This window comes from Catellatospora sp. KI3 (assembly GCF_029948125.1).
In the GTDB taxonomy this organism is placed as follows: Bacteria; Actinomycetota; Actinomycetes; order Mycobacteriales; family Micromonosporaceae; genus Catellatospora.
Genome location: NZ_JASAMB010000007.1, coordinates 168,269 through 223,535, shown reverse-complemented (window position 1 = coordinate 223,535; position 55,267 = coordinate 168,269). Strand labels below are relative to the sequence as shown.

51 protein-coding genes and 5 tRNA genes (2 of these 56 cut by a window edge) are annotated in these 55,267 nt (G+C 71.2%); 29 read left to right on the top strand and 27 right to left on the bottom strand.

From position 1 onward, the window contains the following. Positions 1-236, bottom strand: the 5' portion of a protein-coding gene (locus QEZ54_RS14510) for a YciI family protein (protein WP_281305103.1). 133 nt of this gene lie to the left of the window's left edge; only the first 236 of its 369 coding nucleotides appear in the window; its start codon is at positions 234-236; the stop codon falls past the left edge of the window. A 434-nt stretch (positions 237-670) separates the two neighbouring features. Between QEZ54_RS14510 and QEZ54_RS14505 the strand changes: the two genes are divergently transcribed. Then, positions 671-3,073 carry a hypothetical protein gene (locus QEZ54_RS14505; RefSeq protein ID WP_281305102.1) on the top strand — a complete coding sequence of 801 codons (2,403 nt, stop codon included), beginning with the start codon at positions 671-673 and terminating at the stop codon, positions 3,071-3,073. A gap of 876 nt (positions 3,074-3,949) precedes the next feature. Next, positions 3,950-5,236, top strand: coding sequence for a ricin-type beta-trefoil lectin domain protein (locus QEZ54_RS14500; RefSeq protein ID WP_281305101.1), 1,287 nt, complete (start codon positions 3,950-3,952; stop codon positions 5,234-5,236). 337 nt (positions 5,237-5,573) lie between these two features. On the opposite strand, the gene QEZ54_RS14495 is transcribed toward QEZ54_RS14500, so the two are convergent. Both QEZ54_RS14495 and QEZ54_RS14490 read right to left on the bottom strand, forming a co-directional pair. Further along, positions 5,574-5,648 (bottom strand) — tRNA-Val (locus QEZ54_RS14495). 176 nt (positions 5,649-5,824) lie between these two features. Beyond that, on the bottom strand, positions 5,825-6,256 hold the full coding sequence (locus QEZ54_RS14490) for an SsgA family sporulation/cell division regulator (protein WP_120318938.1): 432 nt from the start codon (positions 6,254-6,256) through the stop codon (positions 5,825-5,827). Positions 6,257-6,548: 292 nt separating this feature from the next. On the opposite strand from QEZ54_RS14490, the gene QEZ54_RS14485 reads away from it, so the two are divergent. Further along, a complete protein-coding gene (locus QEZ54_RS14485) occupies positions 6,549-6,989 on the top strand; it encodes a TIGR02611 family protein (RefSeq protein WP_281305100.1) in 441 nt (146 codons plus the stop codon). Positions 6,990-7,139: 150 nt separating this feature from the next. On the opposite strand, the gene QEZ54_RS14480 is transcribed toward QEZ54_RS14485, so the two are convergent. Genes QEZ54_RS14480 through QEZ54_RS14455 form a run of 6 tightly spaced genes read right to left on the bottom strand, consistent with a single transcriptional unit; the run spans position 7,140 to position 15,307 of the window. Further along, positions 7,140-8,288 carry a VWA domain-containing protein gene (locus QEZ54_RS14480; RefSeq protein WP_281305099.1) on the bottom strand — a complete coding sequence of 383 codons (1,149 nt, stop codon included), beginning with the start codon at positions 8,286-8,288 and terminating at the stop codon, positions 7,140-7,142. Continuing rightward, complete coding sequence (locus QEZ54_RS14475; protein ID WP_281305098.1) at positions 8,285-10,576, bottom strand: DUF5682 family protein; 2,292 nt, start codon at positions 10,574-10,576, stop codon at positions 8,285-8,287. The genes QEZ54_RS14480 and QEZ54_RS14475 overlap by 4 nt, the downstream gene beginning before the upstream one ends. Beyond that, positions 10,573-11,658 (bottom strand): AAA family ATPase, encoded by a 1,086-nt coding sequence (locus QEZ54_RS14470; protein WP_281305097.1) that lies wholly within the window; start codon positions 11,656-11,658, stop codon positions 10,573-10,575. The genes QEZ54_RS14475 and QEZ54_RS14470 overlap by 4 nt, the downstream gene beginning before the upstream one ends. Beyond that, positions 11,655-13,148: a DUF5691 domain-containing protein gene (locus QEZ54_RS14465; RefSeq protein ID WP_281305096.1), complete on the bottom strand. Its 1,494-nt coding sequence runs from the start codon at positions 13,146-13,148 to the stop codon at positions 11,655-11,657. The genes QEZ54_RS14470 and QEZ54_RS14465 overlap by 4 nt, the downstream gene beginning before the upstream one ends. Then, positions 13,145-14,467 carry an SWIM zinc finger family protein gene (locus QEZ54_RS14460; protein ID WP_281305095.1) on the bottom strand — a complete coding sequence of 441 codons (1,323 nt, stop codon included), beginning with the start codon at positions 14,465-14,467 and terminating at the stop codon, positions 13,145-13,147. The genes QEZ54_RS14465 and QEZ54_RS14460 overlap by 4 nt, the downstream gene beginning before the upstream one ends. A 36-nt stretch (positions 14,468-14,503) precedes the next feature. Continuing rightward, positions 14,504-15,307 (bottom strand): hypothetical protein, encoded by an 804-nt coding sequence (locus QEZ54_RS14455; protein ID WP_281305094.1) that lies wholly within the window; start codon positions 15,305-15,307, stop codon positions 14,504-14,506. A gap of 320 nt (positions 15,308-15,627) precedes the next feature. Here QEZ54_RS14455 and QEZ54_RS14450 point away from each other — a divergent pair, with 320 nt between their 5' ends. Genes QEZ54_RS14450 through QEZ54_RS14435 form a run of 4 tightly spaced genes read left to right on the top strand, consistent with a single transcriptional unit; the run spans position 15,628 to position 19,266 of the window. Then, entirely contained in the window at positions 15,628-17,904 is a 2,277-nt protein-coding gene (locus QEZ54_RS14450) for a nitrate- and nitrite sensing domain-containing protein (RefSeq protein ID WP_281305093.1), read from the top strand. A gap of 1 nt (position 17,905) precedes the next feature. Then, positions 17,906-18,316: a roadblock/LC7 domain-containing protein gene (locus tag QEZ54_RS14445; RefSeq protein ID WP_281305175.1), complete on the top strand. Its 411-nt coding sequence runs from the start codon at positions 17,906-17,908 to the stop codon at positions 18,314-18,316. Continuing rightward, positions 18,306-18,698: a DUF742 domain-containing protein gene (locus QEZ54_RS14440; protein ID WP_281305092.1), complete on the top strand. Its 393-nt coding sequence runs from the start codon at positions 18,306-18,308 to the stop codon at positions 18,696-18,698. Before QEZ54_RS14445 ends, QEZ54_RS14440 begins: the two co-directional genes overlap by 11 nt. Beyond that, the gene (locus QEZ54_RS14435; protein WP_281305091.1) at positions 18,679-19,266 is read left to right on the top strand and encodes an ATP/GTP-binding protein; all 588 of its coding nucleotides are present in this window, start codon (positions 18,679-18,681) and stop codon (positions 19,264-19,266) included. The genes QEZ54_RS14440 and QEZ54_RS14435 overlap by 20 nt, the downstream gene beginning before the upstream one ends. A 54-nt stretch (positions 19,267-19,320) precedes the next feature. Here QEZ54_RS14435 and QEZ54_RS14430 read toward each other — a convergent pair whose 3' ends face one another. Further along, complete coding sequence (locus QEZ54_RS14430) at positions 19,321-19,542, bottom strand: hypothetical protein (protein WP_281305090.1); 222 nt, start codon at positions 19,540-19,542, stop codon at positions 19,321-19,323. Positions 19,543-19,629: 87 nt separating this feature from the next. On the opposite strand from QEZ54_RS14430, the gene QEZ54_RS14425 reads away from it, so the two are divergent. Both QEZ54_RS14425 and QEZ54_RS14420 read left to right on the top strand, forming a co-directional pair. Continuing rightward, positions 19,630-20,028, top strand: a complete 399-nt coding sequence (locus tag QEZ54_RS14425) for a hypothetical protein (RefSeq protein ID WP_281305089.1) — start codon at positions 19,630-19,632, stop codon at positions 20,026-20,028. 43 nt (positions 20,029-20,071) lie between these two features. Then, a complete protein-coding gene (locus QEZ54_RS14420) occupies positions 20,072-20,605 on the top strand; it encodes an RNA 2'-phosphotransferase (protein ID WP_281305088.1) in 534 nt (177 codons plus the stop codon). 234 nt (positions 20,606-20,839) lie between these two features. Here the strand turns inward: QEZ54_RS14420 and QEZ54_RS14415 are convergent. Then, positions 20,840-20,915 (bottom strand) — tRNA-Gly (locus QEZ54_RS14415). 162 nt (positions 20,916-21,077) lie between these two features. On the opposite strand from QEZ54_RS14415, the gene QEZ54_RS14410 reads away from it, so the two are divergent. From QEZ54_RS14410 to QEZ54_RS14390, 5 genes are all read left to right on the top strand, one after another. Then, a complete protein-coding gene (locus QEZ54_RS14410) occupies positions 21,078-22,166 on the top strand; it encodes a CapA family protein (RefSeq protein WP_281305087.1) in 1,089 nt (362 codons plus the stop codon). A 94-nt stretch (positions 22,167-22,260) separates the two neighbouring features. Next, positions 22,261-22,333, top strand: a tRNA-Gly gene (locus QEZ54_RS14405). Between the two features lie 30 nt (positions 22,334-22,363). Next, positions 22,364-22,434: transfer RNA gene (locus tag QEZ54_RS14400), tRNA-Cys, on the top strand. Positions 22,435-22,447: 13 nt separating this feature from the next. Continuing rightward, positions 22,448-22,522 (top strand) — tRNA-Val (locus tag QEZ54_RS14395). A gap of 124 nt (positions 22,523-22,646) precedes the next feature. Continuing rightward, a complete protein-coding gene (locus QEZ54_RS14390) occupies positions 22,647-22,862 on the top strand; it encodes a hypothetical protein (RefSeq protein ID WP_281305086.1) in 216 nt (71 codons plus the stop codon). 137 nt (positions 22,863-22,999) lie between these two features. Here the strand turns inward: QEZ54_RS14390 and QEZ54_RS14385 are convergent, their stop codons facing one another. Further along, positions 23,000-24,259, bottom strand: coding sequence for a serine hydrolase (locus QEZ54_RS14385; RefSeq protein ID WP_281305085.1), 1,260 nt, complete (start codon positions 24,257-24,259; stop codon positions 23,000-23,002). Positions 24,260-24,308: 49 nt separating this feature from the next. Continuing rightward, positions 24,309-24,536, bottom strand: a complete 228-nt coding sequence (locus QEZ54_RS14380) for a hypothetical protein (RefSeq protein ID WP_281305084.1) — start codon at positions 24,534-24,536, stop codon at positions 24,309-24,311. Here QEZ54_RS14380 and QEZ54_RS14375 point away from each other — a divergent pair. Then, positions 24,535-25,869, top strand: coding sequence for a hypothetical protein (locus QEZ54_RS14375; protein ID WP_281305083.1), 1,335 nt, complete (start codon positions 24,535-24,537; stop codon positions 25,867-25,869). The two genes, QEZ54_RS14380 and QEZ54_RS14375, sit on opposite strands and share 2 nt — an antisense overlap. A 72-nt stretch (positions 25,870-25,941) precedes the next feature. On the opposite strand, the gene QEZ54_RS14370 is transcribed toward QEZ54_RS14375, so the two are convergent. Further along, entirely contained in the window at positions 25,942-27,693 is a 1,752-nt protein-coding gene (locus QEZ54_RS14370; RefSeq protein ID WP_281305082.1) for a carboxypeptidase-like regulatory domain-containing protein, read from the bottom strand. Between the two features lie 199 nt (positions 27,694-27,892). Further along, positions 27,893-28,570 (bottom strand): class I SAM-dependent methyltransferase, encoded by a 678-nt coding sequence (locus QEZ54_RS14365; RefSeq protein WP_281305081.1) that lies wholly within the window; start codon positions 28,568-28,570, stop codon positions 27,893-27,895. 140 nt (positions 28,571-28,710) lie between these two features. Here QEZ54_RS14365 and QEZ54_RS14360 point away from each other — a divergent pair, with 140 nt between their 5' ends. Genes QEZ54_RS14360 through QEZ54_RS14350 form a run of 3 tightly spaced genes read left to right on the top strand, consistent with a single transcriptional unit; the run spans position 28,711 to position 29,973 of the window. Beyond that, positions 28,711-29,232 carry an SMI1/KNR4 family protein gene (locus tag QEZ54_RS14360; protein ID WP_281305080.1) on the top strand — a complete coding sequence of 174 codons (522 nt, stop codon included), beginning with the start codon at positions 28,711-28,713 and terminating at the stop codon, positions 29,230-29,232. Positions 29,233-29,260: 28 nt separating this feature from the next. Beyond that, entirely contained in the window at positions 29,261-29,647 is a 387-nt protein-coding gene (locus tag QEZ54_RS14355; RefSeq protein WP_281305079.1) for a MerR family transcriptional regulator, read from the top strand. Beyond that, on the top strand, positions 29,623-29,973 hold the full coding sequence (locus QEZ54_RS14350) for a thioredoxin domain-containing protein (RefSeq protein WP_281305078.1): 351 nt from the start codon (positions 29,623-29,625) through the stop codon (positions 29,971-29,973). Before QEZ54_RS14355 ends, QEZ54_RS14350 begins: the two co-directional genes overlap by 25 nt. A gap of 64 nt (positions 29,974-30,037) precedes the next feature. On the opposite strand, the gene QEZ54_RS14345 is transcribed toward QEZ54_RS14350, so the two are convergent. Both QEZ54_RS14345 and QEZ54_RS14340 read right to left on the bottom strand, forming a co-directional pair. Next, the gene (locus tag QEZ54_RS14345; RefSeq protein ID WP_281305077.1) at positions 30,038-30,307 is read right to left on the bottom strand and encodes a GlsB/YeaQ/YmgE family stress response membrane protein; all 270 of its coding nucleotides are present in this window, start codon (positions 30,305-30,307) and stop codon (positions 30,038-30,040) included. 103 nt (positions 30,308-30,410) lie between these two features. Beyond that, positions 30,411-31,811: an adenylosuccinate synthetase gene (locus QEZ54_RS14340; RefSeq protein WP_281305076.1), complete on the bottom strand. Its 1,401-nt coding sequence runs from the start codon at positions 31,809-31,811 to the stop codon at positions 30,411-30,413. A gap of 267 nt (positions 31,812-32,078) precedes the next feature. On the opposite strand from QEZ54_RS14340, the gene QEZ54_RS14335 reads away from it, so the two are divergent. Further along, positions 32,079-33,026 (top strand): ATP-binding protein, encoded by a 948-nt coding sequence (locus tag QEZ54_RS14335; protein WP_281305075.1) that lies wholly within the window; start codon positions 32,079-32,081, stop codon positions 33,024-33,026. A 46-nt stretch (positions 33,027-33,072) separates the two neighbouring features. On the opposite strand, the gene QEZ54_RS14330 is transcribed toward QEZ54_RS14335, so the two are convergent. After that, entirely contained in the window at positions 33,073-33,678 is a 606-nt protein-coding gene (locus QEZ54_RS14330) for a maleylpyruvate isomerase N-terminal domain-containing protein (protein WP_281305074.1), read from the bottom strand. Between the two features lie 195 nt (positions 33,679-33,873). Between QEZ54_RS14330 and QEZ54_RS14325 the strand changes: the two genes are divergently transcribed. Continuing rightward, a complete protein-coding gene (locus tag QEZ54_RS14325; RefSeq protein WP_281305073.1) occupies positions 33,874-34,608 on the top strand; it encodes an N-formylglutamate amidohydrolase in 735 nt (244 codons plus the stop codon). A 168-nt stretch (positions 34,609-34,776) separates the two neighbouring features. Here the strand turns inward: QEZ54_RS14325 and QEZ54_RS14320 are convergent, their stop codons facing one another. Then, positions 34,777-35,151: a PRC-barrel domain containing protein gene (locus QEZ54_RS14320; RefSeq protein ID WP_281305072.1), complete on the bottom strand. Its 375-nt coding sequence runs from the start codon at positions 35,149-35,151 to the stop codon at positions 34,777-34,779. 139 nt (positions 35,152-35,290) lie between these two features. Here QEZ54_RS14320 and QEZ54_RS14315 point away from each other — a divergent pair, with 139 nt between their 5' ends. The 4 genes from QEZ54_RS14315 to QEZ54_RS14300 all read left to right on the top strand — a co-directional run bounded on the left by QEZ54_RS14315 (position 35,291) and on the right by QEZ54_RS14300 (position 37,991). After that, a complete protein-coding gene (locus tag QEZ54_RS14315) occupies positions 35,291-35,788 on the top strand; it encodes a SigE family RNA polymerase sigma factor (protein WP_281305071.1) in 498 nt (165 codons plus the stop codon). Continuing rightward, positions 35,785-36,474: a hypothetical protein gene (locus QEZ54_RS14310; RefSeq protein ID WP_281305070.1), complete on the top strand. Its 690-nt coding sequence runs from the start codon at positions 35,785-35,787 to the stop codon at positions 36,472-36,474. The genes QEZ54_RS14315 and QEZ54_RS14310 overlap by 4 nt, the downstream gene beginning before the upstream one ends. Positions 36,475-36,499: 25 nt before the next feature. Next, positions 36,500-37,483, top strand: coding sequence for a DUF4232 domain-containing protein (locus QEZ54_RS14305; RefSeq protein ID WP_281305069.1), 984 nt, complete (start codon positions 36,500-36,502; stop codon positions 37,481-37,483). A 73-nt stretch (positions 37,484-37,556) separates the two neighbouring features. After that, positions 37,557-37,991 carry a hypothetical protein gene (locus QEZ54_RS14300; protein ID WP_281305068.1) on the top strand — a complete coding sequence of 145 codons (435 nt, stop codon included), beginning with the start codon at positions 37,557-37,559 and terminating at the stop codon, positions 37,989-37,991. A 359-nt stretch (positions 37,992-38,350) separates the two neighbouring features. Here QEZ54_RS14300 and QEZ54_RS14295 read toward each other — a convergent pair whose 3' ends face one another. Beyond that, positions 38,351-39,688, bottom strand: a complete 1,338-nt coding sequence (locus QEZ54_RS14295; RefSeq protein ID WP_281305067.1) for a hypothetical protein — start codon at positions 39,686-39,688, stop codon at positions 38,351-38,353. A gap of 280 nt (positions 39,689-39,968) precedes the next feature. On the opposite strand from QEZ54_RS14295, the gene QEZ54_RS14290 reads away from it, so the two are divergent. Next, on the top strand, positions 39,969-40,214 hold the full coding sequence (locus tag QEZ54_RS14290; protein WP_281305066.1) for a hypothetical protein: 246 nt from the start codon (positions 39,969-39,971) through the stop codon (positions 40,212-40,214). A gap of 384 nt (positions 40,215-40,598) precedes the next feature. Further along, positions 40,599-41,069, top strand: a complete 471-nt coding sequence (locus QEZ54_RS14285) for a hypothetical protein (protein WP_281305065.1) — start codon at positions 40,599-40,601, stop codon at positions 41,067-41,069. 1,278 nt (positions 41,070-42,347) lie between these two features. Here the strand turns inward: QEZ54_RS14285 and QEZ54_RS14280 are convergent. From QEZ54_RS14280 to QEZ54_RS14270, 3 genes are all read right to left on the bottom strand, one after another. Beyond that, entirely contained in the window at positions 42,348-44,606 is a 2,259-nt protein-coding gene (locus QEZ54_RS14280) for a cellulose binding domain-containing protein (RefSeq protein WP_281305064.1), read from the bottom strand. Positions 44,607-44,919: 313 nt separating this feature from the next. Then, the gene (locus QEZ54_RS14275; RefSeq protein WP_281305063.1) at positions 44,920-45,279 is read right to left on the bottom strand and encodes a GNAT family N-acetyltransferase; all 360 of its coding nucleotides are present in this window, start codon (positions 45,277-45,279) and stop codon (positions 44,920-44,922) included. Positions 45,280-45,431: 152 nt separating this feature from the next. Then, complete coding sequence (locus QEZ54_RS14270; protein WP_281305062.1) at positions 45,432-48,086, bottom strand: discoidin domain-containing protein; 2,655 nt, start codon at positions 48,084-48,086, stop codon at positions 45,432-45,434. A 275-nt stretch (positions 48,087-48,361) separates the two neighbouring features. Between QEZ54_RS14270 and QEZ54_RS14265 the strand changes: the two genes are divergently transcribed. Beyond that, the gene (locus tag QEZ54_RS14265) at positions 48,362-48,892 is read left to right on the top strand and encodes a hypothetical protein (RefSeq protein ID WP_281305061.1); all 531 of its coding nucleotides are present in this window, start codon (positions 48,362-48,364) and stop codon (positions 48,890-48,892) included. A 134-nt stretch (positions 48,893-49,026) separates the two neighbouring features. Here the strand turns inward: QEZ54_RS14265 and QEZ54_RS14260 are convergent, their stop codons facing one another. Together QEZ54_RS14260 and QEZ54_RS14255 are read right to left on the bottom strand one after the other, a co-directional pair. After that, on the bottom strand, positions 49,027-49,734 hold the full coding sequence (locus QEZ54_RS14260; RefSeq protein WP_281305060.1) for a hypothetical protein: 708 nt from the start codon (positions 49,732-49,734) through the stop codon (positions 49,027-49,029). A 139-nt stretch (positions 49,735-49,873) separates the two neighbouring features. Then, positions 49,874-50,761 carry a hypothetical protein gene (locus tag QEZ54_RS14255; protein ID WP_281305059.1) on the bottom strand — a complete coding sequence of 296 codons (888 nt, stop codon included), beginning with the start codon at positions 50,759-50,761 and terminating at the stop codon, positions 49,874-49,876. Between the two features lie 143 nt (positions 50,762-50,904). Between QEZ54_RS14255 and QEZ54_RS14250 the strand changes: the two genes are divergently transcribed. After that, entirely contained in the window at positions 50,905-52,563 is a 1,659-nt protein-coding gene (locus QEZ54_RS14250) for an FAD-dependent oxidoreductase (RefSeq protein WP_281305058.1), read from the top strand. Continuing rightward, positions 52,560-54,023, top strand: coding sequence for an ATP-binding protein (locus tag QEZ54_RS14245; RefSeq protein WP_281305057.1), 1,464 nt, complete (start codon positions 52,560-52,562; stop codon positions 54,021-54,023). Before QEZ54_RS14250 ends, QEZ54_RS14245 begins: the two co-directional genes overlap by 4 nt. 49 nt (positions 54,024-54,072) lie before the next feature. On the opposite strand, the gene QEZ54_RS14240 is transcribed toward QEZ54_RS14245, so the two are convergent. Together QEZ54_RS14240 and QEZ54_RS14235 are read right to left on the bottom strand one after the other, a co-directional pair. Beyond that, complete coding sequence (locus QEZ54_RS14240) at positions 54,073-54,993, bottom strand: hypothetical protein (protein ID WP_281305056.1); 921 nt, start codon at positions 54,991-54,993, stop codon at positions 54,073-54,075. Between the two features lie 86 nt (positions 54,994-55,079). Then, a protein-coding gene (locus tag QEZ54_RS14235; protein ID WP_281305055.1) for an aldo/keto reductase crosses the window boundary here: on the bottom strand, positions 55,080-55,267 show its 3' portion. Its footprint extends 790 nt past the window's final position; only the last 188 of its 978 coding nucleotides appear in the window; the start codon falls outside the window, past its right edge — the gene reads right to left on this strand; its stop codon occupies positions 55,080-55,082.

Below are 55,267 nucleotides of genomic sequence, written 5' to 3'. Positions count from 1 at the left end.
ACGACCACGAACCCGCCGATGACCTCCTTGGTCTCCGGGTACGGGCCGTCCACGACCAGCCCGTCGGTGGCCACGATGCTCGCCCGCTGGCGTTCGAGGCCGGCGCCGAAGACCCATACGCCGGCGTTCACGGCCTCCTGGACCACCGCGTGCGCGGCCTTGCCCACGTCGGGGAAGTCCTCGGCGGGGATGTGGTCCATCGCGCCGTCGTCGAACGAGATCAGATACCGCGTCATCTCAGACTCCTCCGTACCGGCGGCCTGGTCCAGCCGCCTCTCACCTTCTCTACGAACGACCCGCCCCGAATCCGACAACCCGCCAGCACGAGTTTCGTACCCGGCACCTACCGCCCCGGTATCAGCTTTCCTGATCGACTACGCCGGGAGTGCCAGCACGGTTACGTCCCAGGTCTCGCCGGAGCGACACCGCTGGGTCGTTTCAGCCGGTCGATCGATAGCAAAGGATGTTCAGTCAGGGACTGCTTCCACGAGGACCCGGACCAGGTGGTGACCCTGCTGACCTCGCGAGCGCCAGGCCCTGGTCTTTCACCCATACGTGAGGCGCGACAGTCCACGGCCGGCCACGAACGGGACAGTGGCGATTGTTGTGCCGTGGCACGATGCTTCCGCGATACCGCACATCGCGGTTGAGTTGCGTACGGGGAGTCCACATGAGATTGCGTTCCCTGGCCGCCGGCGCCGCCGGCGGACTACTGGCGGCTTTGCTGCCACTCCTGCCCGCATCAGCGTCGGCCGCCGCCGTCCGGCCGCCCACAGTCAACGGCACCGCGGCGGCCAACGCCGCCGCACCGGCGGCCAGCGCCGTTACCACGGCAGAGGTCGACGCCTCCGCGACACGGTGCGGCGGCAACCTGGCGCTCGGCGCGGTCGTCGTCTGCCCCTCCATCACGGGTACACGCAAGGATCTTTTCAAGATCCATACAAGCGTGGCCAACGACACCCTCTACACCCTGCTCGGCCGCTCCTCCGGGGACTGGGTAAGTGCCTCGATCGCCGACTCGCGTGGAAACGTCGTCTGCAGCGTCACCACTGACTCCGGTTCGTGCCGGCTCGGTGCGGCCGGGCTCTATACGCTGACGGCCTGGCTGTACTTCGGCGGAAGCGGCAACTACTCGATCTCGGTCGAGTCGATGCGTACGCCGTCGACCTGCTCCGCGCTCGCGGACTCGTTCTTCTCCTTCGCCTCGCCGGGCGCGGCAAGCACGTTGCCGAAGGGTTCAGCGGGTCGGTGCTACTCGTTCAACCAGCCGCAGGATTCGGTGCTCTACCTGTCCGCTCCCGGCGGCGGTGACGTTCAAGGGCCCATCCTGGACGCGCAATACCAACCGGTCTGCTTCATTCGGTACACCACGAACTGCACGCTCAGCCAACCCGGCCCGTATCGCCTGTTCCTGCACGAGTTCTACGGCAACGAGGCGGCGTACACGCTCTACCTGCCGCGGATCTCGAACTCCGTCGGCTGCCCGGCGGTGACGGCCGGCCCCTTCGGCGACCAGGGCAGCGCCGTGGCCGCCGGGACCGTCACCAGCCGGATCGGCTGCCACCAGCTGACCGTCGCGAGCGCCGAAGTCGTCGGCGTACGCTTCAGCCAGTTCGAGGACCAGTTCCTGTGGTGGTGGATCTACGACAACGCCGGTCAGCAGGTCTGCGAGAAGTACAGCAACGCCAACGGCTGTCCGTTGCCGACGGCCGGGAAGTACACGATGGTCGTGCAGAACCAGGGTTGGGAGCCCTCGCTCACCTACAAGCTGGGGATCACGAACCTGTCCGCCGACGCGGGCTGCGGTTCGGCCGTCGCCACGTCCTGGGACCAGCCGGCGCTCGTGCTCCACGTCACGTCGCCGGTGCAGATCAACTGCGTACCGGTGACGGGGCGGGCGGGCGACCGGATCCTCACCTACGTCGCACCGACGGCGTACAACGAGGCGCTCGCGCTGCTCGTCGACGACTCCGGCACGCTCGTCTGCACCGGCCACTCCGAAGAGGACGGTTGCCGACTGCCGGCCGACGGGACCTACCGGGTGCTGTCCTACCTTCGCAACTGGGACAGCGGGAGCACCGATCTGACCTACAAGCTGCAGGTACGCCGACTCAACGAGCCGGCCGGGTGCCCGACGGTGACGCCGGGTCCCTACAACGCCGCCCCGGCCAGCGCAGTGGCCGGTAACCGGTGCCGAGTGCTGCAGATCCCGGCGGCCGGCAACTACCGGATCAAGCCCGTGACCGCCGAGGGTTATGAGGCCTACGGCCAGATCTACGACGCTGCGGGGAGCAAGGTCTGCACCACACAGATGTGTACGTTCCCCGCAGACGGCAGCTACACCATGGTCCTCAACGGTTCGGTGCCTAGCAGCGTCCTCGACGAGGATTACCAGTACGCCCTGGCGGTGCTGCCGACGGTGCCGTCTGGCTGTGCCCAGGTCTCCGACGACCTCGGGGCGCTGGGGGCATACCGGGGGCACTTCGATTCGCCGGCCCAGTTCGACTGCGTGCAACTGGCCAGCCCCGCGGGCGCGAGGATCATGGAGGTGCTGCCGGGTGACGCGACCGGTGCTGGGCGGCCCTTGGTGGCCGTGGTGGACGCGGACGGAAACTACGTGTGCGACTCCACCTACTCGCTTCGGCAGTACTCGTGCGAGCTCACCGGAGCAGCACCGTTCTACGCGGTCATGACCGGCGCCAACGGCAACCCGGTCGGCGGCTACACCGTGAGCTTCCCCCGGGTGAGCGGGACCAACTCCTGTGCCGTGCTGCCTCAGGGCGCCACGGGCACGTCGATCACGACCAGCCATGACCACTTCGCCGCCTGCTTCTCGGTTCCTGCCGACCAGCACGGCGCGAAGGAGGTCTTCACCTACACCCGGACCTCGGGCACCGGTGACGCCGGCTTCACCGTGGTGGACGCCAACGGGATCGTGTGGTGCGGGTACCTGGGCTCGCCATCGGTCAACCGCAGTATCACGTGCACTCTGCCTGCCGGGCCGGTGACGGTGGTGCTGGAGGCCGACGCGGTCGATGCGGCCTACCAGATCTCGCACGTGGCCGGAGCGTAGGCGACGGCGTAGCAGACAGATGCCCGGCCGGTCGCGGACCGGCCGGGCATCTCACGTTCAGCACCAACGGCTACGGACGACGACACGCGCGACCGGAGAGTCACGCGACGCAAGCCAGCAGGTGTGGCGAGGCAGGGTCCATAGAGGTTAGACACTCGAACACGAGAAGAGGGCACGTCCATCGCTGGGATTTCCCTCTGAGCTGGTGGACCATACTCGGCAGAATCCGAACCGCATTCCCCGGTTCAGGGCCAACCGTCACACTCAGCGCCATGCGAACCCGGCCCTGTGAATACTTAATGCCGTCTCGCGGTGTCTATTTGGTCACTCGATAGAGGCTACGCTGCAGGACCTTGCTCCGTGCGACGACGCCAGTGGGGGCTTCGGCGCTTGTAGCCGCTGAAGGTCACGTAAGCCTTGCGGGTCCGAGGGTGTTGAACTGACGACCTCTTCGTCCCGAACGTAACACCTTGGTTCGAGACCCAGGCTGCATGGAGAGGTCCACCAGCCGAAACCGTCCACAGGCTCCGTGGCCGTCCGTCGGTATGCGTCTGCATAGCCACTCAATCAACCACCCACTCCGACGTGCTGTCAGCGGTGGTCACCGAGCATCAATGGTGATCTAGACCAGCTGATCAATGCGCGAATTCGTTGCTTTGGCATGGCAGGTTATTGACAACAAGGTTTCCAGTCACGCACCATGTGAGAGCGCTCTCACGTCTGCCACGTGGGACTCGAACAGGCATTTCCGCCAATCGCACCACCGCCGCCCCTACTCGAGAAGGGCACATCGCTGTGGAGATTCAACAAGAACGCGCACCTCACATGCCCCGTGGCCGCACTGTGAGCCGAGCGCTGTCACGCGGCCGGCGCCTCATGATCGTCCTCACCGCGGCCGTCACTGCATTCGTCGGCAGCGCGGTCGTCCAGCAGCAGCCCGCACACGCCGCGTGGAGCCTCGTGTGGGCCGACGAGTTCAACGGGTCCGGCGCTCCCAGCAGCGCCAACTGGAATTACAACGTCGGCAACGGCCTAAACCCCGGCCTCAATACTTTCGACGGCTGGGGCAACGGCGAGTGGGAGTGGTACCGCCCCGAGAACTGCTCGCAGTCCGGCGGCAACCTCGTGATGCGCGCCAACTGGCTCACGACGCCCATCGTGGTCAACGGCCGCAACTTCTACCAGACGTCGTGCCGCATGACGACGGACACGAAGAGGTCCTTCCAGTACGGCCGCATCGAGGCGCGCATGGCGCTCCCCACCGCCACGGGCTCGTGGCCGGCTTTCTGGATGCTCGGCGACTCGTGCGACGAGTCGTCCACGAGCGCCTACAACCCGGCGCAGACCTACTACGACCGCCTGCCCACCAACTGGGCCAGTTGCGGCGAGGTCGACATCATGGAACACGCGAACGCGAACGCGACCGTGACGAACAACATCTTCTGGGATGTGCGGACCGGCGTGTTCCCGTGGACAGCGGGTCAGAACGCCAACTACGTCGCGAACCCCGCCGTCAACAACGCCGCGGCCTTCCATGTCTATGCGATCGAGTGGACGCCCGCGCAGATCCGCTGGTACGTCGACGGTACGCAGACGCACGTGATCGACACGACACCGGCGACATTGGAGGAGTTCCGCAAGCCGTTCCACCTCATCTTCAACCTGGCGCTGGGCGGCACCTACCCCGGACAGAACCCCGTGCAGGGCCAGTTCCCGCTCACCGCATTGATCGACTATGTGCGCTACTACCAGGACGGCGGGGGCACGGGCGGATCCGCGACGCAGATCAACGGGCCGGGCGGCAAGTGCGTGGACGTGGCCGGAAACGACACGGGCGGCAACGGCGCGGCCGTGCAGCTGTGGACGTGCCAGGGGCCTGCTGTTTCGCAGGACCAGCAGTGGAGCTGGAACGGCCAGACCCTGCGGACGCTGGGCCGGTGCCTCGACGTCAACGGCGCGGGTACGGCCAACGGCACGCTGGTGCAGCTCTGGGACTGCAACGGCACCGGCGCACAGAACTGGGTCCAGGAAGGCAACCGGTTGCGCAACCCGAACTCCAACAAGTGCCTGGACTCCCCGTCAGGCTCGACAGCGGACGGCGCGCGACTGCAGATCTGGGATTGCAACGGATCGGCCGCACAGTACTTCGTGAAGGCCGCGTGACGGCTGGACGAGGGGCACGCTGACGGTCAGGGCGCGGGAGCGGACAGGCTCCTGCGCCCTTTCCGCGCGTTCCGGGATACGACCCGCGCCGGGATTTGTCAGGCGTGGGTCGTGGAACGGTGGCCGGGCGGACCCGCCCGCGGCCCATCGGCCCGTGACCAGCGGACCCGACGAGAGCAGGCATCGACACTCTTGAACCGCTACACGCACCACTCGGGCGATCAGGGCCGGCGGGTTCGCGATGCCCTCGCTGACTTTTCGCTGACTATGGGCCTTGACACCGTGCCCGAAGACGAGGAAAGCCCTTCCGAAGAAGGGCTTGACCCGCTGTAGCTGATGGTGGGCGATACTGGGATCGAACCAGTGACCTCTTCCGTGTGAAGGAAGCGCGCTCCCGCTGCGCCAATCGCCCGCAACGAGATGGAACTCTACAGCATGTGCGGCAGCGCCCGCATCTCGGTACCTCCCCGACACGCCGCGCCCTCCGCAAATCCGCTGCAAACAGGTCGAGGTGCTCTCGCAAGAGCACCTCGTCCGTCTTTGGTGACGGTCGGCGACCGCCGGGGTGGGGCGAATTGCAGGGTTGGTTCAGCGTCCGGCCAGCAGCCGGTTGACGGCGGCGTCGACGTCGAGGTGATCGGTCTCACGACCGCGCGGTACGACGACGTACGTGCGTCGGAGGAATCGGACGAGGACACTGCGGGGGACCTCGAAGAGCGCGTTGCCGTCGGGCGACGACAGGGCGAGCGCGACGAAGTCGCCGCGCGGGGTGGCCCAGGGCCAGACCCGCACGTCGCCGATGCCGGCCGGTTCGTCGAGTCCGGTGACCAGCAGTTCGCGGGCGAACGACCAGCTCACCGCCTCGCCGCCGGCGGACTCGGCATGGAAGAGCACATGCACCGCGTACGGGTCGACCGGGTCGTAGCGAAGGCTCGCCCGCACCGGAAGCGAGGTCGCGTCGGGCGCGACCAGCCGCAGCGATGTCTCGACCTCGACGGTCGTAGGACGGATGGCACTCATGGACGTACTCCCCCCGGCACTGCGGCGGAGCTCAATCGCTCCGCCCCTCCCATACTCAAGGTGACTCTCCCTTATACGCTCCGTCATCGTTACGATCTCACCCGATCGCGGGAAGATCGATGAAAACGCGGGCTCCGGCGCACCCACAGGGAGTAAGATGCCGTGTTTTGCCCAGAATTGCTCGGATGTGATGCCGCCCAAGGCGTCGACACACTCCGGTAACGTCCAGTCATCGGGGTTGGTGACGGGTGATTTCGAGGGCCCGGGGAGCGAGACAGGCAGGGTTGGGGCGATGACCGACAAACCGGACTTTCGGCGGCCGCACCCGCCTACCCGCACCGGCGTGAAGGACCGGGCCCGCCTCGGCTACCTCGCCATCAGGGCGAACCCGACCGGGCGGTACGCGCTGAAGATCATTATCGGCGCGCTGGGCGGCATCGTGGTGCTCGCCGGGCTGGCGCTGATCCCACTGCCGGGACCGGGCTGGCTGATCGTCTTCGCGGGTCTGGGCATCTGGGCGATCGAGTTCGCCTGGGCCCGCAACCTGCTGGTCTTCGGCAAGGGCAAGCTCAGCGGCTGGACCGGCTGGGTCAAGCGCCAGCCGCTGGTGGTGCGGCTGCTGATCGGGCTGGCCGGGCTGCTGTTCGTGGCGGCGGTGCTGGCGGTCTCGCTGCGGCTGACGTTCGGGCCGGAGTTCTTCGGGCAGGCCTGGACCTGGTTCCTCGAGCATTGAGGGAACTCCCAGCCACCGGTCAGCCTGCCGGTGCCGTACGACCGGACGACTTGACCGCAGCGTCACCGGGCGGTGTGATCAGAGTGATCCGGCCGCGCCCGTCAACCTCCCCAGGTCAGCGCGGCCGGATCCCGTGAGCTGCGAAAACGCTCAGCCCTTGAGTTTCTCGATCAGCGGCCCGAGATCACGCCGCTCGATGGCCGCGGCCATGAGTTCCGGGAACGCGTCGGGCGTGCAGGCGAACGACGGCACCCCCATCGCCGCGAGCGCGGCCGCGTTGCCGTGGTCGTACGCGGGCTGTCCCTCATCCGACAGCGCCAGCAGCACGATGACCTGCACCCCCGCCGCCGTCATCGCGGCGACCCGGCGCAGCATCTCCGCGCGCACCCCGCCCTCGTACAGGTCGCTGATGAGGATGAAGATGCTGTCGCGCGGACGGGTGACCAGACCCTGGCAGTAGCCGATGGCGCGGTTGATGTCGGTGCCGCCGCCCAGCTGGGTGCCGAACAGCACCTCGACCGGGTCGTGCAGCTGGTCGGTCAGGTCCACGACCGCGGTGTCGAACACGACCAGCGACGTGCGCAGCGTCTTCATCGACGCGAGCACCGCGGCGAACACCCCGGAGTAGACGACCGACGCGGCCATCGACCCCGACTGGTCCACGCACAGCACCACGTCGCGCTGCACCGCCCGGGTCTGCCGGCCGTACCCGATCAGGCGCTCCGGCACGATGGTGCGGTGTTCGGCCTGGTAGTGCTTGAGGTTGGCGCGGATGGTGCGCTGCCAGTCGATGTCGCGGTGGCGGGGCCGGTTGATCCGGGCGGCGCGGTTGAGCGCGCCGGTGACCATGGCCCGGGTCTTGTTGGCGACCCGCCGCTCCAGTTCGGCGACGACCTTCGCCACCACCATGCGCGCGGTGGCGCGGGCCTTGTCCGGCATCACCTTGTTCAGTGACAGCAGGGTGCCGACCAGGTGCACGTCCGGCTCGACCGCCTCCAGCATCTCCGGTTCGACCAGCAGCCGGGTCAGGTTGAGCCGCTCGATCGCGTCGGCCTGCATGACCTGTACGACGGTCGACGGGAAGTACTGCCGGATGTCGCCGAGCCAGCGGGCCACCTTCGGTGCCGAGCCGCCCAGCCCGGCGCTGCGGCCGCTGCCGCCCCCGTCGCCCTCGCCGCGGTAGAGGGCGCCCAGGGCGTCGTCCATGCCGCTGTCCGTTCCGGACAGGCGTACGCCGGTGCCGTCGCCGTCGCCGCCGAGCACCAGTCGCCAGCGGCGCAGCCGCTCCTCGTCGCTCATGACTGACTTCCTCCAGCGGTGACCAGCAGTTTCAGGGTCGGCAGCACGAGGGCGACCCGGTCGGGGTCCAGTGCGGCCAGATCGTCGTCACCGGACGCGGGGCGGCCGGGTTCGCCGCTGCCCAAGTGGCGTACGCGTTCGCCGACCGAGCGGCGCTCCGGGGCGGCGAAGGCGCCGAAGGTACGCCGCAGCAGCGGCAGCACCGCCGTGAACGTGTCCGGCCCCAGCCCGGTCAGCCACCGGTCCACCAGGGACAGCAGTGCCTCGTCGTGCACCAGCAGCAGCCCGCCTCCGGCGATGAAGCCCTCGACGTAAGCGGCGGCCGACGGGGCGGGCACGCCGACGGTGAGCGAGCGGGCCAGCCGCAGCTCGACCGCGTCGGCGTCGAGGATGCCCGCGTCGCGCAGCAGCCGCAGCAGCCGCCCGGCGAGCAGGCCGGGCAGGTCCGGCCGGTCGATGAGGCGGGACAGGGTGTCCAGCCACTCCTGCCGCAGCGGCAGCTCGGCTCCGAGCAGGTTGAGGGCCTCGTGGGTGCCGTCGAGGTGGATGCGCAGGGCGCGGGCGGCGTCGTCGTCGAGGCCGGTGACCGCGCCGGGCAACCCCAGCCGGATGCGGGTGACCAGTCCGGACAGGACCTCGGCCAGGGCGTCGGTGCTGGTGGCGCGGACGTCGCCGTAGCGCAGCGACCGGGCCAGCGCGGGCACGGCGGCCATGAGCTGGGCGACGTCGGTGTCGACGGCGGCCCGGTCGGCCAGTGCCTTCAGCACCGCCGGCTGGGCCTGCGGCAGCTGCGCGAGCAGGCACGACTCCAGCAGGTTGGTGAGCCCGGCCAGGTCGGCCGCGGGGCAGGACTCGACGACCTTGGCGGTGGCGGCCTGCTCGACCGTCACGCCGTACGCGCTGGCGCTGATGAGGTCGACGGCGTACTCGGGCTGCCACTGCAGCTGCCAGGACTCCCAGAAGGTGCCCTTGCCGCCGCGCGCCCGCTGGGCGGGGCGGCCCCAGTCGACGCCGAGCAGCCGCAGCCGGTGCAGCAGGCGGCTGCGCTCCAGGTCGTTGGGTTTGCGCAGGTCGAGGTCCAGGTCGCGGACCAGGGCCTCAGGCGTCAGGCGCAGCCGCTTGGCCTGGGCGGTGACGTCGCGGGCCAGCGGCACCGACGGGGTGTCGTCGGGTACGGCACCGAGCCGCTCCCCCACCACGACCTGCCGCTGGATCAGCTCCAGCCGGGTCTCGTCCCCGTCGCACAGCACCGCCCGGGTCGCCTCGGTGACCTCGGCCAGGCCGGGCAGCGGCCGCCCGCGCAGCACCGCCAGGGTGTCGGCCAGGCGCGTCGCCTCGATGACGTGGGCGCTGGACACGGGCAGGTCCTGCCCGCGCAGCACCCCGGCGACGCCGACCAGCCACCGCTCGACCGGATGGTCCTCGGCGGTGAACAGGTGGTGGTACCAGCCGGGCGAGGTGACCCCAGCACCGTAGCCGCTCCACGAGGCGAGCCGCCCGTGCGTCCACGGCACCCAGGTGATCGCGGTCGGCACCGTCGGCAGGCCCTTGAGCAGTTCCTTGTCGGCCTTCTCGGGGGGCAGGTCGCCGGTCAGGGCGGGTACGTGCCAGGCGCCGCAGACGACGGCGATGCGCTGGTGCCCCTCGCGCAGCGCCGCGCGCAGCGTCTGCCGCATGTACGCCTCACGGACCAGGTCCTCGCCGATCGCGGGGCTGCCGGCCCGCACCTCGGCCATCGCCTCGGCGACCGCCGCGAACGGGTTGCCGTCGCGGCGGTGCTCGATGACGTCCTCCCACCAGCGTTCGGCGTCGTCGTACCCGGCCGCGTGGGCGAGCCCGGCGATCGGGTCGACCCGCAGCTCGGCGGGGTCGGCCGGGTCCGTTTCGACTGTGCCCGCCTCAGACCCGGCGTCGGCGGTCGGCTCGGCGGGTGCCTGAGCCGCGGCGCGGGCGGCGAAGCGGTGCCCGGCGGGCAGGTCGCAGAAGCGCAGCGGCACGTCGTGGGTGACGGCGTGCCGCAGCGCCTGCCATTCGGGCGAGAACACCGCGAACGGCCAGAACGACGCGCCCTCGCCCGGCGTGGTGCCGGTGCCTGTCGGGTACGCCAGCAGCGCCACCGGCGGCTGCAGGCCCTCGTGGGCGGCCAGCGCCACCAGGCCGTCGGCCTCGGGCGGGCCCTCGACCAGGATCAGGTCGGGGCGCAGCTCGCCCAGGGCCCGCACCAGGGCCCGGGCCGAGCCCGGACCGTGGTGGCGGATGCCGTAGACGTGCACGCGGTCGCTGGTCACTCCGCCTCCCGCGCGGCCCGGTAGAAGTCCTTCCAGCCGTCGCGCTCGCGCGCCACGGTCTCCAGGTACTCCCGCCAGATGACCGCGTCGGTGACGGGGTCGCGGACCACCGCGCCGCGGATGCCCGCGGCCACGTCGGCCGCGCGGACCACGCCGTCGCCGAAGTGCGAGGCCAGGGCCATGCCGCTGGTCATCACGGAGATCGCCTCGGCGGTGGACAGCGTGCCGCTCGGGCTCTTCAGCTTGGTACGGCCGTCCGCCGTCAGCCCCTCCCGCAGCTCCCGGAACACGGTCACCACGCGGCGGATCTCGTTGATCGCGTCGGGGACCTCCGGCAGCTCCAGCGAGCGGCCCAGCGAGGCGACCCGGCGCTGCACGATGTCGACCTCCTCGTCGACCGAGCCGGGCACCGGCAGCACCACGGTGTTGAAGCGGCGGCGCAGCGCGCTGGACAGCTCGTTGACGCCCCGGTCGCGGTCGTTGGCGGTGGCGATCACGTTGAAGCCCTTGACCGCCATCACCTCGTCGCCGAGCTCCGGCACCGGCAGCGTCTTCTCGGACAGGATCGTGATCAGGGTGTCCTGCACGTCGGACGGGACGCGGGTCAGCTCCTCGACCCGGGCGATCGCGCCGGTGCGCATGGCCACCATCAGCGGGCTGGGCACCACCGCGGCCGGGGTCGGGCCCTCCGACAGCAGGCGGGCGTAGTTCCAGCCGTACCGGATGGCCTCTTCGGGGGTGCCCGCGGTGCCCTGGACCAGCAGCGTCGAGTCGCCGCTGATCGCGGCGGCCAGGTGCTCCGACACCCAGGTCTTGGCGGTGCCGGGCACGCCGAGCAGCAGCAGCGCCCGGTCGGTGGCCAGGGTCGCCACCGCGACCTCCATCAGCCGGCGCGGGCCGATGTACTTGGGGCTGATCTGGTCGCCGTCGCCGAGCAGGTACGTCACCACGGCCTGCGGGGACAGGCGCCAGCCCGGCGGGCGGGGCTTGTCGTCGGCGGCGGCCAGGGCCGCGAGCTCGTGGGCGTACGACTGCTCGGCGTGCGGACGCAGCACGGTCGGCGTGTCGATGGTGGCGGTCATGCGAACTCCCGGTGGATGTCGTGCCGGATGGCGATGATGGTGTGCAGTCGGGCGAGGACCTGGACGTGCAGCTGCGGAACGTCGTCGAGCAGCGCCGCCAGCCGCGGCGCGTAGGCGGGGTCGAGGCCGGTCTCGGCGCGGCGCAGCAGCTGGTACCGCAGGCCGCTGGAGCGTTCCCGGTCGCGCAGGGCTTCCAGCACCGCCTCGCAGACGACGGCGGGCCAGATGTCGGGCAGCGCGGGCAGCAGCCGTACCCCGCTGTCGACGTTGCGGCGCAGGTGCCGGGCGACGGTCTCGGCGAGCTCGTCGGGCGGCAGCACCGCCACGAGCTGGGCGTGCAGCTCGCCGGCGTCGGTGAACCCGGCATACAGCAGCGCCTTGGCCCATCCGCCGTCGCGCTGGGCGACCGCGGCTCGGGCCAGGCCCTTGCGCACCACCGGGCCCCAGTCGTCGGAGGCCTTGCGGTTGAGCACGGCGGCCGGGTCGGCGTCGATCGCGGCCCAGCAGTCCAGCGGCGCGGCGGCGATGATCTGGGCGAGCCAGTGGGCCCGCTCGCCGGTGCCGGTCGGGGGCTTGGCCACGATGCCGTCGCGGCGCATCCCGGCGTCGCACTCGGCGGGCGGCGTCACTTCCAGCCGCCGCGCCTTGACCGCCTCCACGCAGGCCAGCGCCCGGTCGGCCATGCGCTGCCGGTATGCCGAGCCCGGCAGCTGCCCCAGCAGCCGGGCGGCCGCCTCGCGGATCTGGGTGCGCCGGTCGTCGAGGGCCTTCTCCAGCCACGGCTCGTCGTCGAGGCCGAGGCCGGTGGCGCACGCCTCGATGAGGGCGGCCAGGTCGGCGGCCTTCTCCTGCGGCCACGCCTCGGCCAGCAGGTCCCGCCCGGCGGCCGGGTCGGTGCCGCGCAGGCGGGCCAGGTGCGCGGCGCGGGCCTCGATCCGGCCGGTCTCCCAGTCCTCGGCCCCCGGCGCGGCCTCGGGTGCGGTCATGGCCCACGACCAGCGGCCGAGGCCTTCGGCGCACAGCCACTGCAGGCGGGCGCCGCCGACGGCGCGCACCAGCTGCCGCTGGCTCGAGTCGGCCTGCTCCAGCAGCGCCACCAGGTGCTGCGGTGCGGCGAGCAGGTCGCGCCCGGCGGCCAGCCGCAGCCATTCGCCGAGCAGTTCGTGCTGCACCTGGCGGTCCAGTTCGGCCTCCGAACCGGACAGCAGGCGGCCCAGCCGCTGCTGGGCGGCGGCCGGGGCGTAGCGCGCGGTCTCCGCCGGGGCGGGCGCGGGCGCCTCCACCTGCGCGGGCCGCTGACCGGCGCGCCGGGCCACGGTGACCACGGCGGCGGCGGTGAGCAGCCCGTCGGGGTCCAGCGGACCCGCCGGGACGGCCTCAGCCAGCACCTGCGGCACCGCGTCGGGGGCGCAGGGGCGGCGGTCGGTGCCGACCAGGGCGCTGGACAGCAGCTGCGGCCACAGGGCGGTGGTGGTGTCGGGGCTGGTCATGCGCGCACCACCTCTTCGTCGGCGTACACGGCCAGCGGACGCAGTCCGGCCGGGGTCCACTCGGCGGCCAGCGTGACCGGCTGCCCGCCCGCGATCGCGGCGGTGCGCCACGGGTCGCCCGCCGCCGGGTCCAGCGCCAGCGCGTCGCCGTCGGCGTCGACCAGGTGCCAGGGCGTGCCCGGCACGAGCGTGCCCCGCAGCAGCAGCGGCCAGCCGGTCAGCCACGGGTCGCCGGCCAGCGCGGCGGCCACTTCGCGCAGCGCCTGCGCCGCCGGCAGGACCGGGCCCGGTCGCGGGCACTGCCGCGGGGCGCCGTGCCGGGCGGCCACCAGCGCGCGCAGCGGGGTGGCACCCGGATGGAAGCACAGCTCGGCGTCGACCTCGGTGCCCAGGACCAGGTCGACGGGCAGGGCCTGGCCGGGGGCGGCGAAGGACAGGATCAGGGCGGCGCGGCCGGTGTCGCGGCCGCGCAGCCATACCCGGCGGCTGGTGAGCTTCTCCTCGGCCTCGTCGCGTACGCCGAGGACCTGCCAGGTGTCGCGGACCGGCGGGGTCGCCAGCACCTGCTCCGAGGTGGCCGGGGCGCCGACCCTGGCCCTGACCGTGGCGGCCAGCTCCTCGGGCAGGTCATCGCTGCTCGCGGCACCGGTGAGCAGGTGCAGCAGCGACAGCTCGGACAGCAGCCGCTGCTGCCAGTCCGCACCCGAGCTGGGCAGCGGGGCCAGGCGGCGCACCGCCGCGGCCAGGCCGGGCGCCTGCGCGTCGACGAGGCGGGCAGCCACCTGCTCGAACGGCTTGTAGCCGGACTGGTCCAGCCCGGCGATGCCGTGCCGGATCTGGTCGGCCAGCCATACCCGCAGCTCGGTGATGCCGCCCGCGACCGACTCGGCACGCTTGTCGGCGCGGCGCTGCGCCGCCCGCTCCTGGGCCTCGGTGCGCGGGGCGGCGGCCCGTTCGGCCTTCTTGTCGGCGCGGGCACCGCGGGCGGTGGTCCACTGCGTCATGAAGTCCGGTGGCTCGGTGGCGGCCACCTGGCCGCCGGACCACCGCAGCAGCAGCGCGAGCGCGTGCTTGCACGGGAACTTGCGGCTGGGGCAGGAGCACTTGTACGCGGGCTCGGTGAGGTCCACGCAGATCTGGTACGGACTGCTCCCGCTGCCCTTGCACAGGCCCCACAACCCGGCCGGCTCCCCGCCGGTGCCGGTGGTGCTCCAGCCGCCGGAGGCGGCGAGCTTGCGCGCCGAGGCGAAGGAGGAGGCGTCGGGCGCGAGCGCCTGCACCTGCTCCGCCGTCCAGGGCGGCATCGTTGCTTCGGACATGGGCGGCACCATAGCCACCCTGTCCGACAGCGACGGTCACGCCCCGGCCGCAGCGCCCTGTGCTGGGACGGATCCGGCCTGCTCGACGAGCTTGGCGCGGTCGTCGGGGATGCGGGTGCGGGCGGGGTCGAGGAAGTCGATGAGGTCGATCAGCGCGTGCTGGATCCGCAGCAGCCGGATGTTGCCGTCGGGCGAGCCGACGCGGCGCAGCTTGACGATCTCGTCCACGTCCTCGCGCAGCCGCGCGAACCAGTGCCGGAACTCGGGCTCGGTGTCCAGCCGGGAGCAGAACGCCGGGTACGTGATGCTGTCGCTGCGGCCGTTGGCCCCGTTGACCATGCACAGCTCGCCGAGGGCGCGCTGCTGGCCGCGGAACAGCCGGAAGTGCGGCAGCGGGTACTTCAGCGTCGACAGCTGGGTGCTGACCGCGCCGAGGTGGCGGGTGAACGCCCGGTTGCTCTCGTCGTCGCCCAGGTCCAGGAAGCGCATCTCGCGCCGGATGATCTCGACCCAGCAGAGGTACTCGGCCAGCACGTAGACGGTGTAGTCGCGGGCGTAGCGGCGCTCGGAGTCGTCGTCGTGGTCGAGGAAGTGCAGGAAGTAGTCGCCGCCGAACGCGTTGTGCAGCCGCGACTGGAGGCTGAACGCGGCCAGCAGCAGCGGTTCGCGGTAGCGGCTGAGCACCTCCTGCGCCTGCTCGGCCTTGGTCTCCAGGTGGCGCTGCTCGGCCAGCCGGTGCTCGAACACGGTGGCCCGCTTCGCCGACCAGGTCGTCATGACGCCCGCGACGACCGCGCCGAGCACGGAGAGGATCGCCGAGACGAGGCTGAGGGTGTCCATAGTGATCTCCCTGGAGCAGCGGGGGGCCGTGCGACAGTCTGCCGGGCGGGCCGGGCCGTGCCAAGGTGATGTACCCAGCGCAACGCCTTCGTCGCCATAAGTGATCATGTCTGCTGTGGACATCCACCGCAGTGGACAGGAACACTCTCGGGCCGCTAGTTTCTTGGCCCGAAGGCAATTGTCGAACAGCGCCCTGTGGCATGTCACAAACCGATGGGGGTCGGTCGGGTTCGCGCAGACCCGGTGTCGATGCCGTGGTGCGCCGTACCTTGGACGTGGTCAGTGTGAGAAACCGTGGCTGGAGTATCCGCGCCAAGATCATGACGTTGGCTGTGGTCCCGCTGATAGCGATCACCGGCCTGTCCGTCTTCGCAGTCGCGGTCACCGCCGACAGCGCCCTCAACCTCCTCCACGCCCGCCAGTACGAGCAGGTGTTCGGCAACTACGGCGAGCACGTGATGGTGCAGCTGCAGCAGGAGCGCCGCCTGTCGGTGGCGGAGAAGCCCGGCTCGGCCGCGCTGACCGAGCAGCGCGCGAAGACCGATGCCGACGAGCAGATCCTGCGCCGCCGCATCGCCGACAGCGGACTGCGCGAAGACCTCTCGCCGCACGAGCTGGGCCTGGTGGACGGGTTCCTCACCGCGCTCAACGGGCTGCCGCAGACCCGCGCCGACATCGACGCCGGGCGCGCCGACAACGCCGCGATCGTGCGCGACTACTCGGCGCTCATCGACACGCTGTACATGGCGTTCTCGCCCCTGACCGACCTGGCCGACCCCGCCCTGGCCCGGTCCGCGCGCGGCCTGTTCTCCATCAGCCGCACCCGCGAGCTGCTGGCCCGCGAGGACGCCGTGGTCACCGGCGCCGTGGCCGACGGCAAGGTCACCACCGCCGAGCAGACCGCGGTGCTGCGGGTCATCGGCGCCCGCCGCCAGATGCTCGAGGAGGCGCAGGCCGCGCTGACCTCCCCGCACCGCGAGACGTTCAAGCAGATCTTCGCCAGCGACACCTACACCACGCTGTTCTCGATGGAGGAGTCGCTGTCCAACGCGCGGGCCGGCGGCAAGCTGCCGCTGGACGCCAAGATCTGGCGCAGCACCGCCGACGCGCTGATCACCCAGACCGACGCCGCCGAGGGCGCGGCCGCCGGCGCCACCTCCGACCTGGCCAACGAGATCGGCATCGGCGCCTTCGTCAAGACCATCTCCTCCGGGCTGCTCGGCCTGATCTGCGCCGTCATCTCGCTGGTGCTGTCGCTGCGCACCGGCCGCTCGGTGGTCCGGCGCCTGGAGCGCCTACGGGTCTCGGCGCTGGAGGTGGCGCACGAGCGCCTGCCGCGCGCCATCGCCGCCCTGCGCCAGCCCGGCGCCGTCGTCAACGACCCGTCACTGACCGAAGTGCCGCTGGTCGCCGTCGGCACCGACGAGGTCGGCCAGGTGGGCCACGCCTTCGGCGCCGTGCAGCGCACCGCCGTACGCGCCGCCGTCGACGAGGCGATCCTGCGCCGCGGCATCAGCGAGGTCTTCCTCAACATCGCCCGCCGCTCGCAGGCGCTGCTGCACCGCCAGCTGACCCTGCTGGACCGGATGGAGCGGCGCACCACCGAGCCGCAGGAGCTGGAGGACCTGTTCCGGCTCGACCACATGGCCACCCGCATGCGCCGCCACGCCGAGGCGCTGGTCATCCTCGCCGGCGCGGCCCCCGGCCGGGGCTGGCGGCACCCGGTGCCGACCATCGACGTGGTCCGCGGCGCCACCTCCGAGATCGAGGACTACCAGCGCGTCACCGTCGACCGCATGCCGGACGTGGCCATCGTCGGCCGCGCCGTCGGCGACCTGATCCACCTCATCGCCGAGCTGCTGGAGAACGCCACCTCGTTCGCCCCGCCGCACACCCGGGTCCGGGTCTTCGCCGAGGTCGTCGGCGCCGGACTGGCGCTGCACGTGGAGGACCGCGGCCTGGGCATGAGCGACGCCGAGCTGCTGGAGGCCAACGCGAAGCTGGCCGAGCCGCCCGCGTTCGACCCGGCGCAGAGCTCGCGGCTGGGCCTGCTGGTGGTGGCCCGGCTGGCCGCCCGGCAGGGCATCACGGTGCGCCTGCGGCCCTCGTCGTACGGCGGTATCACGGCGGTCGTGCTCGTCCCCGCCGAACTCGTGCTCAACGACGGCACCGTGCGCACCGAGCCCGTCCTCACCGCCCCGCGCGTGCCCGCCGTGGCCGCGGCGCCCGCCGTCGCGGCGCCGGTCGAGGAGCAGACCATAGACCTCGGCACCACCAGCAAGACCGACGAGGAGGCCGCGCTGCTGCTGCCCAAACGGGTCCGCCGCAGCACCGCTCCCGAACCCGCCACCGCGGGCAGCCCCGGCGCCGTGGGGGACGACACCACGCTCTCCATCGCGACGGATCCGGCACCGCCCCGCGCCCGCAGTGCCGACCAGGTCCGGACGATGATGTCCGCGTTCCAGTCGGGTACCGTGCGCGGGCGGGCCAAAGCCGTCACCGAGATCTCCGACAACGGGGAAGACACCGTGAGCCACAGCCGGCCGCAGGACAGCGCCGGCTTGGAAGACAGTCCCACCCTGGAAGGACGTGCCTGACGTGGTACCGACGACGACCCGACCCGCGACCGACTGGCTGCTCGACGACCTGCTCGCCCGAGTGCCGCAGGCCCGCTGCGCCGTCGTGCTCTCCGTCGACGGCCTGCTCACCGGCGCCTCCACCGGCATGTCCCGGGACGACGCCGAGCACCTGGCCGCGGTCGCCTCGGGCTTCTCCAGCCTGGCCGGCGCGACCGGCCAGCGGTTCAAGGGCGGCCCGGTGCGCCAGACCATCGTCGAGATGGAAGAGGCGTTCCTGCTCGTCAGCGCCGCCGGTCAGGGCTCCTGCCTGGCCGTGCTGGCCGACCCCGACATCGACCTTGGCATCCTCGCGTACGAGATGGCCATGCTCGCCACCCGCGTCGGCACGCATCTGGCCACGCCGTCGCGGCCGGGTGCCGATGTCCACTGACCCCACCGACCCGGTAGTCGATGAGGGCCCGGCCTGGTGGGATCACGAGGCCGGGCCGGTGGTGCGTCCGTACATGGTCACCGGGGGCCGGGTGCGGCCCAAGACCACCGACTTCGACCTCATCACGTACGTGGTGGCGACCGCGTCTCTGGCCGCGGACACCCCCTCGCCCGAACACCAGTCGATCCTGGCGTTCACCCAGGAGCCCCGTGCCCTGGCCGAGCTCGCCTCACGCGTGGACCTGCCCCTGGGCGTGGTCCGGGTGCTGCTGTGCGACCTGCTCCAGGACGGTCTGATCGCCCGTTACGATCCGCCGTCCACCGACCACCTTCCGAATGTCGACACCCTCCAGGCGGTGATCCATGGACTCCGTGCGCTCTGACCACGCGCCGGTCCCCCAGGCGTTGAAGATCCTGGTCGCCGGAGGCTTCGGCGCCGGCAAGACCACGCTCGTCGGGGCCGTCAGCGAGATCAGTCCACTGCGGACCGAGGAGGTCCTGACCACCGCCGGGGTCGGCACCGACGACACCACAGGTGTGTCCACGAAGACGACCACCACGGTCGCGATGGACTTCGGCCGGATCACCATCAACCCGCACCTGGTGCTGTACCTGTTCGGCACCCCCGGGCAGAACCGCTTCTGGTTCCTGTGGGACGAGCTGGCCACCGGCGCCCTGGGCGCGGTCGTGCTGGCCGACACCCGCCGCCTGGCCGACTCCTTCGCCGCGATCGACTACTTCGAGCAGCGCGGCACGCCGTTCGTCATCGCGGTCAACTGCTTCGACAGCGAGCAGCGCTACACCGTCGAGCAGGTGCGCGAGGCGCTGGACGTGGACGGCCACGTGCCGGTGCTGCTGTGCGACGCCCGCGACCGCATCTCGGTCAAGAACGTGCTCATCACGCTCGTGGAGCACGTTCTGACCATGGTGAAGGCCGCCGTACCGGCCTGACGTCGGACTCCGCCGGTGGGTGAGCCCGCCTCTCCCCCACCGGCACCCGACGGACTACTTCTTGCGGCGCACGACCAGCACGACGCCGATGACGATCACGGCCACCACGACGAGGCAGCAGATCAGCGTGGCGCCACCGAAGATGCTGCCGATGCCGCGCTTCTTGCGCGCCAGCTCGGCGACGCCCGACTCCTCCGCCCAGGCGACGGCGGGAACGAGCATCGTGGACAGGAAACCGGCCACCACAGCGGCCCAGAGGCGAGACATACGTTCCATGGCAGCCAGCCTAGGCGGCGCGCGCCACTGCCCGCCGAAGTCACGCCACGACCTGCGACCTTCCCTTGTACGCGGGACACTGGCGGGATGACCGCGCCTGCTCTGCTCATCGTCGACGCCGCCAACGTCGTGGGGTCGGTTCCCGACGGCTGGTGGCGCGACCGCCACGGCGCGGCGACCCGGCTGCGCGACGCGCTCGCGGGGCTCGCCGAGACCGGCCTGCCCGGCGTGCCGGAGCTGGCCGGGCCGATCGAGGTCGTGCTGGTCGTGGAGGGCGCGGCCCGCGACGTGACGCAGATCGCGGGGGTACGGGTGCACGCCGCGCCCCGCAGCGGCGACGACGCCGTCGTCGACCTGGTCCGGCAGGAGTCCCCGCAGCGCCCGGCCGTGGTCGTCGCCACCGCAGACCGCGCCCTGCGCGACCGGGTGACCGCCGCGGGCGGCCGCGTCACCGGCCCCCGCAGCCTCCCCTACCGCGGCCGATAACACGTCGACAGGCGTTGCGGCGCCCGCCTACCGTGGCACCGACATGGATATCGTGAAAATCAGCAAGCGCCTGTCGTACGTACTGCGCCACGCGCCCGAGAGCGTCGGCATCACCCTCAGCCCCGACGGCTGGGTGCCGATCGACACCCTGCTGCGCGCCCTGGCGGCCAACGGCCCCCGGGTGACCCGCGAGCAGCTGGACGCGGTCGTGGCCGGCAACGACAAGCAGCGCTTCGCCATCGAAGGCGACCGGATCCGGGCCAGCCAGGGCCACTCCGTGCAGGTCGAGCTGGGCCTGACCCCGGTGGAGCCGCCCGAGCTGCTCTACCACGGCACCGCCCGGCGCAACCTGGCCTCGATCTACGCCGACGGCGTACACCGCGGCAACCGCCACCACGTGCACCTGTCGGCCGACGCCGGCACCGCGCACAAGGTCGGCAGCCGCCACGGCGCCCCGGTGATCCTGGTGGTCGCCGCCGCCGAGATGGCCGACGACGGCCACAGCTTCTACCGCAGCGCCAACGGCGTATGGCTCGCCGAGGACATCCCCGCCCGCTACCTCCGCGGCGAAGCCTGACCCGCCCCGCCCGCAGTCTTTCCCGCGACCTTTCCCGCTGCCCCCGCCCCGTCTTGCATATACGTTGGCCTATCTCGTCGACTGAGATGTGATCATCTTCACTGAGATAGGCCAGCGTTTATGAGAGGCGGGGCAGTGGCGGGGCGCGGGGCGCGGCCGGATAGCGGCGGTCGGCGGGGCCGGTGACAAAAGAAGATCGCCGGTGGCCCGAGGGGCTACCGGCGATCTTTCGTATGGAGCGGATGACGAGACTCGAACTCGCGACCCTCACCTTGGCAAGGTGATGCGCTACCAACTGCGCTACATCCGCATGTCAGGAGGCTTGCCCTGCGGCTCGCTGCCCGACGACAGAACTCTAGCGGGTGCCCCGCCGCCCGCGCCACTCGGTATCCCCTTCCGCGCGCCGCAGGGTCGGACAGCGCGGCCAAGACGGTGATGCGAGCCGCACTCACCTGCCCGTACCCTCAATCGGGTGACCCGCCCCCGCCTGGGCCGCGCCGCCCGCCGCCTTGCCTGCCTGGCCCTGCTCGCCGCCCTGGCCGCCTGCTCGCAGCAGCAGCCGCAGCCCGCGTCGTGGCACCCGCCCGCGAACCCCGCCGAGCCCTCCGCCACGGCCTCGGCCGCGCCGGCACCCGCCGAGGAGATCACGCTGGCCTTCGCCGGGGACGTGCACTTCACCGGCCGCACCCTGGCCCTGCTCAAGAACCCCGACAAGGCCTTCGGGCCGTACGCGAAGCAGTTGAGCGCTGCCGACTTCGCCATGGTCAACATGGAGACGCCGATCACCGACCGGGGCAGCGAGCAGCCGAAGGAGTTCCACTTCCGGGGGCCCAAGGAGTCGTACGCGGCGATCAAGGCCGCCGGGATCGACCTCGTGTCGATCGCCAACAACCACACCCTCGACTACGGCCAGATCGGGCTGCTGGACACCCTCGACTCGGCGAAGGAGGCCGGGCAGCCGGTCGTCGGCGCCGGGCACAACACCGAGGAGGCGTACGCGCCGTACCTGACCACGGTGAAGGGGGTGCGGCTGGCGATCGTCGGCATGTCGCAGGTGCACGACCTCAAGGAGCAGTGGAAGCCCACCGCGACCCGGCCGGGCGTCGCGATGGCGTTCGACCGGAAGCTGGCCGTGGCTGCCGTGAAGAAGGCCCGGGAGCAGGCCGACGTGGTGATCGTCTTCATGCACTGGGGCACCGAGGGCCAGAGCTGCCCCAACGGCGAGCAGAAGACCTTCGCCAAGCTGATGGCCGACAACGGCGCCGACCTGGTGCTGGGCACCCATGCGCACGTGCTGCTGTCCGACGGCTTCATCGGGGACACGTACGTGCACTACGGCCTGGGCAACTTCCTCTGGTACTCGGTCTCCAAGAGCACGGACACCGGGCTGCTCACCGTCGTGATCAAGGACGGGAAGGTGCAGAGCCGCGTGTTCACTCCGGGCGTGGTGTCGAACAACGGGCAGCCGGTCCCGGTCACCGGGAACGCGCTCAAGGCCGTACAGCAGCGGCTTGAGCAGGCATCCAACTGCACCGGACTGGCACCGCAACCCCGGGCGTGACGCGCCCGGGGCACCCCGGTTTGGCAAGACCACCCTCGACCGGCTAAAGTTCTCATCCGTTGGGCAGCACGCCGGAAGGCGGGCGAACTGACAAGCGGATGTAGCGCAGTTGGTAGCGCATCACCTTGCCAAGGTGAGGGTCGCGAGTTCGAGTCTCGTCATCCGCTCGGAGAACCGCCGCAAGGCGTTACTACCACGGTGGAGTGGCCGAGAGGCGAGGCAACGGCCTGCAAAGCCGTGTACACGGGTTCAAATCCCGTCTCCACCTCGTAAGACAGCACGGGCGATTGGCGCAGTGGGAGCGCGCTTCCTTGACACGGAAGAGGTCACTGGTTCAAACCCAGTATCGCCCACCAGGTCAGAGGGCCTGTCCGCAGAGCGGGCAGGCCCTCTTCCATTTCCGTGTGACTGACTGAGTGACCAAGGCCTCGGTGATTCTCGGGCCCCCAGAGACGACGTTTCGTCCGTACGCTGCCGGCCATGGAGAACGAAGCCATGGAACACGAAGCCCTGCAGAAGGAGCCTGTCTTCTTCACCGGGATCCTCGGTGGCGCCGGTATCGCCGTCGGCCTGCTCTGTCTGATCATCAGTGTCGGCGAAGCCGCCGGCGATCTGCAGGCCTTGGGCGGGATTCTGTTCATCGGCGGCGCTCTGATGCGTATCGAGGCCGCGATCAGGTACCGCAAATACGTCTGACCGGACCGCACCCCCGACCCCCGCAGGGCGGCCAGCAGTTTCGGGGAAAGTGCAGCAATCCGGGCCTGGATTCGTGCACTTTCCCCGAAACTACAGCCGGACGACCGGCGCGTGCGAGCGTGGCGCGGCGCGGGCGGTCAGGGTTGGCGGCGTCGGCGGCGGCGGGCGGTCGCGGAGAGGGCGAGCCCGGCCGCGGCGGCCACCGCGCCGAGCGCCAGGATGCCGGACGTGCCCGCGCTGCGTCCCGAGGTGACCTGCGGGGCGGCACCGGCCTGCCGGGCGACTGCCGCGACCGCGCCCGGGGAGGCGCCGCCGGCGATCTCGGCCGGGTCGACCAGGTGCCCGACGGACGCGTCGGCGGGCTGGGCGAAGCCCCAGTCGAGCAGGGCGGCGCCCTGCTGCCAGCCGCTCAGCGGCAGGTACTCGGCGCCCAGCAGCGTGACGACGAGCCGGCGGCCGCCCCGTTCGGCGGCGCCGACGTAGGTGTGGCGGGCCAGGTCGGTGAAGCCGGTCTTGCCGCCCAGCGCCCCGGGGTACGCGTCGAGCAGCTGGTTCTGGTTCTGGATCTCGAAGCTCTTGACGTGCTTGGGCTGCTCCGGGACCCGTACCCGCCGGGTGGTGGTGTACCGCTGGAAGGCCGGGTCGGCGAAGCATTCCCGGGCGATCAGGGCCAGGTCGTACGCGCTGGTGAACTGTCCCGCCCCGTCGAGCCCGGACGGGGTCACCGCGTGGGTCTGGTACGCCCCCAGGCGGGCCGCCTCGGCGTTCATCGCCCGTACGCCGCCGGCCGCGCCGTCGGGGCCGCCGCCGAGGCGGGCCAGGACGTTGGCGGCGTCGTTGCCGGAGACGAGCAGCAGCCCCAGCCACAGCATCTCCACCGAGTACCGGCCGCCCTCGACCAGGCCGACGGCGGAGCTGCCGGGTTCGAAGTCCATGTCCTCGGGGGTGATGGTGACGACCTCGTCGGGGTCGAGCTTGGGCAGCATGGTGGCGGCCAGCAGGAGTTTCTGCACGCTGGCGGGTGCGCCGTACTCGTGCGGGCCGCAGGCGCCCAGGACCGCGCCGGTGTCCAGGTCGGCGACCACCCAGGAGGTGGCGCTCACGGCGGGCGGCCGGGTGGCGTCGGGCGGTACGGCGAGGTCGGCGGTGTCCAGCTGGGCACCGCCGACCTGGCGGTGGGCCGGCGCGTCGGTGGGCGGCGACGGGCGCTCGGGCATCGGCCACTTCGGGGCGGGGGTCTTCGGGCAGGGCACCGCCGCGCGGGCCGCCGCTGCGGCACGGGCGCCGAGTTCCGCGCCGGGCCGGTCGGGGGCGGCGAGCGCGGGGGCCGGTGCGGCCAGCGCCGCCGCGGCGACCGCGGCGGCGAGCTGCCCTGCTCGCGCAGTGATCCAGTCCATGAGCGGGACATTAACGCGAAACTCACGAACATGTAGAGTTCTCTACAAATCACCCGCGACTTCCGAAATCATCCCCCGCACCGTCGACCGCGATGGTAGGCGGCGGCGTTCCAGCGGGAAGATCACCGGTCGAGGTCACGACGTCGACGCGAAGCCGGTATTCGGACAGCGGACCGCGATCACCGGCCGAGACGGACCGCGTCGGCGGTGGCGTCCCGGTGCGCAGGACCGCACGATCACGGACCGACAGGCGCAATGTCGCGATGGTACGGTCCATGCCGCGCACGGCGACCGAAAGGCACGGCATGGACGGCGATCCGACCACCCTCGCGGCGATCCTCGCCGGCGAGCCGTCCGCACCGGCCTGGGAGCAGGCGTGGCCGCTGCTGGAGCAGGCCCCCGCCGACCTCCTGGCCGAGGCGGCGCCGGTGCTGCTGGCCTGGCCGCCCCGGCTGCGGCCGATGCCCGACCACTGGTGGCAGCGGTACGCCGCGGGCCAGGCCGACCCGTGGCACGCCCTAGCGGCCTGGCGGCGGCTCGGCGACCTCCAGGACGTCGAGAGTGGACGTCCGGCCGAGACCGGCCGCGACGAGGAGGACGAGGGCGACGACTTCGCCTACTTCTACCACGGCGCCACCTCCGTGGCCTGCCCCGCCGAGCCGCGCTGGCTGGTCGTGACCGCCGCCGCCGAGTGGCATCACAACGGCGGCGACATCGTGGTCTGGGGCACCGCGCCGCAGGCCCCGTCCGCGATGCTGCTGGACGGGGCGCGCTTCCACGACGAGGCGCTGGACACGCAGCTCAGCCCGGACGGCACGATCGCGGTGAGCTCGGTCGAGGGCCGGGTGCACGCCTGGCGGGTGCCTGAGGGCACCGAAGCGTGGCAGCTGAACCTCGGCCCGAACGAGGACGACGACTTCTTCGACACCGAGCGGACCACCGTCCGGATCGGCTTCAGCGCCGACGGCAGCCGGGTCGCGGCCGGTTCGGCGGCGCGGGGCGTGCGCGTGCTGGACCCGTACACCGGCGAGGTCGTTCTTGAGCTGGCCGCCGATCCGCTGGGGCCGGTGGCGCTCGATCCGACCGGGCGGCGGCTGGCCCACGCCGGCCGCGCGGGCGAGATCGTGGTCCGCGACACCGGTTCCGGAGCGGAGCTGCTGCGGCACGACAGCGGGCTGCTGCGGGTCAACGCGCTGGCCTTCGCGCCCGACGGCGGCGGCCTGCTGGTCGCGGGCGGTGTCCGCGAAGGCGCCGAGGACGCGCCGGTGACTCCCGCCGCGGTGCTGCTCACCCTCGACGGGGACGCGGTCGGCGGCGCGGCACCGGTCCGGCCGCAGGGGTTGCCCGCCAAGCTCACCGGCGACTCGCCGCTGGCCACCGTCTGCACCCGCGCCGTGTGGGGGCAGTGCGGCCCGCTGGTGTACGCCGCGGACGACGACGCCACGGCCCTGTTCGACGGCCGCGGCCGCGTCCTGTGGACCGAACCGGCGATGGCGGCGGGCGGCTTCTCCACCGACGGGCGCGTACTGGTCACCGTCACCGAGACGATCAGCGCGGTCTTCGTGGACGCGCTGCCGCCCGCCGACCGGTCGGCGCCCAGGGGCGAATAAACCCATCGCACGGCCGGGAAACGAAGGACGGCGCCCCCGTTGAACGGGGGCGCCGCCTGCTGCCCGATCCGGTCAGCCGAGGTTGACGCCGCTGACCGTCTGACCCGCCGTGACGTGGATCTTCGTCGGGTGCTTGATCAGCCCGTCGTCCGGCGAACTGTAGTAGATCCAGACGTTCTGCGTGTTCAGACCGGTGATGGTGAACGTGCCGTCGGCCTTGACGTACGGGATCACGCCCGCGTAGTCGCCCGTGGCGGCGTCCACCACGTAGATGGTGGTGCACTGCGGGCAATTGGGGCGGGACGGGGCGAGCACCGTGCCGGTGATCTTCCCGGTGGCCGGGAGGGCCACGTCGACCGTCACCGTCTGCCCCGCCACGACCTGTACCGGGGTCGCCGCCGCCCGGTTGGCCGCGTTGCCCGACCAGGCCCAGCCGTTGAGCCCGTTGAAGACCGGGAAGACCAGCTTCCACGCGTACGGCCCGAGGTTGTTGATGTAGTACTGGCCGCCGTAGGTGCAGTCCACCGGCCCGTTGGGCCCGTAGCTCGCCCACGGCCCGACCGGCGACGGGCACACGTTGCCCAGCCCCTGGCCGGTGGCCGCGTCGGTGACCGTCCCGGTGATGGAACCCGCGGCGTCCAGCGGCACCGTGATGCTGATGTCGGAGCCGTAGGTAAGGTCGTACACCTTCGCCTGGCTCTGGGTGCCGGTGCCGTGCCCGTCGGTGCCCAGCCACTGCGCACCGTGCGCACCGTCGAAGACCCAGCTGAACAGCTGGAACTTCTGCGGGAAGTAGTTGGTGAAGTGCACCGTCGAGCCGCAGTTGCTGCCGCCGCCCGCCGTGTGGTTCTTCGGCTCGACCAGCGACGGGCAGGCGCTGACCGGCTCCCCGGTGGCCGCGTCCACGAAGGAGACGTGGACGTTGCCGCCCTTGCGCAGCCGCACGGTCGTGGTGGTGCCCTGCCCGGCGGTGACGGTCGCCGGGCCGAAGTGGCCGTTGAGGTAGGTCTCCGCCTGGTCGAAGGAGCCGCCCTCGTACGTTCCGACCGGGATGTCCTTGAGCCTGGCCTTGCCGTCCGCGCCGCTGCACACCGTGTAGAAGGCCAGCGGTCCGTCCTGGTGGTAGAAGCAGATGCCAGCCAGCGGCGCGCCGGTCCCGGCCTCCACGGCCTTGATGGTCAGGTTGCCCACCGGCCCCTGGGTCAGGTCGATCGTGGTGGTCGCCCCGTTCGCCACCGCGAAATGCGTCGCCGAGTACGGGTCGGTCGTGTTCTCGTACCAGACCTCCTGCCCGTTCACGTAGCGGACCTTGAGGGTGTAGTCCTCGTCGGTCTCGACGTGCTCGAACCGGTAGGCGCCGGTGCGGTCGGTGCTGGTCGAGCCGACCCAGTTGCCGTCGCGGTTCAGCTCGACGTAGACGTCCTTGAGGGCGGCGCCGGCGGCCGAGCGCACGTGCCCGACGACGTCGCCGTACTGGATCGGCATCAGCTGCACCTGGACGCTGCCCGGCACCGCGATCGGGTCGGCCGAGTAGCGGTCGGCGTGGCCGTGCAGGTACTGCTCCACGTAGCCGTTGGCGGAGACATGGACGATGTACTCCCCCGGCGCCTGGTTCGCGAAGGAGAAGTAGCCGGTGGCGTCGCTGTTGGTGAAGTTCCAGTGCGAGTAGTCGGCCCACTCGATCCGGACTCCGGCGCCGACGACGGGCGCCCCGGTGAGGGCGTCCTTGACGGTCCCGTCGAGACCGTCCGCGCTCGCCTGGGCCGGTGTGCCAAGCCCGAAGAGCACCAGCGCCACCGCGGTGGCCGCGCTGAGCGAACGCACGAACCTGCTTGCCATAGAACCCCCGTCGTCCCATGCGATCGGGCGGCCGCGGTCCACAGCGGACCCAGTCACCGCCACGATCCACCGAAAGCGTAGAAGGCGGCGGCAACGGGGTTTCCGGGTCGCATTCGGGGGTTGGGAAGGGACCCTTCTACATCGGATTCCGATAAGAAGGGGCCCTTCCTTAACCGCAGTGGGCTCAGCGGAGGGGGGCGGGGGGTGGGGCGGGGGCGGGGGCGTAGGTGGCGCGCAGGTGGTCGGTGCGGGTCAGCCGCAGCCAGGTGAACGGCTGCACCTGCCCGGCGGGCGTACGGTGCTCCTCCCGCTCGGCCTGCTCCACCCGGAACCCGGGGAACCGCGCGGCCAGCTCCTGCGCGTCGTAGCGGGCCACCGGCAGGCCCGAGCAGGTCTGCGGGCCGTCCGGCGCGAACACGCCGAGCACCGCCTGCCCGTTGGGCAGCAGGGCCGCCTCCAGCACGCGCCGGTAGCGGTCGCGGTCGGCGGGGTCGGTGAGGAAGTGGAACACGGCGCGGTCGTGCCAGACGGCGTACCGGCGCAGCGGCGACCAGGTGAGCAGGTCGCGGGCCATCCAGTGGGCCACGCCGGCGCGGTCGCCGAGCCTGCGCCGGGCCGCGTCGAGCGCGGTCTCGGCCACGTCGAGCACGGTCACGTCGGTGACGCCTCGGTCCAGCAGCGCGTCGACCAGGGTCGAGGCGCCGCCGCCGACGTCGATGACGGAGCTGCCGGGGCGTACGCCCGCGGCGGACAGCAGCCGCAGCGACATCGCGGGCTCGTCCTGATACCAGCTGACGGACCGGGTATCGGTCCGGTCGTACACGGCCTGCCAGTGCGCGGTCGCGCCGATGGGTTGTGCCACCTGCCCAGAATGCCAGCACCGTGGGGCGAGACGGTCGTTACCTACCGGGCAGCGGCGCGAACTGATGTGCTATTCGGGGGTACGAGCCGGTCCCTGGCCCGCCCCCAGCGCGGGCGGCGCGGTCGGTAACATCCCGGGCCGTGACCCGCTTCGATGAGATCAGGGCGTCGTTCTGGAGCGACAGCACGCACGGGGTGCAGCCGCCGCTGACCCGTGAGCTGGTCGCGCAGGCGCAGGCGGCGCTGGGGGTGACGCTGCCCGGGTCGCTGCTGGAGCTGCTGCGGCTGCGCAACGGCGGCGGGGTGGCGCGCGCCTGCAGCGCGTTCCCGGTCAACGGGGCGACGTCGTGGTGCACCGACGAGGTGCCGTTCGAGAGCCTGCTGGGCATCGGGCGGCGCGCGGGCATGCTGTCGCTGTTCGACAGCCCGTTCCTGGCGTCGTACTGGGGGCTGCCGCGCGAGGCGGTGCTGCTGTCCAGCAGCACCGGGCACAGCTGGGTGGCCCTGGACTACCGGCCGCGCGGCCCGCGCGCCGAGCCGACGGTGGTCTGGTTCGACGCCGACTTCGCCGCCGAGCTGACGCTGGCGGCGGATCTGCGCGGGTTCCTGGCGGGCCTGCGCGCGCCTGTGACGGACCGCACGGTGTCCGCGGCCTTGCCTTGACATCGGCGGCAATGTCTAGCCTGCTCTCATGCTGATCGGTGAGCTCGCGGAACGCGCCGGTACGAGCGCCCGCACGCTGCGCTACTACGAGGCGCACGGGCTGGTGCGCCCGCAGCGCTCCGCCAACGGCTACCGGGTGTACGACGACGCCGAGCTGCGCGTGGTGCACGAGATCCGGGCGCTGCTGGCGGTGGGTTTCGGGCTCGACGACATCAAGCCGTTCGTGGCCTGCCTGCGCGCCGGCAACAGTTCAGGCGACGTCTGCCCGGACTCGGTGGCGGTGCTGCGCCGCAAGCTCGAGGAGGTCGACGCGTGCCTGACCGAGCTGGGCGCGGTCCGGTCGCGGCTGGCCGATCAGCTGACGCTGGCCATGACACATCGGGAGGAAACATGCCGCACCCCCGGCCTCTGCTGACCGCCGTCACCGACGAGACCTTCGCCGAGCTGGTGCTGGCCGCCGACCGTCCGGTGGTGCTGGACTTCTGGGCCGACTGGTGCCCGTCCTGCGCCCGGATCTCGGCCGGCCTCACCGAGCTGGCCGAGGAGTTCGGCCCCCGGCTGCACCTGTTCGCCATCGACGCCGACGCCAATCCGGAGACGATGCGGGCGTACAAGGTGATGTCGCTGCCCACGCTGCTGGTGTTCCGCTCCGGCGAGCTGACCGGCTCGCTGGTGGGGGCGCGGCCGAAGGCGGCGCTGCGGATGCAGCTGAGCGAACTCGCCGGGCTCGACGCCAGGTAGAGACCGACATCCAGACACGGATCAGCCCGGGTCCGAGTAGTCGGACCCGGGCTGAGCAGCTGCGTCAGACGGAGCTGCGCCCGCGGACGCCCGCGATCAGGGCCACGCCCAGCGCGGCCAGGCCGATCTGGAAGACCAGCTCGATCCAGTCGATGCCGTCGGTGACGGCGACGCCGACGGCCTGCGCGATCGCGGTGCCGATGAGCGCGGCGACGATGCCGACGAGGATCGTCAGCCAGATCGGCATGTCCTGCCGACCCGGCACGACCAGGCGACCGAGAGCTCCGATCACGAGGCCGACGATGATTGCCGAGATGATTCCGGCGACAGTCATGACAGTGCTCCTAACGTGCGCGAATGGGGATTGCTCCGCAACAATGGAGTGCCCCTTCCGCGCCGCCGCAAACCTGTCTTTCGGCGTACGTTCGCGTTCGGATTCAGCGCGCGTATTCGCCCAGTCGGAAGAACCGCGTGATCTGCTCCCGCCCGGGGCCCATGCCGAAGCCGATGACCGGCACGCCGATCTCGGCCTCCACGAACGACCGGAACTCCAGCAGCTCCGACGGCAGCACGTCGGGCTGGTCGGCGCGCAGCTGGTCGGCGGTGAACGACGGCAGCACCCGGGTGGCGCCCTGCTCGGCGGCGGCCGGCACCCGGACCGGGATGCCGCCGAACATGCTGTCGCCGTACAGCGAGAGGCAGTCGACCTTGTTGAGGTAGACCACGTCGACGCCGAACGCGACGACCATCTCGCGCAGCTGCGCCAGGTCGAGGATGCCGATGCGGCGCGGACGGCCGCTGCCGGAGCCGTACTCGTGGGTGAGCATCCGCATCGCGATGCCCAGCTCCATCTCGTCGCTCGACAGGCGCAGCCGGTGCATGTCGAACTCGGCGTGCTCCTCGGCCCGGCCGCGACCGGCCGACACCGCCTCGGCGAAGTACGCCGCCGACCGCTCCGCGCCCAGCTCCGAGGGGAACGGGCCGTTGCCGACCCGCGACATGACCGCCTTGGCCACCCCGATGGTGTACCGGTGGAACCGCGGCGGTAGGTCCCCGCCGACGTAGGCGTACGCCGGGACGGTGTGGCTGGCGGTGACGAACGGCTGGTCGCCGTGGACCACGTCCAGCATCGTCGACTGCGCGCCCTCGAACAGCACCCGCGCGCCCTGCCCGACCCGCTCGGCCAGCCAGGTGCGGCGCGGCTGGACGTGCCCGCGCACCCGCTCGACGCAGGCCGCGAACGAGTCCAGCCGCTGCTGGAGGTCCCGGCGCTGCGCCGAGGTGTCGCCGTCGAACCCGGCCAGCTCCGCCTCGGCCGCGGTGCGCATCGCGGCGACCGCGCCCGCCGGGTCGGCCAGCACGTCGCGCAGCTGCAGGTTGGTCCGGGTGCCGCCGCGCATCCGGTACGCCCGGTCGGCGTAGCACGGCCCCATCCCGTTCTTGGTGGTGCCGATGCCGGCGCTGTCCCGCTCGTCGACGAGCAGGTGCGCGGGCTGCACGACCGCAGCCCGGTCGCTGATGTGCAGGCGGCCGGCCAGGTCGACCCCGAGCGCCGCGATCTGGTCCAGCTCGGCGGCCAGCTTCCACAGGTTCACCGCGCAGCCGGAGCCGATGTAGAGCAGCGTCCGCGGCTGGAAGATGGCGCACGGCACCTGCTGGAGCACCACCCGGCCCTGCGGGGTGTCGATGGTGTGCCCGGCGTTGGCGCCGCCGTTGAACCGGGCGACGATGTCGTAGTCGGGGGCGATCAGGTCGATGATCTTTGCTTTGCCCTCGTCGCCGTACTGCAGGCCGACCAGGACATCGGCGTAGCCGCGGGTGGGGTGGACAACCGTCATCAGCAGCGCTACCTCATCTGGAGGGGGCGGGGTGTGGACTACCGGCCTCGTCGCCGTCGCTGCGGGCGGCGCGGCGGGTACGGAAAATAGGCCCTGAACAGGGCATTCCCCCACCAGACCGTCGCGGGCGGCATGGACGCTAGCAGGGGCCCATACGGCCGTCAACGACACAGATCACCACCTACGCCGCTCTCGCGTTGTCCTGCGCCGCCCGAGCGAGGAGCATGGAGCCCGGATCACCCGCGCCGCGAGCACCTGTGAGGACCCATGGACTGGCTGCTGTCGCCGCCCACGCCGGAGGCGGGCAGTCTGCTACGCCGGGAGATCGGCACCTACCTGACCCGCCACGCCGCCGACGCCGGCACGGTGCCGCAGGCCGAGCTGACCGTCTCTGAGCTGATCATGAATGCGGTCGAGCACGCGGGCGGGCCGATCTGGGTGTCGGTCGACTGGCACCGCACCCAGCCCACCATCACCGTGCACGACCTCGGGCCGCTGTTCACCCCCGACCTGACCCCGCCCCGGGCGACCTCCGAACGCGGCCGCGGCATGTGGCTGGTCTCGCAGCTGGCCGACGACCTCGCCGTGGCGGCCAAGCGCGGCGGCGGCAAGCGGGTCAGCGCCACCCTGCCGGTGGCCCGCTCGGTGGAGAAGTCCTTCGACCCGCCCGCCCGCATCACCGACCCGCTGCCCGCCCCCGACGAGGCCGGACCGGACGGGTTCGGTCGCGAGACGCTGCTGCGCGCGCTGCTGGTGGAGCTGGCGCGCGCGGTCGAGGACGGCGCGGGCCCGCAGCGCGCCCAGGACCTGGTCGCGCACGTCGGCGCGACCGTCGGCGGTCAGATGGAGGCCGAGTACCGGGCCGCGCGGCACATCGTCGGGCGCCTCAGCGCCGAGCAGCTGGCCGAGTGCTACGTCCGGCTCAAGGCCGCGGCCGGCGGCGACTTCTACGTGATCGAGGTCACCGACGAGCGGATCGTGCTGGGCAACCGGCGCTGCCCGTTCGGCGACGCGGTCCGGTTCTCCCCGGCCATGTGCCGGATCACCTCCAGCATCTTCGGCGGCATCGGCGCCCGCAACCGCGGCACGGTCACCGTCGACCTGGCCGAGCGCATCGCCGTCGGCGACCAGCAGTGCCGCGTCATCATCGACCTGAACCCCGGACCGGACACCGAGGGCCACCGCTACCAGCGCCCGCAGACCGGCCAGCCCTGACCGGTCCGCGCCGGGTTGCCCGCCGCCAGCCCGGGGGCGCCCCGCCTCAGCCCCAGGACCGGACCTCCGGCGCCTCGGCGCGGCCCAGCAGCCACGCCGTCAGCGCGTGCCGGTCGGTGCGGTCGGGCAGCTGCTCCAGCAGCTCCGGCAGCCAGCGCGCCACCAGCGCGTCCGGCCACTCGGCCGGGCCGTAGCCCAGGCCGAGGTCGACGTGGTGCACCTCGACCTCGCGCCAGCGCGAGAACACCAGCCGGGTCGCCGGGATCTCGTTGACGTCGCCGGCGAGCACCGTACGCGCCCACACCTCCGGTGCCGCCGCCGCGAACGCCTCGTCCACCGCCGCGTCGGCGGCGCGCAGGTCGGCGACGATGTCGGCGGCGGGCCGGTCGTGGCCGGCCTCGATCTCCGCCTCGCGACCGGCCGCGCCGCCCTCGTACTGCGTCACCAGCTCGCCGCGCTCCGCGGCGCGCAGCCGCCGCAGCACGCTGTCGGCGTTGCGGGCCAGGTGGGTCAGCACGTGGCCGACGGTCCACCCGGGCAGGCGGCTGGGCTGGCGGACCACCAGGTCGTCGACGCGGTCCAGGGTGCGGTGCAGCCGCTCGTGCGCGGCACGGCAGGCCGCCATCTCGGCGCTCAGGTCTGATCCGGACACCCGCCCATCATCCCACCGACCCCCGCCCCGCCCCGCGCCAAGACCATCCAAGTTGCCCGGCAATCGGGCGTATACGGGTCCAAGATTCGCCCGATTGCCCGGCAACTCGAACCTGGGTCGGACGGTAGGGTGCGCGCGGTGAGTGATGTTCTCAGTGGTCACCGGGTGGTTGCAGGGGACGGGGGCAGCCCGGTCGTGCTGCATGTGCCGCATGCGGCGACCGCGATCCCGGCTGAGGTGCGGGCGCGGCTGCTGCTCGACGACGCGCAGCTGGCCGCCGAGCTGGCGGCGATGACCGACGCGCATACCGACCTGATCGCCGCGTACGCCGCCGACGCCGCCCGGGTGCGGCCGTGGTCGCTGGTCAACGGCCTGTCGCGGCTGGTCGTGGACCCGGAGCGGTTCCCGGACGAGCGCGAGCCGATGACGGCGGTGGGCATGGGCGCGGTATACACCCGGACCAGTGCCGGGGCACCGCTGCGCGAGGACGATCCGGCGGCCGCGCAGGCGCTGGTGCGGCGGTGGTTCGAGCCGTACGCGGCGGCGATGACGGAGCTGGTCGACGCGCGGCTGGCCGCGACGGGGCGGGCGGTCGTCATCGACGTGCACTCGTACCCGCGCGAGCGGCTGCCGTACGAGATCGGCGGCGCCGACCGCCCCGAGGTCTGCCTGGGCACCGACGCCGCGCACACGCCGTCCTGGCTGGTGGAGGCGGCCCGGGCCGCGTTCGCCGACTACGACGCCGCGTTCGACAGCCCGTTCGCCGGCTGCTACATCCCGCTCAAGCACTACGGGCAGGACGCCCGGGTGCACGGCCTGATGATCGAGCTGCGCCGCGACGTGTACTCGGTCGAGCCCGGCGGCCCGCCGACCGGAGGGCTCGCCGGGGTGGGCGCGGCGCTGGCCCGCCTGGTCGACGCCTGCGCGTGACATGTGGCGGGCCGGTCCGGTGTCTCCCGACCGGACCGGCCCGCCGAACGGAACGCGGCCCGCACCGCGTTCCACCCCCTACCGGACTGCTGCGCCCGGCGTCTGTGCCACACCGGACGGGTATGCCCCGGGGCGGGGCGGCTCGAGCCGTCCCGCCCCGGGCGTTCATCAGCGCGGCATTCCGCCGGCGTAGTAGTCGCCGAGCGAACCGCGGTAGTCGGCGTCGTCGCGCCGGTCCGGGTCGTACTCTGGCGCGTCCTTGATCTCGGCCTTGCTGCGGTCGACGTAGACCCGCTCTTCAGCGAAGTCGATGTTCGTGATGACACCCGCCGGCAGCAGCACCTTGCTTCCGAAGATCCACGGACCGGTGTCGACCACGAGGTAGCGCGAACCGACAGCGCCGGTCGCCTCGTCGATCTTGCCGATGCCGCCGTCGGTCGCCTCCACGTGGAAGCCCACGATCGAACGGTCACCGCCGTCGTCGGCGGGCTTGTAGTCGAGCGTCTCGCGGTAGTTCCACGGGTCCCAGGGAACTGGGTTCATGGCCGTCATGTAGCTCGCCTCCCATGCTCGTGTTGGACTGATGTGCCGTCTATCTACCCGTTCGCAACGGCGGCTAACGTCGCGCGTCCGACTTTTCCGGCGGACAACCGCGGGCGGGCCGCCGCGTGTCATACCGGTCATGGCGAGCTGGGACGCACCGACGTCCTTCGACGAGTACGTCCGCAGCAGGCACGCTGACCTGCTGCGTTTCGCGCACGTACTGTGCGGCGACCCGCACCTGGCCGCCGACCTGGTCCAGGACGCGCTGGAACGCACCGGCCTGGCCTGGCGCCGGATCGAACGCCACGACAACCCCGAGGGGTACGTGCGCCGCACCATCCTCAACTGCTACCTCAACGGCCGACGGCGCCTGCGCCGCGAGGTGCTGCCCGGCGAGCTGCCCGAACCACCGGGCCGCGAGCAGGAGCCGCACGACGGCGAGCTGTGGCGGCTGCTGACCACGCTGCCCAGGCAGCAGCGGGCGGTGATCGTGCTGCGCTACTACGAGGACATGTCCGAGGCCCAGATCGCGCAGACGCTCGGCTGCAGCCAGGGCACGGTCAAGAGCACCACCTCACGGGCCATGGCCAAGCTGCGCGAAGCACTCGCCCCGGCGGGCATGGAGGCCCTGCGATGAACCTCGAGGAACAGCTGCGCCGCACCCTCACCGACGAGCGGCGCGCCCTGCCCGGCTGGGACGACCCCGTACACCGGGTCCGCACCGGCATGGTCCGCCGCCGTCGGCGCCGGATCCTGTCCGTCGCGGCCGCCGTCGTGTCGACGCTGCTCGCGGCTCCGGCCGCGATCCTGGTCCCCGTGGCGGTCGCCGACCCCGCCTGGCGCATCGAGGACACGATCCCCTGGCTGCACCGCGGCGAGCCGACCCCGCAGCCGAGCGCCGTCGCCTGCACCGCCGCCGACCTCGGCCCGGCCGCCTCGGCCCTGGTGCTCGGCCGCGCCGACGGCGCTGAGCACTACCAGGTGACCGTACGCAACGGCAGCGCGCAGGCGTGCCTGCTGATCGACCGCCCGGAACCCGGCTCACAGGAGAGCGGCGCCGCCCAGGCCGTGCCGACCCGCCCTGAGGCCGACCCGGAGGCCGGGTCCGACGACACCGGTGCCGTGCCGTCGGTGCTGCTCATACCCGGGGCGGCCGCGTCGGCGGAGCTCGCCGCCTCCACGGAGTGCCCCGACGCCGCCCACCCCACCGTCTACCGCGACCTGGTGCTCACCTTCTCCGGCGAGCGCCTGCCCCTGCCCGGTCTCACCTTGACCACCACCTGCGTCATCACCGTGTCCACCTGGTCCGCCGACCGTGGCTGACCGCCGATCCGCCCAGGGGGAACCCATGCGCCGTCTTGCCGTACTGTCCGCCCTGCTCCTGCTGGCCGGCTGCTCAGGCCCAGGCGGGCCGCGGACCGCCGCGCCCGCCGCCAGCACCGCGCCCGCCGTGGCCGAGACCGCGAGACCGGCCGGGGTGTCGCCCTCGCCGATCGTCGGCAGCTGGCCGCCCGACACGGTGCCGTGGCAGCTCAACGGCGTGCAGGCCCCCGAACGGGAACTCGAACCGCCCCGCGAGGTCGCCCGGCTGTGCACCGCCGCGGACCTGCCCGCCACCGCCGACCTGATCTCCGAGGACGGCGTCACGGGCACGAAGCTGCACTACATCGGGGTACGCAACACCGGGCCCAGCCGCTGCTCGCTCGGCGGCGTCCCCGTGCTGCTCAGCGGGGGCAGGACCGTACCGGTCGAGATCGACCCGCCGAAGCTCACCGGCAACGGCGACGAGGAGCGCCCGGCGACCATCGACCCGGGCGAGCGCGCGCAGTTCACCATCGGCAGCTCGGTGAGCTGCGGCAGCGGCGACGGCCGCGGCTACCGCGACATCTCGGTCCGGCTCGCGGACCGCGACCTGAGCATCCCCGGGCTGACCATGACCAGCACCTGCCCCATCGGCATCACCGGCGTCCACCGCATACGCCAGGAGCAGCCCGCCCGCCCGCGCTTCGACCACCTGACCGCGCGCATCGAGGCACCGGCGCGGGTGAAGGCCGGGGCGAACCTCGACTACACGGTCGTCCTCACCAACCCCGGCAGGACCGCCGTCGCGCTCGACCCCTGCCCGACCTACGACGAGAGCCTGTACAAGGCTCGGGAGCTCTATCTGCTCAACTGCGCCCCGGGCACCATCCCGGCTGGCGGGTCGATCCGGTTCGCCATGCGCCTGACCGTCCCCGACTACACCCCGGCCCGGGAGTGGCGGCTCGAATGGGGCATCGTCGAATGGCGGAGCAAGGCGCCGGTCGCCACCGCGACGGTCACCGTGTACTGACGCGGCCGCTCCGGCCGTACGCCGACCTGCCCGGCGTACGGCCGGTGTCGGGCGGTCCGGCTAACCTGTCGCGATGAGTTACGACTTGATCATCATTCCGCGCGAGCCCGGCCAGGACTGGGACGACGCGCTCGAGGCCGCCGAGCAGGCCGACGACGAGGAGCTCGCCGAGGCGAACCCGGCGGTCTGGGCGCGCATCGCCGCCCGGGTGCGCGAGCTGCTGCCCGACGCGGTCGACCACGGTGACGAGCTCGACGACGAGGCCACCGGCATCCAGGTCGAGTGCTGGGGCGCCGAGGCCGCCGTCAGCGCGCCGTACTGGCACACCGGGGCCACGGCCGAGCGGGTCATGGCCCTGATGTACGAGGCCGCGGAGATCGTGGCGGAGGAGACCGGGCTGCACGCGTACGACCCGCAGACCGGCCAGACCGTGGAGCCGGAGCACCTCGCCGCGGCCACCGCCCTGTACGACGCCACCGCCGCGTCGATCGGCAACGGCAACAGGTAGCGGTCTGGGCCGGGCCGGCCGCGGCCGGACGGGACGCGTGCTCCTGGGCTCGTCCTCGGCGCGGTCGGCCTGGCCCTGCCGTCACGCCGATCACCCGCCAGCCGACACCGACCGGATCACGCCCGCCGCTGCGGCTCCGCGGCGCGATGATCGCTGGCTGCGGTCGTTCGGTGTACTCCAGCTGCGCGGATTGACCGCAGGCGCCGATCATTCGCGCCGGAGCACGGGCCGGGCCGGGCTTTTTGACCTCGGATCGCGATCAGCGGGCGGAGGCGTCGGGCGTGCTCGGCGGATCAGTGCCGGCCGGTCGGCCTGCGGCCGGTTGCGGGGCCGCACTCGTGAGTGCGGCCCCGGTGGCGTCACAGCCCGTGCGCGGGGACTCCGGGGATCCACGGGAACCACGGGGTCCACGGCTTCCACCGACAGCGGCCGGCTGTGCTCTCGGTGTCCGCGGGGCGGCACTTGTGGCAGTCATCGCACTTGTTGCACTTGTGGGGCTTGTGGCACGTCTTCCCGGTCAGCGTGACGGTCGCGGAAGCGGCGGCCGAGCCGGTGCTGCCGGCGGCGTCGGTGACGGTCGCGGTGACCGTGTCGGTCTGGCTCTGGTTGGGCGTACCCGTGAAGCTGCCGTTGAAGGAGCAGTTGTAGCTGCTCGCGGCGGCGATGCTGCCCCCGGTGGCGCAGGTGCCGTTGCCGTTGAGGTTGCCGTAGACGTCATCGACGAGGCCGCTGAGGGTGACGGTTCCCGCACTGGTGTTGGTGACGTTGATGGTGAAGGCGAAGGTTCCGCCCGGAGCGGGCATCGAGGTCGGGCTCGCCGTCTTGGTGACCGTGATCGTCGGGACGGGCAGCGGGGTGCCGCAGCCCTCCATCGAGCTGTTGTCGATCGCCAGGTCGTCGATCTCCTGGTTGACGAACCAGCCGTACCGGTTGCAGCCCACGGCGGAGATCAGGTCGGTGCCGCTGATGGTCCAGTGGCAGGGCACTGCCGCTCCTGCCGCGTTGACGCAGGTGGCGGCGCCGCCGCCGGGCACGTTGAGGAGGTCGAAGTCGACGGCCAGTGAGCCGGCGGCGTTGCGGAAGGTGTGCTTGAAGGTGTACCAGCCGGAGGTCGCGACGCACTTCGGGTCGTTGCCCGGGTTGTACGGCTCGGCTCCGGAGCGGGTGGCGTTGGTGCTGGCCGCGATCCAGAACCCGCCGGCGCACACCCCGGGGGCGTTCGGGTTGGGGCCGGTGCCGACGTTGAAGACGAAGTCGCGCAGGTGGGTCCCGGCCGCGTTGTTGATCGCCGACGACCAGTCGAACCTGGTCTGCGTTCCCGTGTACGAGTCGGGGTGGCTCGCCGCGTAGGCGGTGTCGAGGTAGATGTCGACCTGGGTGGTGTACCCGCCGGACCAGGTGGTGTTGTAGCCGCCCCACTGGGTGTACGGGCCGGTGCACTGGTTGACGGGGCCGCCACCGGCTGGCTCCTGCGTACACAGGTCGTGCTGGACCTTGAGCCGGGCGTGGAAGTTGCCGGTCGCGGATGCCACTCCACTCGCGTAGCCGCCGCCGTTGGTGTAGCCGCTGGGGGTCCGCACGACGGTGCCCGCGCCGAAGTCGAACCAGCCGGCCGTGTCGGTCTCGAAGCCCTGGAAGAAGGTCACGGCCGCGAACGCCGTACTTCCTCCGGCCACGACCGACGCCGTCGCGATCACCGCTGCCAGCAGGGCACGAAGCGGAGCACGCGCCCTCAACGATTTGGGTAGATACCTGATCATGGGCAGATTATGCACGGTTTTGTCGCGTTGTCCTGAGCCCTGGCCTGCTGCTTCGTTCGTTTCCTGAGCGGCGGACAGTCCTCTGCGAGCCGGAGCCGAGCGGCTCGCGAGCCATCGCCTCAAACCCGTGCCGAACCCTGCGACTTCCGGTACGCGAGTGTCACTCACGCGTGGCGCACTGCGGCCCGCGGGATGACAGAGGGGCAGAGCATTCAAGATGAACAACGACGAACAGCAGTGGCTGGGGCGGTTGTCCGGCCCGGATCGCGAGCGCGCCGAAGGGCTGCTGCGGAACCTGCGGGAGATGGGCTGCGACCATCCCGTCGGCTGGGCGCAGTTCCTTCGTATCAGGTTGACCAGTCAAGTCGAGCGCGACCGAGAGATCGCCGCAAAGTACGAGGAAGGTCCGACATTCCACCGCGCCAGGATTGGAGGCAAGCAGTACGACTGGGGAAGGCAGTGACTGCTTCCACAACTGGCATATGACGTCTTTGATCCGGCCAGCTTGGGTGTCGATACGCTGTGCAGCCGTCGCTTACTGCATCCGGTTCTTGACCGGCGAGAACGGCAGTACTGAGACCTCGATCAGGCAACCGCCGTTTCCCGCAATACCGGGAGTGGGGGCGTAGCAGTGCGCGGCCCGGCGAGACACGCCTTCTACCGGCTAGCTGACGTGCGCCAAACGCAGTACCACAGGCACCAGACCTCGAGGCGCTGCTCATACTCGGCTCTCGAGATAGCCTGGCGCCGGTTCGATGATGTTGCACGTGTCCGTCAGACTTGGCCGATGACAGGCATATGGAGCCTCATTGGGCCGGCAATCGGCGCCCTAGCCACTATCGTGGGGGTGCTCACGGGGAGCCGTATCAGCAACCGCTCGCAGGAGCACAACTGGGCGAGAGGGGCATGTCGGGACGCATGCGGTGACGTCCTCGCGAGCTACGCCAAGATCCACGATGAGTTAAGCTACTGGGCGCGCCTCTCGAAGGTCCCAGAGATTGACTGGCCGAGCTGGAACCGAGCCATGAACATGCTTCGGCTAGTGGGTGCGCCCGAGCTAGTACGGGCGGGCGATGCGGTAGACAGCGAGTTCTGGCTCATCGAGGCAGAACTCGACGCCGGCAAGCTCGGCCTCGATAACTGGCTCAAGATGCAAGCGAAGCTTGAAGCCAAACATCTTGCCTTCATCAACACGGCGCGGCGCCATCTCTTGCCTGGCAGTCTCGATCTCACCACTTCAGTTGGCCGACCAGGGCCAGAGAGCGCCATCTGGCGCAAGCCGGAGCCAGACACGACGCCCAAGCCCGGGCAGGAATAATACCTGTGACGATGGAAGGCGAAGCAGTATCTTGCCGCTGGCGCTGATCCGTTGTGGCCCGAAACTTGTCCTCATCTTCTGGCCCACGCAAACGGGGTCAACGACGGTCATTGTTGGTCAGCGCCGCGCGGTGCAGGAAGACATGATTAGTCGAGCTTATTTATGAAATACCCAACAATTCCCCCCAAAAGAAGACTCACAGCATTCGAGCCGATGGTCAGCCACAGATCGTCACGCTTCCTATCAAGGAAAGTGGGCGCCTGAGTTCGCGTTCTCGTACATATAATGGGGGTATTGGTCCGAAATGATGTAAATACCTGGAGAGCCAGTCCGGATGCTACGCCCGCTATAATTGACCAAGCCGGAGATCCGCCCAGCCAAAGCCAATTGTTGTTCCAGAAGCTCTTGTCAACGAGACTCTGCACGGCGAAGACCATACTTATAGAGCACACAAAAGCAAGGCGAACTCTGTTTTCGGTCCACAGCCGCTGTCGCTTAGACATGAAGCGTTCCAACTGTCCGAGCAGGCCAAGCGATTGCAAATCCGGATTCTCAACGGAAGCGAAGTTCAACCTAGGGCCGAGATGAAACTTGAAGCATCCACCTTCCCGGTGATGCTCGATTACTACGTGTGATACGTATATCTCAGGTATTTCCGCCAGATCTTCCATTTTTCTATCTCATAATGGCCGACTGTGATTTTTAAGTGCGGGTAAACGTCTGATATCAGAGCCGCAATCTGCTCCAGGTCATCTCGCCAGACCTTGGGCGATATGAACTTGCGATGCTCGGTTATCGGCACGAGCCGCTTGATGGGCATCCCTAGATGCTTCACCGAAAAGCCAGACCAGCGGTATCAGCCAGAGGACTGAGAATTACCGACGTCCCGGGCAGTCGGCAACGCCGCGAATCCCGATAGAGTCCAGACTCAGACAAGATCCACACCGCACGACTGGTGTTCGCGTCAACTTGTCGGGATGCGACCAACCGCAACTCGTTCGACCTGAAACGCTGGGCACGAGCACCGTCGCCCACGAGAACTGCATGCGCCCCGCTGCGGCACTTCCATGCCGCGGTGCCACTCGACGCCGGAGAGAACATCAAGGCCCTGTCGAAGCACCTGGGCCATTCCCACCCGAAGCTTCACCACCCGACTCTACGCGCACAAGTTGCCGGGCAGTCAGGACCGCAACCGCCGAGCCATAGATGGCCTTTTCGGCGGGAGCGGCCCTGACGGCCCCACCACGGCCCAAGGCCATGATCAGCCCCGGAGAGCCTTTATCGGAGGTACACGTCCGGGACGGGCGGGGTGCCCATGCCGTCGCCGATGAAGAAGCTCGGGTGCGGCGGCTGGTTGTACGCCGTGTTCTGCCAGGCGATCGCCAGGCGGTACTGGATGTCGTGCATCAGGGTGTAGATGCGGCGCGTCGTCGGCGTCGGCGTGCTGTAGATCCGCAGCGCCGTGTCCCCGGTCACCGGCCAGATCACCTCTTCCCGCCAGTCGCCGAACAGGTCACCCGACAGCGACGGCGTCGACTTGGTGCCGTTGTTCGAGTGCACGTTCGCACCGGTCAGCAGGCGCGTGTCGCCACCCGTGCCGTACTTGTCGACGTGGGTGCCGTCGAGCAGCTCCCGTACCGGGTCGGCGTCCCACCAGGCGAGGAAGTTCGTCGAGCCGGGCTTGCGGCTGCTGACCACGGCCCCGGTGCGTACCGACCGCAGCCCCGAGTCGGCCGAGGACCAGCTCTCCGCCCCGGCGCTGCCGGCGTAGACGTCCCCGGCGACGCCGCGGCCGTTGTCGCCGTTGGCGGGCGTCGTCCAGAGCACCTGGCCGGTGCGGGCGTCGGCCACCCACGACGACGGTTTGCTGCCGTCCTCGTCGACCTTGAACTCCTCCAGCCCGGCGCGGGCCGGGTCGAGGTCGCCGACGTGCATGGCGTCGCCGTGGCCGTTGCCGGTGTTCCACAGCTTGGCGCCGTTGTCGTCGAGCGCCATCGAACCGTAGACGATCTCGTCGCGGCCGTCGGCGTCGACGTCGGCGATGGACAGCTGGTGGTTGCCCTGGCCCGCGTACGCCGAGTTGCCGGAGCTGTTGCTGTCGAACGTCCAGCGCTTGGTGAGGCTGCCGTTGCGGAAGTCCCACGCCGCGATGACGGTACGGGTGTAGTAGCCCCGCGCCATGATCAGCGACGGGCGGGCACCGTCCAGGTACGCCGTACCGGCGAGGAAGCGGTCGACGCGGTTGCCGTAGCTGTCGCCCCAGGAGGAGACGGTGCCGCGCGGCGGGTCGTAGCTGACGGTCGACATGGCCCGGCCGGTCTGCCCGTTGAACATGGTCAGGTACTCGGGGCCGGACAGGACGTAGCCGCTGGAGTTGCGGTAGTCGGCGCTGGAACTGCCGATGACGGTGCCGCCGCCGTCGACGGTCGCGTCGGCGGTCTTCATGGCCACCTCGGCCTTGCCGTCGCCGTCGTAGTCGTACACCTGGAACTGGGTGTAGTGGGCCCCGGCCCGGATGTTGCGGCCCAGGTTGATCCGCCACAGCCTGGTGCCGTTGAGCTTGTACGCGTCGACGTAGACGACGCTGGTGACGCCGGACTGCGAGTTGTCCTTGGCGTCGGTCGGGTCCCACTTGAGGACGATCTCGTAGACGCCGTCGCCGTCGAGGTCGCCGACGGAGGCGTCGTTGGCGACGTACCCGCCGGGGTTCTGGATCGGAACGTCGAGGTAGCCGTTGGTGAACTGCAGCGCCGACGCCGACGCGGCCTGCTCCACCCCGTTGACGACCGCCCGCACCGTGTACGCGCTGCCCGCGGCGGCGCCGCTGTCGAGGTAGTTGGTGGAGTCGGTGATCGGCGAGGCGTTGACCTTGGTGCTGCCCCGGTACACGTTGAAGCCGGTGTTGGCGGCGTCGCCGGCCAGCAGGCGCCACGAGACGAGGTTGCCGCTGCCCGACCGTACGCTGATCAGCCCCCGGTCCAGCTTCTCGGCCTGGTGCCGCCCGTTCGGCCCGGTCGGGGTCGACGGCGACGGGCTGGGGCTGGCCGGGGCGCTCGGGCTCGGCGACGCGCTGCGCGAGGGCGACGCCGACGGGGACGCCGGGGCGCTCGGCGAGGTCGGCGTGGTGCCGCCCGTACAGTTGGTGCCGTTGAGGGCGAATGACGCCGGGGCCGGGTTGGCGCCGGTCCAGCTGGCGTTGAAGCCGAAGTTGGCGGTGCCGCCGGTGCCGAGGCTGCCGTTGTAGCTGACGTTGCGCGCGGTGACGTTCGCGCCGGACTGGGTGATCTCGGCGTTCCAGAACTGGCCCACCACCTGCCCCGCCGGGTACGCCCAGGTCAGAGCCCAGCTGGTGACCGGGTCGCCGAGGTTGGTGATGGTGATGTCGGTGCCGAAGCCACCCTGCCACTCGTTGGTGACCTTGTAGCTGACGCTGCATCCGGCAGCCGCCTGCGCACTGACCGCGGCGAGGGTGCCCGCTGCGAGCAGCGATGCGGTCGTGGCGGCGAGCAACGCGAAGCGGCGCGTTGGTGATCGCATGATCTCTCCTGGAGGGGAACGGAGCCGCCGGGCGTTCACGCCCAGCGCTCGACGTGCGCATTCACGGTGCGCCGCTCCAGGGCCGCGGACCGCACTCAGGTCCTGCCACCGGACATGCCGAGTCGGTTTCGCGCTCAGCCGCCCTGCCCAGACGTCTCGCGCGCCGTCACTCGCGCACGGTGCCTCATACTCCCGCCGCCGACCCTAACCCGCCCCGTTCCCCACCACAACCACTCACAGCCACCTATATCCCGTCGATCATGAACTTATGGCACGGTTCGGCGGCGTGTCCCATGCACCGCTTCCTGATCGACTAACCGCCCTGGGTTGCGCGCAGGTCGAGGCGCCAGACGTTGCTGCGCATGAGGTGGCCCTTGGGGTACTCGAAATCGGACTCGCCCGCCAGTTCGAAGCCGATGCGGCGGCAGATCGCGCTGGAGGCCGGGTTGTCGACGCTGGGAAAAGCGCACAGCCAGCGGTATCGGCCGGCGGCCCGCGTGATCGCCACGATCTGCCGGGCGGCGGCCACGGCGATGCCCCGCCCCTGGAACCCGGGCAGGATGTGCCAGCCGGACTCGTACCCGGTCTCGCCCTGCCACTCCGGCGCCCACCAGCCGATGGTCCCGACCGCCTCGCCGTCCGGCAGCGCCATCCGGTACATCTGCCCGTCCACCCTGCCCCCAGGTGAGTCGATCAGGAAGCTGTGCACGGAACACGCCGCCGAACCGTGCCATAAGTTCATGATCAACGGGGTGGAAGGTTCCGGCGTGCGCCGCGACTCGGGGGTCTGCGACGCACGCCGGGGATCAGGGGGTACGGCCGGGGTCAGCCGGAGAACTCGTTGAGGTAGACGGTCGGGGTGGCGGTGTTGGCGGGGCCGCCGGTGTTGTTGATGACGTGGGCGATGGTGCCCTGGCCGCCGAGGGAGACGATGACCAGGTTGTGGAACTTGACGCCGGGCTTCACCGGGACTTCGAAGCCTCGTTCGCCGACGATGGACAGGTCCTGGGTGAAGACGCAGTACGAGCCCACGCCCCACGCCTCGTGCGTGGTCACCGAGTCGGCGACCTTGTACGCGGCGTAGCCCCGGGTGCTGCCGTTCATCCAGGCGGCCTGGTTCGGGGCCTCGTACGGCAGCTCGTTCTGGAAGAAGTACGTCCGGCCGCCGTTGCCGTTCCAGATCACCTCGTACTTCTGGTAGTGCTCGACGAACAGGCCGTACATGGTGACGTCGTTGCCGTTGACGATGAGGCCCGTGTCGGCGGTGTTGACGGTCCACCCCACGCCGGTGCCGTGGTCGGCCCGCCACAGCCACATGTGGTCGCCGATCACGTTGTTGCTGTTGATTACCAGGCTGGTGGTGGCCTTGCCGGCACCGGCGCCGCCGATGCGGAAGTACACGTCGTGCAGCGAGGTCGGGTTGGCGGCGTGGCTCGCGTTCGACCCGGCCGGGCCGACCTCCATCAGCGTCGCCGAGTTGGCGGTGCCCGCGTCGATGAGCAGGCCCGCGACCTGGACGCCGTCGACGTCGGCGACCTTGATCGCGGTGATGCCGCCGTCCGGGATGAGGGTGGCCAGGCCCAGGCCCAGCACGACCGTGTCGGCCCGGTTGACCTGCAGCGTCTGGTTCAGGTGGTACACACCCGGCGTGAACAGCAGGTTCTTGCCCGCCGCCAGCGCGTTGTTGATGGTCGCCGCGGTCGCGCCGGGGCGGACCACGTAGAAGTCGGCCAGCGAGATCGAGGTGCCGACCGGCGTCTTGTTGTACCAGCTGGTGCCCTGCGCGTTGGTGCGCACGCCGGGCTTGAACACGCGGTACGTGCCGGTGCCGTCCACGTACAGGAACGGCTTCTCGCGCACGATCGGGCTGTTCGTGACGACGGTGTGCGACGGGTTCGGGAAGTGCGGCGCCGGGGCGCCGACGACGCCGGTGAACACCATGTTCCACACCGAGCCGGTCCAGCTGCCGAACTCGCTGTTGCGCGAGAACCACTGCTGCTGCGACCCGGACGAGACCAGCCCGTCGACCTTGGTGTCGGCCATCAGGCCGCCGGAGGCCCAGCCGTCGCCGCCGTTCCACAGCTGGATCTGGTTGCCGGCCCCCTTGAGGTGCATCCGCCGGTAGGCCGCGGCCTGCGCGACCGCCCAGCGCTCGACCGTGTTGCCCGCGGGCAGCGTCACGGAGAGGTTCTCCGCGGTACGCCAGAAGTTCTGGGTGGCGTTGCCGCCGAACCACAGCGCCTCGACCCGCACGTGGCCGTTGAGGTTCACGTCGTCGGGCGAGAAGCCCAGGCCCGCGACCTGCGTGTAGAAGCCCAGGTTCACGTCGGCGGTGTAGGTGCCCGGCTTGAACAGCACCGCGTACCGGTTGGCGCCGAACTGGTTGGTCTCCTGCTCGGTGAAGATCTGGTTGAGCTTGCTCTGGATGGTGGCCGTCGGGGTCGACGGGTCATAGACGAAGGTGTTCGGGCCGAGGTTGGGGTTCATCGGGTCGGTCGGCTCGACCGGGTCGGTGACGACGACGCCGCCCGCGTACACCTTGAACTCCCACAGCGAGTAGCCGTAGCCGGTGTTGCGCTGGGTGCCGTACATCCGCACGTAGCGGCCGGAGCCGGAGACGGCCAGGTTCTGGGTGCCGCCGGGGCCGGTCGTGGTCGAGTAGACGCTGGTCCAGTTCGCGGCGTCGTTGGACACCTGGAGCTGGAACGCCTTCGCCGAAGCGGTCTCCCACTCCAGCTGCACCTGGCACAGGGTCTTGGTGCTGCCCAGGTCGACCTGGATCCACTGCGGGTCGGTGAACAGGCTGCCCCAGCGGGTGCCGGAGTTGCCGTCGAACGCGGCGGCCGCGGTGCCGGACTCGGCCGAGGAGGCTGCGGCGGGCCGGCCCTGCGAGGCGAGCGCGCACGCGCCGGGCGAGGTGCTGGGGGTGGGGCTGGCGCTGGGGCTGGGCTGGGTGCCGCCGATCACGCCGTACACGCCGAACTCGAACAGGGAGTAGCCGTAGCCGGAGTTGCGCTGGGTGCCGTACATGCGGATGTAGCGGCCGGAGCCGGAGACGGCCAGGGTCTGCGTGCCGCCGGGGCCGGTGGTGGTGCTGTAGATGTCGGTCCAGCTGGTGCCGTTGCCGGAGACCTGCAGCTGGAACGCCTTGGCGGAGGCGCCCTCCCACTGCAGGACCACCTGGCTGATCGCCGCGGTGGCGCCCAGGTCGATCTGGATCCACTGCGGGTCGCTCCAGGCGCTGCCCCAGCGGGTGCCGGCGTTGCCGTCGACGGCGTTGCTCGCGGGCAGGTCGGCGCCCTGCAGCGAGGAGGCGGTGGCGGTCTTGCCGACGGAGATCAGGGGGTCGGCGGCGTGCGCCGCGGGCACGGCGAACGCGTAGGTGCCGACGAGGGCCAGCAGAGCGGCTGACGTCGCGACGAGGAGTTTGCGGCGGCGCCGGGGCGGCGCCGCGATGCCGGGGAGCGGCTCGGGACTCATGTTCTGCCTTCCGAACGGGGGTACGGGGTGACGCGAACGGGTCTGTGCGCAGACTGGAGAGCGCTCTCCAAAGTGTCCCCGAGTATTACGCTCCGGTTGCGGCGGCGTCAATATCCCCCGCCGTCTTGTCCTTGAGGAAACCGTTTTGTCCCAACGCGATGCGGCGGTGAGCGTGCTATGTGGAAATCGCTCTCCGGGTTTCGGGCGGCCCTCGCGCGGCTTACGATGGAGAGCGCTCTCCATCGACGGTTGCCGCGGCCGCCTACGCTGGCCGCATGAGTCTGACCGCACCCTTCACGGGACAGCTGCTGCTCCCGGACAAGGCGATGACCAGCGGCACCTCACCCGTGCTCGACACCGGCGGGCAGGCGGTCGCGCACGTGCAGTGGCACGTGTGGTCGCTGCACAGCAGGTTCGAGATCCTCGACGTCCGCGGCACCGTGCTCGCGGCGGGCGGCACCCAGGGCTGGACCGGGCGGCAGCTGACGGTGCGCACGCCGGACGGGCGGACCGTGGTGGACGTCAAGCTCGGACTGTGGCGGCCGATCAACGGGGCGGCGATCACGCTCGGCAACGGCCGCACGCTCGGCGTACGGCAGACGAGCGTGTGGTCCGACCGCAACTTCGAGTTCTCGGTCGGCGGGCGGCCCGTCGGGCGGATCACGCCGACGACGGGGCCGCTGAGCTTCCGGCCGGACTCGTACTCGTTCGTGCTGAACAGCCCCGTGATGACGGCCCTGGAGGCGATCAGCCTGGCCCAGGCCCTGCGCGCCGCCGTACGCGCCATGCGCTCCAGCGCCAGCTGACGCCCCCGGCGCACCTCACCCACCCCTGGCCCTTTTATCGACAGTGGCCTATCCAGAAGTCGAATCCCGCAAATTCGTCCTCTAGATAGGCCACTGTCGATGGAAGGAGGGGCCGGTGCGGCGCGGTGCCCTCGTCAGACGTTCAGGGAGAAGCGGTCCAGGTCGGGGTCGCCCGCGCCGTCGGCGCCGGTTTCGCGGGCCCACTGGGCCGCCTCGCTGACGCGGACGGTCACCTCGCCGGTCAGCCGCTTCTTCACGTGCGTCACCGGCTCGCCGTTGCCCCGCTCGGCCTCGGTCTGCTCGGTCAGCGAGCGCCCCCACAGGGTGGCCGCCGCCGCGACCACCGCCACGACCGGCACCCCCAGCTTGCGGGCGAGCCGCTCCTCGGCCGCGGTGGCGCCGGCCTCGGCGACGGCCAGCAGCCGCGAGTCGACCCAGCCGAAGCCGGAGCTGATGATGTCGCGCTGGCGGCGCCGCGCCTTCTCCACCGGGCTCTCCTGCGCGGCGGCCTCGGCGGGCATGCTGTTGGCGCCGAACGCGCGCCGCATGGGCGCGCCGCTGGCCGAGTCCCGCACCTTGGCCGCGTCGACCGCGATCTGCTCCTTGGCGGGCCCGATCAGCGCCTGCGCCTCGTCGCCGACCAGCAGGTCGGCGATGGCCACTCGGTGCTTACACGCCGTACCGAGCACGACCGGCAGGACCAGCAGCTGCTCGGCCGAGAGCGGCTTGGTGCCGCGCTCGACCGAGGCCAGCCACGACACACTCCAGTCGAGCCCGAGACCGCGGGCGGCCGCCGCGATCTCCTCATGGTCGATCCGAGCGTCCAGCCGCAGCCAGCGCATGTTCCGACCGATCAATTCACGTACAGATATCGATTCCGCCATGTTCGTTTCCATACCCACGGCGCCAGACGTTAGGTAACGGGTGCGACACCGGCAATGGAATGCCGTCAACGCCACACCGCTGTGTCGTCGATCAGACTCAGCGATGCCGGTCACGCTGGTGCGGGCAGGGGCCGTCGGGCAGCGGCGGGGTGACCGGCACGGCGACCCCGGCCGCGAGCAGCGCCGACCGCAGCTCCAGTAGGCAGTTGGTGTCGCCGAGCAGCTCCGCGGGGACCGCGATGTCGGCATTGGACACGACCACCCGATAGGCCGCCGGGCGCAGGCTCCCGTTGGCGACGACGAAGTCGGCGGCGGCGCGCACGCCGCCGGGGGCGGGCAGCAGCCGCAGCAGGTACTCGGGCTTGTCGCCGTGGGCGTACCCGTCGAAGGGGGCCTTGACCACCAGGCCGGGCTCGGGCGACAGCCACTCGGCCTCGCCGGGGCGCACCGAGTGGCGGCTGCGGAAGATCTCGTGCCGCAGCACCCGGTAGCGGTCGCACAGCACCAGTGCCCGCTGCACCCGGTCGGCCAGGGCCTGGGTGGTCTCGCCGGGGGCGACCGGGGCCAGCAGGGCGGCGAGCCGGTCGCGCCACCAGTCGCGCAGCGGCTGGTCCAGCGAGTGCCGCCAGGCGTCCTCGGCGCAGTGCCCGGCGAACTCCAGCGCCTCGGCGAGCGCGGCCAGGCGTACGTCGGCGGCGGGCCACAGCAGCCGCGGCGCCTGGCCGGGCAGCACCAGGGCGGTGGCGCGCCGCAGCGCGCAGTAGTGGTTGACGGCGCGCAGGGCGCCGGTGGCGACCAGGTCGACGTCCATGGCGTTGTCGCACCAGTCCCAGTTGTGGCAGACCCGGTCGAGTTCGGCGTGCAGCGGGTCGCGCAGCTTCTGCACGCCGTGCTCGCCGTGGCCGGGGCGGGTGACCGCGTCTACGGCGTCGGCCCCGAACAGCAGTGCCGGGATGTAGTCCCGGGGCGCGTCGAGAATGTTCATCCCCGTACCTCCCGTCGCAGCTTATGACATCGATCCAAGTCCAATCCGGACGGTATGCCCAGGGGCCGCGCGGCCGGGCGGTCGGGAAGATCACCAGCGGCTGTGCGGGCGGCGGCCCTGCCCGTGGTGCTTATATGGGGGGTATGACCAACCCGGCGATCCTGACCGTCGACGACGACGCGGCCGTGTCGCGAGCGGTCGCCCGTGACCTGCGCCGCCAGTACGGTGAGCGCTACCGCATCGTGCGCGCCGCCTCCGGTGCCGAGGCCCTCGACGCGCTGCGGGAGATCAAACTGCGGGGCGAGCAGGTGGCGATCCTGCTCGCCGACTACCGGATGCCCCAGATGAACGGCATCCAGTTCCTGGAGGCGGCGATGGACCTGTTCCCGCGCGCCCGCCGGGTGCTGCTGACGGCGTACGCGGACACCGACGCGGCGATCAACGCCATCAACGTGGTCGACCTGGATCACTACCTGCTCAAGCCGTGGAACCCGCCCGAGGAGCACCTCTACCCGATCGTGGACACGCTGCTGGACGCCTGGCAGACCACGCCCGACGCGGCGGCGGCCGAGATCCGGGTGGTGGGGCACCGCTGGTCGGCGCCGTCGTACAAGGTGCGCGACTTCCTGGCCCGCAACCTGGTGCCGTACCGGTGGCTGACCACCGGGGACCCGGAGGGGCAGCGACTGCTCAGCGCGGCCGGGGTGACCGAGGCCGACGTGCCGCTGGTGATCACCGCCGAGGGCAAGACGCTGGTCCAGCCCAGCGAGGCCGAGCTGGCCGGCAGCGCGGGCCTGACCATCACCCCCGGCTCTGACTTCTACGACGTGATCGTGGTGGGGGCGGGCCCGGCCGGGCTCGGCGCGGCCGTGTACGCCGCCTCCGAGGGCCTGCGCACGGTGCTGGTCGAGCGGCGCGCCACCGGCGGGCAGGCCGGGCAGAGCAGCCGGATCGAGAACTACCTCGGCTTCCCCGACGGCGTCTCCGGCGCGCAGCTCACCGACCGGGCCCGCCGCCAGGCGCTGAAATTCGGCGCCGAGCTGCTCAGCGCCCGCGAGGTGGTGTCGCTGGAGCAGGCCGGGGCGACCCGGGTGGTCCGCTTCGCCGACGGCAGCCACATCGCCGCGCACTGCGTGGTGCTGGCCACCGGCGTGTCGTACCGGATGCTCGACGTGCCCGGCTGCGCCGACCTGACCGGGCGCGGCGTCTACTACGGCTCCGCCGCCACCGAGGCCGCCAACTGCGCCGGGCAGGAGGTCTACCTGGTCGGCGGCGCCAACTCGGCCGGCCAGGCCGCGGTCTACTTCTCCCGGTACGCCAGCCGCGTGCACGTGCTGATCCGCGCCGAGAGCCTGCAGCGGTCGATGTCGCAGTACCTGATCGACCAGATCGAGGCGATCGAGAACATCACCGTGCACCCGTTCACCGAGGTCTGCGGCAGCGAGGGCGGCGAGCACCTGGACCGGATCACGCTGGTCGACTCCCGTACCGGCGAGCGGCGCACGGTGGACACCGAGTGGCTGTTCATCATGATCGGCGCCGAGCCGCGCACCGAGTGGCTCGACGGCGTCATCACCCGCGACCCGCGCGGCTTCGTGCTGACCGGGCCGGACCTGACCCACGGCGGGCAGCGGCCGGCCGGGTGGAGCCTGCCGCGCGACCCGTACCACCTGGAGTGCAGCGTGCCGGGCGTCTTCGCCGCCGGTGACGTGCGCGCCGACTCGGTCAAGCGCGTCGCCTCGGCGGTCGGCGAGGGCGCCATGGCCATCTCGCTGGTGCACCGCTACCTGGAGGCACAATGACCAGCACCGACGCCACCACCTGCGGCGGCGGCACCCCGCTGCCGGACCGGCTGACCCGCGAGCGGCTGCGCACGCTGTTCCTGTTCGAGAAGCTCGCCGACGGCCAGCTCGACTGGCTGATCGAGCACGGGGTGATCGAGCGCTTCACCGCCGGCCCGGTGTACGCCGAGGGCGACCCCGCCACCTGCTTCTACGTGCTGCTGTCGGGCGCGGTCTCGATGAGCCGCCAGGTGCACGGCGAGCAGCTGGAGACCAACCGCACCGACCAGATCGGCGTGTACGCCGGTGCCACCCAGGCCTACCTGGGCGACCAGATCAGGCAGGTGTACCCGAACTCGCTGCGCGCCATCGTCGACTCCGACTTCCTGGTGCTGCCCGCCACCACCTTCGCCGCGATGATGCGCGAGTGGTTCCCGATGGCGATGCACATGCTGGAGGGCGCGTTCTTCGGCATGCGCAGCCAGCAGGTCGTGGTCGGCGAGCGGGAGCGGCTGCTGGCGCTGGGCTCGCTGTCGGCCGGCCTGACCCACGAGCTGAACAACCCCGCCGCCGCGGCCGTACGGGCCACCTCGGCGCTCAGCCAGCGGGTCGCCGGGATGCGGCACAAGCTCGCGCTGATCGCCGACGGGCGGCTCGACGGCAGCCAGCTGCGCCAGCTCGTCGACCTGCAGGAGGAGGCGGTCAAGCGGATCGCCTCGGCCCCGCAGCTGACCCCGATGCAGACCTCCGACGCCGAGGACACCCTGGCCGACTGGCTGGAGGAGCACGACCTCGCCGGAGCCTGGGACATCGCCCCGACGCTGGTCGCGGGCGGGGTCGACCCGGAGTGGCTGGAGAAGGTCGCCGACACGGTGGGCGGCGACAACCTGGAGTCGGCGGTGCGCTGGCTGACGTACACGCTGGACACCGAGCTGCTGATGGGCGAGATCGACGACTCGGTCACCCGGATCTCGGGGCTGGTCGCGGCGGCCAAGCAGTACTCGCAGCTGGACCGGACGCCGTACCAGACCGTCGACCTGCACGAACTGCTCAAGGCGACGCTGGTGATGATGCAGGCGAAGATCCCGAAGGGGGTCGCCGTGGTCAAGGAGTTCGACCGGAGCCTGCCCAAGATCTCCGGGTACGCCGCGGAGCTGAACCAGGTCTGGACGAACCTCATCGACAACGCCCTGTCGGCGATGGGCGAGGCGGGCACGCTCACCCTGCGTACCGGCCGGGAGGACGGCAACTGCCTGTTCGTCGAAGTCGGCGACACCGGGACGGGCATCGACCCGGCCATCCGGCCGCGCATCTTCGAGCCGTTCTTCACCACCAAGCCCGTCGGCGAGGGGACGGGGCTGGGCCTGGACATCTCGTACCGGATCGTGGTCAACAAGCACCACGGCGACATCCGGGTATCGTCCCAGCCCGGCGACACCCGGTTCCGGGTGGTGCTGCCCGTGGATCCCGAGGCGGACTGAGCCCCCTCCGCCCGCGCCGCGCCGGACGCCGGGACGCGCGGATGCGGGGTCAGCGGTTGCGGCGGCGGGAGCTGCCGGTAGAGGTGTGCTCGGTGTGCGCGGTCTGGCCGCTGCCGCTGCCGCTACCGCGGTCGTTGCGGCCGCGCTTGTGCTGGTGCGTCTTGGCTTCGTTCGGCGACGGCGACGATGATCCGTTTTCGTGGACGCTGGGTGTCGCTATAGCAACCTCAGGCGTCCACGATTTCGGATCTTGCGGGACGCCCTCCCTGGCACCCGCGCCGTCGCCGGGCGGTTCGTGGCTTTTGGGACCGTCCGAGGTGGCGGGTTGGGCGGGCGCCGCCTCAGCCGCCTCAGCCGCCACGGCCTCGGGCACGACCACCTCGTCCGCCACTGCCGCGACCTCGGCTGCCGCCATCGCGACCTCAGCCGGAGCCGACGCGACCTCGGCCGGTGGTGCCGGCGCGACCTCAGCCCGTGCTGGCGCGAGCTCGGCCGGTGCCGACGCGAGCTCAGCCGGTGCCGGTGAGGTGGTGGGGTGGGCGGGGTCGTTCTGGTCCTGGCGGCGGCGGAGGGCCAGGGCGGTCTCGTAGTCGCGCTTGGCCTGCTCGGCCTCCCGCTCGGCCTGCGCCCGGATCTCCCGCGCCTGCTCGTGCGCCCGGCGCAGCACCTCCAGCGCCGTCGCCCGCATCTCCTGGGCCTCGTGATCGGCCAGCCGCAGCATCTCCGTGATCCGCGGGCCGACGGTCTGCCGGGGGCCCGCCTGCGCCAGCTGCGCGGTCAGCCGCGAGATCTCCATCCGGGCCACGCCGAGCGCCGCCTCGGCCGCGGTGAGCCGCTGGATCTCGGCGGCCATCCGCCGCACCCGCCGCCCGGTGTCGGCGACGAAGTCGTCCACCTCGTCCATCGAGTAGCCGAAGAGAGCGGTGGAGAAGCGTTCCTCGTCACTGACTTCAGCCGCAGTACGGGACATGAGTCAACCCTAGCCAGCGACCTGACCGACCCGAGCCCGATTCGGATACTTGGCCGGGCTCACGACCGGCCAAGACGGGTGCGCGTTCAGGCGGGGACCGGGGCGTCGGGTCGCAGCAGGCCCTCGGCGGTCAGCTCCGCCCACAGGTCGGCCGGGGTCGGGGCGGCGATGCGGGCGGCGGCCTGGGTGACGTGGTCGGGGTGGTCGGCGCCGATGACGACGGAGGCGACGGCCGGGTGCGCCCCGGCGAAGGCGAGCGCGGCCTGGGGCAGGC

Coding starts and splice junctions, on each gene's coding strand:
- QEZ54_RS14240 (WP_281305056.1), bottom strand. CDS start 54,993: ATGTCCCGTACTGCGGCTGAAGTCAGTGACGAGGAACGCTTCTCCACC.
- QEZ54_RS14460 (WP_281305095.1), bottom strand. CDS start 14,467: ATGTCCGAAGCAACGATGCCGCCCTGGACGGCGGAGCAGGTGCAGGCG.
- QEZ54_RS14250 (WP_281305058.1), top strand. CDS start 50,905: ATGACCAACCCGGCGATCCTGACCGTCGACGACGACGCGGCCGTGTCG.
- QEZ54_RS14485 (WP_281305100.1), top strand. CDS start 6,549: ATGACCGACAAACCGGACTTTCGGCGGCCGCACCCGCCTACCCGCACC.
- QEZ54_RS14270 (WP_281305062.1), bottom strand. CDS start 48,086: ATGAGTCCCGAGCCGCTCCCCGGCATCGCGGCGCCGCCCCGGCGCCGC.
- QEZ54_RS14255 (WP_281305059.1), bottom strand. CDS start 50,761: ATGAACATTCTCGACGCGCCCCGGGACTACATCCCGGCACTGCTGTTC.
- QEZ54_RS14450 (WP_281305093.1), top strand. CDS start 15,628: ATGACGTTGGCTGTGGTCCCGCTGATAGCGATCACCGGCCTGTCCGTC.
- QEZ54_RS14305 (WP_281305069.1), top strand. CDS start 36,500: ATGCGCCGTCTTGCCGTACTGTCCGCCCTGCTCCTGCTGGCCGGCTGC.
- QEZ54_RS14290 (WP_281305066.1), top strand. CDS start 39,969: ATGAACAACGACGAACAGCAGTGGCTGGGGCGGTTGTCCGGCCCGGAT.
- QEZ54_RS14465 (WP_281305096.1), bottom strand. CDS start 13,148: ATGACCAGCCCCGACACCACCACCGCCCTGTGGCCGCAGCTGCTGTCC.
- QEZ54_RS14280 (WP_281305064.1), bottom strand. CDS start 44,606: ATGCGATCACCAACGCGCCGCTTCGCGTTGCTCGCCGCCACGACCGCA.
- QEZ54_RS14425 (WP_281305089.1), top strand. CDS start 19,630: ATGACCGCGCCTGCTCTGCTCATCGTCGACGCCGCCAACGTCGTGGGG.
- QEZ54_RS14335 (WP_281305075.1), top strand. CDS start 32,079: ATGGACTGGCTGCTGTCGCCGCCCACGCCGGAGGCGGGCAGTCTGCTA.
- QEZ54_RS14490 (WP_120318938.1), bottom strand. CDS start 6,256: ATGAGTGCCATCCGTCCTACGACCGTCGAGGTCGAGACATCGCTGCGG.
- QEZ54_RS14320 (WP_281305072.1), bottom strand. CDS start 35,151: ATGAACCCAGTTCCCTGGGACCCGTGGAACTACCGCGAGACGCTCGAC.
- QEZ54_RS14300 (WP_281305068.1), top strand. CDS start 37,557: ATGAGTTACGACTTGATCATCATTCCGCGCGAGCCCGGCCAGGACTGG.
- QEZ54_RS14345 (WP_281305077.1), bottom strand. CDS start 30,307: ATGACTGTCGCCGGAATCATCTCGGCAATCATCGTCGGCCTCGTGATC.
- QEZ54_RS14470 (WP_281305097.1), bottom strand. CDS start 11,658: ATGACCGCCACCATCGACACGCCGACCGTGCTGCGTCCGCACGCCGAG.
- QEZ54_RS14355 (WP_281305079.1), top strand. CDS start 29,261: ATGCTGATCGGTGAGCTCGCGGAACGCGCCGGTACGAGCGCCCGCACG.
- QEZ54_RS14350 (WP_281305078.1), top strand. CDS start 29,623: ATGCCGCACCCCCGGCCTCTGCTGACCGCCGTCACCGACGAGACCTTC.
- QEZ54_RS14420 (WP_281305088.1), top strand. CDS start 20,072: ATGGATATCGTGAAAATCAGCAAGCGCCTGTCGTACGTACTGCGCCAC.
- QEZ54_RS14430 (WP_281305090.1), bottom strand. CDS start 19,542: ATGGAACGTATGTCTCGCCTCTGGGCCGCTGTGGTGGCCGGTTTCCTG.
- QEZ54_RS14315 (WP_281305071.1), top strand. CDS start 35,291: ATGGCGAGCTGGGACGCACCGACGTCCTTCGACGAGTACGTCCGCAGC.
- QEZ54_RS14455 (WP_281305094.1), bottom strand. CDS start 15,307: ATGGACACCCTCAGCCTCGTCTCGGCGATCCTCTCCGTGCTCGGCGCG.
- QEZ54_RS14385 (WP_281305085.1), bottom strand. CDS start 24,259: ATGGACTGGATCACTGCGCGAGCAGGGCAGCTCGCCGCCGCGGTCGCC.
- QEZ54_RS14505 (WP_281305102.1), top strand. CDS start 671: ATGAGATTGCGTTCCCTGGCCGCCGGCGCCGCCGGCGGACTACTGGCG.
- QEZ54_RS14380 (WP_281305084.1), bottom strand. CDS start 24,536: ATGGACCGTACCATCGCGACATTGCGCCTGTCGGTCCGTGATCGTGCG.
- QEZ54_RS14435 (WP_281305091.1), top strand. CDS start 18,679: ATGGACTCCGTGCGCTCTGACCACGCGCCGGTCCCCCAGGCGTTGAAG.
- QEZ54_RS14340 (WP_281305076.1), bottom strand. CDS start 31,811: ATGACGGTTGTCCACCCCACCCGCGGCTACGCCGATGTCCTGGTCGGC.
- QEZ54_RS14310 (WP_281305070.1), top strand. CDS start 35,785: ATGAACCTCGAGGAACAGCTGCGCCGCACCCTCACCGACGAGCGGCGC.
- QEZ54_RS14480 (WP_281305099.1), bottom strand. CDS start 8,288: ATGAGCGACGAGGAGCGGCTGCGCCGCTGGCGACTGGTGCTCGGCGGC.
- QEZ54_RS14500 (WP_281305101.1), top strand. CDS start 3,950: ATGATCGTCCTCACCGCGGCCGTCACTGCATTCGTCGGCAGCGCGGTC.
- QEZ54_RS14375 (WP_281305083.1), top strand. CDS start 24,535: ATGCCGCGCACGGCGACCGAAAGGCACGGCATGGACGGCGATCCGACC.
- QEZ54_RS14265 (WP_281305061.1), top strand. CDS start 48,362: ATGAGTCTGACCGCACCCTTCACGGGACAGCTGCTGCTCCCGGACAAG.
- QEZ54_RS14245 (WP_281305057.1), top strand. CDS start 52,560: ATGACCAGCACCGACGCCACCACCTGCGGCGGCGGCACCCCGCTGCCG.
- QEZ54_RS14260 (WP_281305060.1), bottom strand. CDS start 49,734: ATGCGCTGGCTGCGGCTGGACGCTCGGATCGACCATGAGGAGATCGCG.
- QEZ54_RS14390 (WP_281305086.1), top strand. CDS start 22,647: ATGGAGAACGAAGCCATGGAACACGAAGCCCTGCAGAAGGAGCCTGTC.
- QEZ54_RS14440 (WP_281305092.1), top strand. CDS start 18,306: ATGTCCACTGACCCCACCGACCCGGTAGTCGATGAGGGCCCGGCCTGG.